This is a genomic window from Pseudomonas sp. RA_15y_Pfl2_54, assembly GCF_963971015.1.
GTDB classification, from domain to species: domain Bacteria; phylum Pseudomonadota; class Gammaproteobacteria; order Pseudomonadales; family Pseudomonadaceae; genus Aquipseudomonas; species Aquipseudomonas baetica_A.
Genome location: NZ_CAXAPN010000042.1, coordinates 1 through 51,833 on the forward strand (window position 1 = coordinate 1; position 51,833 = coordinate 51,833).

General features: G+C 56.7%; 45 protein-coding genes and 9 pseudogenes. 34 read left to right on the top strand and 20 right to left on the bottom strand.

Features of this window, described 5'->3' with window-relative positions; all coding sequences use genetic code 11:
* From AACY50_RS25265 to AACY50_RS25330, 14 genes and pseudogenes are all read left to right on the top strand, one after another.
* A partial coding sequence (locus AACY50_RS25265; protein ID WP_339539346.1) for an Hcp family type VI secretion system effector occupies positions 1-482 on the top strand: 482 nt, incomplete at its 5' end.
* Positions 483-609: 127 nt separating this feature from the next.
* Positions 610-3,516, top strand: coding sequence for a type VI secretion system Vgr family protein (locus AACY50_RS25270; RefSeq protein ID WP_339539348.1), 2,907 nt, complete (start codon positions 610-612; stop codon positions 3,514-3,516).
* Positions 3,513-8,192, top strand: coding sequence for an RHS repeat-associated core domain-containing protein (locus tag AACY50_RS25275; RefSeq protein ID WP_339539350.1), 4,680 nt, complete (start codon positions 3,513-3,515; stop codon positions 8,190-8,192). The genes AACY50_RS25270 and AACY50_RS25275 overlap by 4 nt, the downstream gene beginning before the upstream one ends.
* The gene (locus tag AACY50_RS25280; RefSeq protein ID WP_339434292.1) at positions 8,182-8,667 is read left to right on the top strand and encodes a DUF4265 domain-containing protein; all 486 of its coding nucleotides are present in this window, start codon (positions 8,182-8,184) and stop codon (positions 8,665-8,667) included. Before AACY50_RS25275 ends, AACY50_RS25280 begins: the two co-directional genes overlap by 11 nt.
* Positions 8,668-8,891: 224 nt before the next feature.
* Positions 8,892-9,233 (top strand): immunity protein Imm33 domain-containing protein, encoded by a 342-nt coding sequence (locus AACY50_RS25285; protein WP_339466082.1) that lies wholly within the window; start codon positions 8,892-8,894, stop codon positions 9,231-9,233.
* A gap of 21 nt (positions 9,234-9,254) precedes the next feature.
* Entirely contained in the window at positions 9,255-9,518 is a 264-nt protein-coding gene (locus AACY50_RS25290; RefSeq protein ID WP_096821618.1) for a PAAR domain-containing protein, read from the top strand.
* A gap of 77 nt (positions 9,519-9,595) precedes the next feature.
* Complete coding sequence (locus AACY50_RS25295) at positions 9,596-10,081, top strand: Imm32 family immunity protein (protein ID WP_339434294.1); 486 nt, start codon at positions 9,596-9,598, stop codon at positions 10,079-10,081.
* The gene (locus AACY50_RS25300; RefSeq protein WP_339466081.1) at positions 10,078-10,563 is read left to right on the top strand and encodes an SUKH-3 domain-containing protein; all 486 of its coding nucleotides are present in this window, start codon (positions 10,078-10,080) and stop codon (positions 10,561-10,563) included. The genes AACY50_RS25295 and AACY50_RS25300 overlap by 4 nt, the downstream gene beginning before the upstream one ends.
* A gap of 69 nt (positions 10,564-10,632) precedes the next feature.
* On the top strand, positions 10,633-10,896 hold the full coding sequence (locus AACY50_RS25305; protein ID WP_108225915.1) for a PAAR domain-containing protein: 264 nt from the start codon (positions 10,633-10,635) through the stop codon (positions 10,894-10,896).
* Positions 10,897-10,906: 10 nt separating this feature from the next.
* Positions 10,907-13,438 (top strand): annotated as a pseudogene (locus AACY50_RS25310) (RHS repeat-associated core domain-containing protein); the annotation flags it as partial.
* Positions 13,439-13,849: 411 nt separating this feature from the next.
* Positions 13,850-14,446: a hypothetical protein gene (locus tag AACY50_RS25315; protein ID WP_339466080.1), complete on the top strand. Its 597-nt coding sequence runs from the start codon at positions 13,850-13,852 to the stop codon at positions 14,444-14,446.
* A 215-nt stretch (positions 14,447-14,661) separates the two neighbouring features.
* Entirely contained in the window at positions 14,662-14,925 is a 264-nt protein-coding gene (locus tag AACY50_RS25320) for a PAAR domain-containing protein (protein ID WP_339433997.1), read from the top strand.
* Positions 14,926-15,063: 138 nt separating this feature from the next.
* The gene (locus tag AACY50_RS25325) at positions 15,064-16,062 is read left to right on the top strand and encodes an ankyrin repeat domain-containing protein (RefSeq protein ID WP_339466079.1); all 999 of its coding nucleotides are present in this window, start codon (positions 15,064-15,066) and stop codon (positions 16,060-16,062) included.
* 53 nt (positions 16,063-16,115) lie between these two features.
* A complete protein-coding gene (locus tag AACY50_RS25330) occupies positions 16,116-16,511 on the top strand; it encodes a hypothetical protein (protein ID WP_339433999.1) in 396 nt (131 codons plus the stop codon).
* Positions 16,512-16,613: 102 nt separating this feature from the next.
* Here the strand turns inward: AACY50_RS25330 and AACY50_RS25335 are convergent, their stop codons facing one another.
* On the bottom strand, positions 16,614-17,309 hold the full coding sequence (locus AACY50_RS25335; protein WP_339434000.1) for a tRNA (adenine(22)-N(1))-methyltransferase: 696 nt from the start codon (positions 17,307-17,309) through the stop codon (positions 16,614-16,616).
* A gap of 333 nt (positions 17,310-17,642) precedes the next feature.
* Here AACY50_RS25335 and AACY50_RS25340 point away from each other — a divergent pair, with 333 nt between their 5' ends.
* The gene (locus AACY50_RS25340; RefSeq protein WP_339434001.1) at positions 17,643-18,572 is read left to right on the top strand and encodes a Gfo/Idh/MocA family protein; all 930 of its coding nucleotides are present in this window, start codon (positions 17,643-17,645) and stop codon (positions 18,570-18,572) included.
* Between the two features lie 44 nt (positions 18,573-18,616).
* On the opposite strand, the gene AACY50_RS25345 is transcribed toward AACY50_RS25340, so the two are convergent.
* The 5 genes from AACY50_RS25345 to AACY50_RS25365 form a co-directional block, all read right to left on the bottom strand.
* The gene (locus tag AACY50_RS25345) at positions 18,617-19,882 is read right to left on the bottom strand and encodes an NAD(P)/FAD-dependent oxidoreductase (RefSeq protein WP_339539355.1); all 1,266 of its coding nucleotides are present in this window, start codon (positions 19,880-19,882) and stop codon (positions 18,617-18,619) included.
* On the bottom strand, positions 19,872-21,464 hold the full coding sequence (locus AACY50_RS25350) for an aldehyde dehydrogenase (NADP(+)) (RefSeq protein ID WP_339508438.1): 1,593 nt from the start codon (positions 21,462-21,464) through the stop codon (positions 19,872-19,874). The genes AACY50_RS25345 and AACY50_RS25350 overlap by 11 nt, the downstream gene beginning before the upstream one ends.
* A gap of 71 nt (positions 21,465-21,535) precedes the next feature.
* The gene (locus AACY50_RS25355; RefSeq protein ID WP_339434004.1) at positions 21,536-22,483 is read right to left on the bottom strand and encodes a dihydrodipicolinate synthase family protein; all 948 of its coding nucleotides are present in this window, start codon (positions 22,481-22,483) and stop codon (positions 21,536-21,538) included.
* Positions 22,484-22,537: 54 nt separating this feature from the next.
* A complete protein-coding gene (locus AACY50_RS25360) occupies positions 22,538-23,464 on the bottom strand; it encodes a 4-hydroxyproline epimerase (RefSeq protein ID WP_339434005.1) in 927 nt (308 codons plus the stop codon).
* 22 nt (positions 23,465-23,486) lie between these two features.
* Entirely contained in the window at positions 23,487-25,112 is a 1,626-nt protein-coding gene (locus tag AACY50_RS25365) for an APC family permease (protein ID WP_339466074.1), read from the bottom strand.
* A gap of 232 nt (positions 25,113-25,344) precedes the next feature.
* Here AACY50_RS25365 and AACY50_RS25370 point away from each other — a divergent pair, with 232 nt between their 5' ends.
* A complete protein-coding gene (locus tag AACY50_RS25370; RefSeq protein ID WP_339466072.1) occupies positions 25,345-26,115 on the top strand; it encodes an AraC family transcriptional regulator in 771 nt (256 codons plus the stop codon).
* Here the strand turns inward: AACY50_RS25370 and AACY50_RS25375 are convergent.
* Positions 26,112-26,288 (bottom strand): annotated as a pseudogene (locus tag AACY50_RS25375) (LysE family translocator); the annotation flags it as partial. The gene AACY50_RS25370 and the pseudogene AACY50_RS25375 sit on opposite strands and share 4 nt — an antisense overlap.
* 12 nt (positions 26,289-26,300) lie before the next feature.
* Positions 26,301-26,414, bottom strand: a pseudogene (locus AACY50_RS25380) (AraC family transcriptional regulator); the annotation flags it as partial.
* Positions 26,415-26,508: 94 nt separating this feature from the next.
* Here AACY50_RS25380 and AACY50_RS25385 point away from each other — a divergent pair.
* The 3 genes and pseudogenes from AACY50_RS25385 to AACY50_RS25395 form a co-directional block, all read left to right on the top strand.
* Positions 26,509-26,817: pseudogene (locus tag AACY50_RS25385) on the top strand (GNAT family N-acetyltransferase); the annotation flags it as partial.
* Positions 26,818-27,008: 191 nt separating this feature from the next.
* A complete protein-coding gene (locus tag AACY50_RS25390; RefSeq protein ID WP_339539358.1) occupies positions 27,009-28,511 on the top strand; it encodes a sensor domain-containing diguanylate cyclase in 1,503 nt (500 codons plus the stop codon).
* A 372-nt stretch (positions 28,512-28,883) separates the two neighbouring features.
* Positions 28,884-29,870 carry a GGDEF domain-containing protein gene (locus AACY50_RS25395; RefSeq protein WP_339434009.1) on the top strand — a complete coding sequence of 329 codons (987 nt, stop codon included), beginning with the start codon at positions 28,884-28,886 and terminating at the stop codon, positions 29,868-29,870.
* A 156-nt stretch (positions 29,871-30,026) separates the two neighbouring features.
* Here AACY50_RS25395 and AACY50_RS25400 read toward each other — a convergent pair whose 3' ends face one another.
* The 3 genes and pseudogenes from AACY50_RS25400 to AACY50_RS25410 all read right to left on the bottom strand — a co-directional run.
* Positions 30,027-31,145 (bottom strand): sensor histidine kinase, encoded by a 1,119-nt coding sequence (locus AACY50_RS25400; protein WP_339539360.1) that lies wholly within the window; start codon positions 31,143-31,145, stop codon positions 30,027-30,029.
* Positions 31,099-32,559 (bottom strand): ATPase domain-containing protein, encoded by a 1,461-nt coding sequence (locus AACY50_RS25405; protein ID WP_339539375.1) that lies wholly within the window; start codon positions 32,557-32,559, stop codon positions 31,099-31,101. Before AACY50_RS25405 ends, AACY50_RS25400 begins: the two co-directional genes overlap by 47 nt.
* A gap of 647 nt (positions 32,560-33,206) precedes the next feature.
* Positions 33,207-33,461 (bottom strand): annotated as a pseudogene (locus tag AACY50_RS25410) (LysR substrate-binding domain-containing protein); the annotation flags it as partial.
* A 116-nt stretch (positions 33,462-33,577) separates the two neighbouring features.
* On the opposite strand from AACY50_RS25410, the gene AACY50_RS25415 reads away from it, so the two are divergent.
* The 5 genes from AACY50_RS25415 to AACY50_RS25435 all read left to right on the top strand — a co-directional run bounded on the left by AACY50_RS25415 (position 33,578) and on the right by AACY50_RS25435 (position 37,548).
* Positions 33,578-34,294 (top strand): class I SAM-dependent methyltransferase, encoded by a 717-nt coding sequence (locus AACY50_RS25415; protein WP_339539362.1) that lies wholly within the window; start codon positions 33,578-33,580, stop codon positions 34,292-34,294.
* A gap of 110 nt (positions 34,295-34,404) precedes the next feature.
* Positions 34,405-34,659 (top strand): helix-hairpin-helix domain-containing protein, encoded by a 255-nt coding sequence (locus AACY50_RS25420; protein ID WP_339434012.1) that lies wholly within the window; start codon positions 34,405-34,407, stop codon positions 34,657-34,659.
* Entirely contained in the window at positions 34,652-35,365 is a 714-nt protein-coding gene (locus AACY50_RS25425; RefSeq protein ID WP_339539365.1) for a helix-turn-helix transcriptional regulator, read from the top strand. The genes AACY50_RS25420 and AACY50_RS25425 overlap by 8 nt, the downstream gene beginning before the upstream one ends.
* A gap of 44 nt (positions 35,366-35,409) precedes the next feature.
* Complete coding sequence (locus AACY50_RS25430; protein ID WP_339466058.1) at positions 35,410-35,718, top strand: hypothetical protein; 309 nt, start codon at positions 35,410-35,412, stop codon at positions 35,716-35,718.
* A 774-nt stretch (positions 35,719-36,492) separates the two neighbouring features.
* Complete coding sequence (locus tag AACY50_RS25435; protein WP_339434015.1) at positions 36,493-37,548, top strand: DUF1214 domain-containing protein; 1,056 nt, start codon at positions 36,493-36,495, stop codon at positions 37,546-37,548.
* A 284-nt stretch (positions 37,549-37,832) separates the two neighbouring features.
* On the opposite strand, the gene AACY50_RS25440 is transcribed toward AACY50_RS25435, so the two are convergent.
* From AACY50_RS25440 to AACY50_RS25460, 5 genes and pseudogenes are all read right to left on the bottom strand, one after another.
* Positions 37,833-37,991: a DUF2986 domain-containing protein gene (locus tag AACY50_RS25440; RefSeq protein ID WP_339539367.1), complete on the bottom strand. Its 159-nt coding sequence runs from the start codon at positions 37,989-37,991 to the stop codon at positions 37,833-37,835.
* 230 nt (positions 37,992-38,221) lie between these two features.
* Positions 38,222-38,707 carry a GNAT family N-acetyltransferase gene (locus AACY50_RS25445; protein ID WP_339434017.1) on the bottom strand — a complete coding sequence of 162 codons (486 nt, stop codon included), beginning with the start codon at positions 38,705-38,707 and terminating at the stop codon, positions 38,222-38,224.
* Between the two features lie 73 nt (positions 38,708-38,780).
* Positions 38,781-39,113: an isochorismate lyase gene (locus AACY50_RS25450; RefSeq protein WP_339434018.1), complete on the bottom strand. Its 333-nt coding sequence runs from the start codon at positions 39,111-39,113 to the stop codon at positions 38,781-38,783.
* A gap of 572 nt (positions 39,114-39,685) precedes the next feature.
* Positions 39,686-40,249: pseudogene (locus tag AACY50_RS25455) on the bottom strand (aromatic alcohol reductase); the annotation flags it as partial.
* Positions 40,250-40,335: 86 nt separating this feature from the next.
* A complete protein-coding gene (locus tag AACY50_RS25460) occupies positions 40,336-40,551 on the bottom strand; it encodes a PLD nuclease N-terminal domain-containing protein (protein WP_221732590.1) in 216 nt (71 codons plus the stop codon).
* Positions 40,552-40,758: 207 nt separating this feature from the next.
* On the opposite strand from AACY50_RS25460, the gene AACY50_RS25465 reads away from it, so the two are divergent.
* Both AACY50_RS25465 and AACY50_RS25470 read left to right on the top strand, forming a co-directional pair.
* Positions 40,759-41,886 carry a saccharopine dehydrogenase family protein gene (locus tag AACY50_RS25465; RefSeq protein WP_339434019.1) on the top strand — a complete coding sequence of 376 codons (1,128 nt, stop codon included), beginning with the start codon at positions 40,759-40,761 and terminating at the stop codon, positions 41,884-41,886.
* Positions 41,887-41,888: 2 nt separating this feature from the next.
* Positions 41,889-42,380 carry a DUF2269 family protein gene (locus tag AACY50_RS25470; RefSeq protein ID WP_339539370.1) on the top strand — a complete coding sequence of 164 codons (492 nt, stop codon included), beginning with the start codon at positions 41,889-41,891 and terminating at the stop codon, positions 42,378-42,380.
* Positions 42,381-42,474: 94 nt separating this feature from the next.
* Here AACY50_RS25470 and AACY50_RS25475 read toward each other — a convergent pair whose 3' ends face one another.
* Positions 42,475-43,212, bottom strand: coding sequence for a GntR family transcriptional regulator (locus AACY50_RS25475; protein ID WP_339434021.1), 738 nt, complete (start codon positions 43,210-43,212; stop codon positions 42,475-42,477).
* A 214-nt stretch (positions 43,213-43,426) separates the two neighbouring features.
* Here AACY50_RS25475 and AACY50_RS25480 point away from each other — a divergent pair, with 214 nt between their 5' ends.
* Together AACY50_RS25480 and AACY50_RS25485 are read left to right on the top strand one after the other, a co-directional pair.
* Positions 43,427-44,260 carry an amidohydrolase family protein gene (locus AACY50_RS25480; protein WP_339539372.1) on the top strand — a complete coding sequence of 278 codons (834 nt, stop codon included), beginning with the start codon at positions 43,427-43,429 and terminating at the stop codon, positions 44,258-44,260.
* A 30-nt stretch (positions 44,261-44,290) separates the two neighbouring features.
* Positions 44,291-45,592: an SLC13 family permease gene (locus tag AACY50_RS25485; RefSeq protein WP_339508428.1), complete on the top strand. Its 1,302-nt coding sequence runs from the start codon at positions 44,291-44,293 to the stop codon at positions 45,590-45,592.
* A 79-nt stretch (positions 45,593-45,671) separates the two neighbouring features.
* Here AACY50_RS25485 and msrA read toward each other — a convergent pair whose 3' ends face one another.
* The 3 genes and pseudogenes from msrA to tspO all read right to left on the bottom strand — a co-directional run bounded on the left by msrA (position 45,672) and on the right by tspO (position 47,108).
* Positions 45,672-46,178 (bottom strand): peptide-methionine (S)-S-oxide reductase MsrA, encoded by a 507-nt coding sequence (gene msrA, locus AACY50_RS25490; protein WP_339434024.1) that lies wholly within the window; start codon positions 46,176-46,178, stop codon positions 45,672-45,674.
* Positions 46,179-46,283: 105 nt separating this feature from the next.
* Positions 46,284-46,505: pseudogene (locus tag AACY50_RS25495) on the bottom strand (alpha/beta hydrolase); the annotation flags it as partial.
* Positions 46,506-46,664: 159 nt separating this feature from the next.
* Complete coding sequence (gene tspO / locus AACY50_RS25500; protein WP_339434025.1) at positions 46,665-47,108, bottom strand: tryptophan-rich sensory protein TspO; 444 nt, start codon at positions 47,106-47,108, stop codon at positions 46,665-46,667.
* 193 nt (positions 47,109-47,301) lie between these two features.
* Between tspO and AACY50_RS25505 the strand changes: the two genes are divergently transcribed.
* The 6 genes and pseudogenes from AACY50_RS25505 to AACY50_RS25530 form a co-directional block, all read left to right on the top strand.
* A complete protein-coding gene (locus tag AACY50_RS25505; protein ID WP_339434026.1) occupies positions 47,302-47,541 on the top strand; it encodes a hypothetical protein in 240 nt (79 codons plus the stop codon).
* Between the two features lie 161 nt (positions 47,542-47,702).
* Positions 47,703-47,852 (top strand): annotated as a pseudogene (locus AACY50_RS25510) (LysR family transcriptional regulator); the annotation flags it as partial.
* A gap of 117 nt (positions 47,853-47,969) precedes the next feature.
* A complete protein-coding gene (locus AACY50_RS25515) occupies positions 47,970-48,794 on the top strand; it encodes an AraC family transcriptional regulator (protein ID WP_339434027.1) in 825 nt (274 codons plus the stop codon).
* Positions 48,795-48,866: 72 nt separating this feature from the next.
* A complete protein-coding gene (locus tag AACY50_RS25520; protein ID WP_339434028.1) occupies positions 48,867-49,253 on the top strand; it encodes a cupin domain-containing protein in 387 nt (128 codons plus the stop codon).
* A 757-nt stretch (positions 49,254-50,010) separates the two neighbouring features.
* A pseudogene (locus tag AACY50_RS25525) lies at positions 50,011-51,439 on the top strand (IS1182 family transposase).
* A 274-nt stretch (positions 51,440-51,713) separates the two neighbouring features.
* Positions 51,714-51,833, top strand: a 120-nt coding sequence (locus AACY50_RS25530; RefSeq protein ID WP_339539377.1) for an AAA family ATPase, incomplete at its 3' end; no start/stop codon positions are given.

Here is a 51,833-nt window from a genome sequence, read left to right on the forward strand (position 1 = left end):
AAAAACAAGGCCTGATCACTGCCGGCGCCTTCACTGCCGACTCCGTTGGCAACACCTACCAGGAAGGCCACGAAGACCAGGTCATGGTTCAGGCGTTCAGCCACGACGTGATCATCCCGCGTGACCCACAATCCGGTCAGCCAACCGGTCAGCGCGTTCACAAGCCAGTTGTGATCACCAAGGTCTACGACAAGGCTTCGCCTCTGCTGCAAGCCGCTCTGACCTCCGGCGAGCGCATGAGCGAAATCGTTATCCAGTGGTTCCGTACTTCGGCTCAAGGCACCCAAGAGCACTACTACACCACCAAACTGGAAGACGCGATCATCGTCGCCATCAACAACAAAATGCACAACTGCCAGGATCCAGGCAACTCGCACTTCACCCACCTGGAAGAAGTGCAGTTCACCTACCGCAAAATCACCTGGACCCACGAAGTCTCCGGTACTTCGGGTTCCGATGACTGGCGTGCTCCAGTCGTTTAATTACGACTGATTGATGCACTCGCCTGGGCTGGCGCTGCTGGCCCAGACGTTCAACCAATAAAGAATTTTTCGCCAATAGCCCACCAACCGGTTGTTGCGCGTCGCAGCATTGTGCGAGGAACAAGGGATGTTCTCACCGGCCAACCAGCCTCATTTCAACCTGACCGTCGATGGCGTGGAAACCGATTTCCAGGTCTTGTCGTTTACCGGCCGGGAGGCACTCAACACCCCCTTTGAATTCGAGCTGGAACTGGTCAGCGAAAAGGCTGCGATCAACCTCGAAAGCGTGCTGCACAAACTGGCGTTTCTTCAGTTGTCGCCGACTGGCACCGGCATTCACGGGCTGGTCTACAGCATCGCCCAGGGCGAGTCTGGCAAGCGCCTGACGCGCTACAAAATCTCCCTGCGCCCGCAACTGGCGTACTTGGCGCACCGGGTCAATCAGCGCATTTTCCAGCAGATGACCGTGCAGCAGATCATCAGCCAGGTGCTGGAAGAACACGGCATCCTCGCCAGCGATTACCACTTCCAGCTGAGCGCGATTTACCCAGAGCGCATCTACTGCGTGCAGTACGACGAATCGGATCTCGATTTCATCCAGCGCCTGTGCGAGGAAGAAGGTATTCACTACCACTTTCAGCACACCGCCAGCGGCCACAAACTGACCTTCGGCGATGACCAGACGGTGTTCCCGAAACTCGCGCCCGTGGCCTATCAGCAGGACTCCGGACTGGTCGCCGACAGACCGGTGGTCAAACGTTTCGGCCTGCGTCTGGCTACCCGCACCAGCCGCACTACGCGACGCGATTACGACTTCGTCAAACCGAAAATCGAGCTGGAAAGCGACGCCAAAAGCAGCGCTCAGCCGGACCTGGAAGATTACGATTACCCGGGCCGATTCGTTGACCGTGACCGCGGCAAACATTTGGCTAATCGCGCGCTGGAACGTCATCGCAGCGACTACCGCCTGGCCGAAGGTAACAGCGATCAGCCGATCCTGGTCAGCGGACATTTTCTTGCCCTGACCGAACACGCCAACCCGACGTGGAACGACCTGTGGCTGCTCACTGAAATCTTCCACGAAGGCAAGCAGCCGCAAGTGCTGGAAGAGTCGGTGACCAGCGACACCACGGACAACAAGGACGATTTCCACCAGGGCTACCGCAACCGCTTCAGCGCCATCCCGTGGGACGTGCCGTACCGTCCGCCGCTCGATCACCCGAAACCGAAAGTCCTCGGCACCCAGAGTGCCGTGGTCTGCGGCCCGGAAGGCGAAGAGATCTACTGCGACCAGTATGGCCGGGTCAAGGTGCAGTTCTTCTGGGATCGCGAAGGCAAGCATGACGACATGACCAGTTGCTGGATGCGCGTCGCGTCGAGCTGGGCCGCCGAAACCTTTGGTTCGATCAACATTCCGCGCGTCGGCATGGAAGTGCTGATCACCTTCCTTGAAGGCGATCCCGACCAGCCGCTGATCACCGGTTGTCTGTACCACGGCGCCAATCTGCCACCCTACAAACTGCCGGATTTCAAGACCCTGGCCACGGTCAAGAGCAAGGAATACAAGGGCAGCCGCGCCAACGAACTGAGGATCGATGACACCACCAGCGAGATCAGCATCGCGTTGCGCAGTGATCACGGTGCGAGTGCGATCAACCTCGGCTACCTGACGCATCCACGCCCGAGCGGTGGGCAACCGCGCGGCGAAGGTTTCGAATTGCGCACCGACCGCCATGGCGCGGTGCGTGCCGGTGCCGGTCTGCTGATCACCACCGAGCCACGTCCAAACGAGTCGAAACACCACAAGGATCTGCCGGAAACCGCCGAACGCCTCGCCACCGCCAGCGATCAGCAAGACGGTTTTGCGGTGCAGGCCAAAGAGCTGCAAGCACAGGAATCGGGCGATCAGGACGAGGTGGCCAAGGCGCTGCATGCTCAGCATCAAGGCGTGCTCGGCAGCGGCCCGGCGAACATGACCGCCAATGAGTTCCCGGAATTCACTGAACCGCATCTGGTGCTCGCCAGCCCGGCCGGCATCGCCCTGACCACGCCGCGCTCCAGCCACATCGCCACCGGCGAACACCTGGCATTGAGCAGCACCGGTCACACCAGTCTTTCCATCGGCAAGCGTCTGCTGGCCAGTGCCAGTCGCGGCATGCGCCTGTTCGTGCAAAGCATGGGTTGGCGTCTGGTGGCGGCGTCCGGCGACATCGACGTACGGGCGCTCAAGGACAGCATCAACCTGCTGGCCAAACTCAACATCACCGCCAATGCCGACCGCATCACCATCACCGCCAAGACCGAACTGGTGATCCAGGGTGGCGGCAGCGCCACGACCTACAACGCCGGCGGCATCACCCACGCCACCAGCGGCCCGTACACCGCGCACGCGGCGAACTTCGCCTACACCGGGGCGAAAAGTCTGGCCGGGGTGTTCCCGGAACCACCAAAACCCGGCAAGGGCAACCTCGAATTGTTCAACCAATACGCCGGGCGCCAAGGCATCAAGGACGGCGATTACGAAGTCATTGATGCCTTGGGCAAAAGCATCAAAGGCAAGCTCGACGCCAAGGGTTTCGCCAGCGTCTCTGGCGCCGCACCGGGGCCAGCGCGGGTGTTGTTCGGCAAGGATCCGGCAGACACCTGGAGCGATGGCAGCTACATCGGCAAGCCGGAATGGCCGTTGAATCCGCCGGGCGCGGAAGACGTGCCGAGTCAGGTGCAAGCCATGGTCGCTCAGGTGTTGCCGAGCAAGAACTGGGACATGCTGGAGAAGGGTAAGGACATGGCACAAACAGGGATGAGTGCGGTGCAGACCGCGCAGGGCGCAATGCAAACGGCGCAGCAGGTGAAAGGCGCTGTGCAGGGCGGAGTGGCTGGATTGCCGAAACTGGCGAGTGCCGCCATGCCGAGTGCGTCGAGCATCCTCGGCGCAGCAAGCAAGGGCGGACAGCTACCGACGCTTCCCGCGCCAACGCTTCCAAAACCTTCCTTGAAAACCCCAGGCCTGTTGGCGGGTGAGATGCTGTCATGACCACTGAAATCGTAAAACGTGAACCTCAGGTTGCCATCGTTCCACTGAACGCCATCGACATCCAAGACGTCGCCAGTGGAGCGGCGACTTTCGATGCCTGGTTGCAATCAGCCACGGATGGCGTGGTCACCCTTGATCGGATCAAGAACGTCGCCGGCGCCTTACCCGTTGTGGGCAACATCATGGCGTTGGTCGATGCGCTGGGTGACATCGTTACGCTGTCAAATGCGCAGAAGCGCGACCTGCTCGCGTGGGCCAGTCTGGGCATCAACCTGATCGGTGTTTTGCCGCTGCCACCGGCGATGGCGGCAGCCCGTATGACGTTGCGCCCAACACTGTTTCTGGTGCGTCAGGAGATGAAGGCCAGCAGCAAGATGCTGCTCAGTGCATCTGTGATCGAGGTGCTGGTCGGGCACCTGAACGCCTCTATCATCGGCACCCTCGACGACTTTGTTGAACAGGCCAAAGGCAAGTTGCCCGGGATTCTCGCGGACGCTGGCAAGCTGGGCGAAGACGTTATTAACGAGATCGCCAAAGGTCTCGAAACCGTTGCTAACGGTAAGCTCGACGCCAAGGGGGACGTCCAGGCCGCCAGTCAACAAATCAGCGCTGCGGGGGATCAGTTACTGAGCGACCCTCTCGCGGCAATTGGCAACATTTTCGGGGCTACCGCGAGTGCTTATAAAGCGGCTGGCAAGGGGCTGGCCAACAGCGCTGCCGATCATCTGCTACCCGACGAGATCAAAAAACAGGTTGCTACCGAGACCGCAAAACTGCGCGCCATGGGACCGGAACTGCGTACCCAGTTGAGCAAGTTGGACGACGAATCGGTTCAGAACTCGATTGGCTGGTTGCTGCTGATTTTGTCCAGTGCAGTCACTCTTTGGCGTAAGCGCAATGCTCATGGACAGAGTGCCGGAGTCAAGCCGGATCAGACCAGTCAGGCCCAGCACACAGCCTCAGAAGGTGGTCTGGGTGCGACGAGCCAACAAGCTGCTGCAACCAAAGCCCCCAAACCGAAGAAAAACGGCACATGCACCAGTACCTGCCACAGCATCAATTTTGCATTGGGTTCGGAATCCCTCAGCCATAGCGATTTCAGCTTGCCCGGGCCGTTCCCGGTCGAGTGGAATCGCATCTATAACTCGCGCCTTGGGGAGTACGATCAAGGCGACCTTGGTGCTCGCTGGGTCACGAAATTCACCACACGGTTTGACTGCGTGGATGATGGCCTGACGTTCTATGGTGCTGATGGTCGAAACCATAGCTATCCACTGCCCAAGGTTGGGCTGTTCCACTACGACCCCATCGAGAACATCACTCTGGTTCGTGCCAGCGAAGATCAGTTGATGCTGTGTCGTGGTTTTGAACGCAAGGAAACCTATGTGCGCCGTAACCAGCGTTATGTGCTTACCAATATTTCGCTGCGTAATGGCGCCGGCATCATGCTGCATTACGAACATCGCCATGGTGAACAGTCGGTGCTCTCCGATCTGATCACATATCAGGAAAACGACTACACCAAGGTTCACCTGCACCTCGGCACGATGATCGACGATCACGGCCGGCTGTCCGGCATCTGGGAAATCCGCGACGGTGAGCCACAACGGCAACTCTGTGCGTACCAGTACGACGCTTATGGCGATCTGATTCAGGCACAGGACGAGAACGGCGCTGTCTGGTTGTACCAATACCAGCATCACCTGATCACCCGTTACACCGACCGCACCGGTCGCGGCATGAATCTGGAGTGGGACGGCCAGGGCGCCAAGGCTAAAGCCGTACGCGAATGGGCGGACGACGGCAGCTTCGACACACGTCTGGAGTGGGACGAAAACATTCGTCTGACCTACGTCACCGACGCGCTCGGCAATGAGACCTGGCACTACTACGACATCCTTGGCTACACCTACCGAATACAGCATGCCGATGGCCTGTCCGAGTGGTTGTTCCGTGACGAAGCCAAGAACGTCGTGCGTCACGTGCATGCAGACGGTACGACTGATCGTTACAGCTACGACGAGCGCAGCAATTTGCTTGAGCACATCCGCGCTGATCACACCGTAATACATTTTGCCTACGACGATCAGGACATGCTGATCAAGATCAGTGATGCCGAAGGTGGGCAATGGCAACGCGCCTATGACGATCAAGGCAATCAAGTCGAAGCCGTCGATCCTTTGGGAAACAAGACGGAATACGCTTACAACAAGGCTGGACAACCGACCGCGATCAAGGACGCCAACGGCAACGAAAAGACGCTGGACTACAACGACGCCGGGCAACTGGTCGAATACGTCGATTGCTCGGGCAAGACCAGCGCTTGGGAATATGACGAACGAGGGCAGATGATCTGTTTCACCGACGCCGCCGGAAACGCAACCGAGTACGAATACAAGGCCGGGCAGCTGGTGCTGATCAAGCACCCGGACAAAACTGAAGAGCGTTTCGAGCGTGATGCCGAGAGTAGATTGTTGGCACATGTTGATGGTCTGGATCGTTGTACCACATGGAGCTACAACGCTAGTGGCCGGATTGCCGAGCGAGTTGACCCTGCCGAGCAAACTTTGCGCTATCGCTGGGATCGCATCGGTCGATTAACTTCCTTGGAAAACGAAAACGAACAGCGCGCTCACTTCCACTACGACCCCGTAGGCCGACTGCTTGAAGAAAGCGGATTCGATGGGCGCTCCACGCGTTATCAATACGATCCACTGACCGGTCGCTTGGCCCAGTCCGCTAATGGCGAGCGCGTGATTGAGCTGACCTTCGACCCGATGGGCCAGATGACCGAGCGCCGTGCTACTTTGGGCGATCAGTCGCAAAGCGAAAAGTTCGCCTACGACGGCAACGGCAATATGGTGTTGGCCTCCAACACCGACAGCCACCTGCAATGGTTTTATGATCCAGCAGGTAATATTCTGCGTGAGCATCAACACTATCTAGGTCTGGAAAAACCATTGGTTGCGGTCTGGCAGCACGAATACGACCTGCTTAACCATTGCGTCGCCACGACCCGCCCTGACGGCCATCGTGTCAGTTGGCTCACTTACGGCAGTGGTCACTTGCTGGGTATGCGACTGGACGAACATGAGCTAATCGGTTACGAGCGCGATGATCTGCACCGCGAAATCGCACGCCATCAAGGCAACCATCTGCTACAAATCCAGAGTTGGGATCCTGCTGGTCGATTGCAGGAGCAACTGCTGGGACGCAGGGACGACAAGTCCACGCTGCTGAAACGCGAGTACAAATATGATGCTGCCGGACAATTGACTGACATCAATGACAGCCGGCGCGGCTCACTTTCTTATCGTTATGATCCTGTCGGCCGGCTGCTTAGTGCCACCAGCCGTCAAGGCGTGGAAACCTTCGCCTTTGACCCGGCCGGCAACTTGCTGGATGATAAACAGGCTGAAATTCGCCGCCCACTGGATCTGACCCCCCGGCGCAGCAAACTGGTCGACAACCTGCTACGCGAATACGCCGGCACCCACTATAACTACGATGAGCGTGGCAACCAGATTCAACGCTGGCACAACGGTCAGCGCAGCGATTTGAAATGGGATCTGTTTGATCGACTGGTGAGTTTCGAAGATCCGCGCCTTTGTGTGGATTTCGCTTACGACGCGTTGGGAAGGCGCCTCCACAAAAACTCCCACGCCCACTACAAACAGCGCCCTGAAGCCGGTTCTCTCTGGAACCGCAACGAGCATGCCCGTAAACAGCTTGAACTGGGGTGTGGCTTCACTCTGTACGGCTGGGACGGCGACAACCTCGCGTGGGAAAGCAGCCCAGCGCAGAGCGATGGCCAACCGGGTCGCACGGTTCACTACATCTTTGAACCAGGTACCTTTGTTCCTGTTGCCCAAGCGGTGCGGCATGCGCCGATTGATCTTGTGGGGCAGCCCAATTACAGCGGTGAGTACAGTCTTGATGATGACCCGTTATGGGGTCACAAGGCTATATCTATGCCGTTTGATGCGTTGGCTTGGTATCAATGCGACCACTTGGGCACACCGCAGGAACTGACGGATCCGCAAGGCAACATGGCCTGGAGTGCGCAATACAAGGCGTGGGGGCAGGTGACGGAGCAGCGCTCTGAATGGGCGCGGCAACATGGCGTGATGAATCCGATACGATTCCAAGGGCAGTATCACGATCATGAGACTGGACTGCATTACAATCGGTATCGATATTACGACCCTGCGGTAGGAAGGTTCATCAGCAGAGATCCAATAGGATTTGCTGGCGGCATCAATTTTCATCAGTACGCACCGAACCCTACCGAGTGGATTGACCCACTGGGGTTAGCGAGAAAGGCTCCCTCGAAGTTTGCCAAGCGGGACGGTGATGGAGCGAGTGCTGCTGATATTGCAGCGAGTAAGGTTGATGGTGGGCATCGTCGAGGCCAAGATGCATGTCGTGAGGAGCTTTTGGAGGAGAGCGGCTCGGATGACTATGTATGTTGGCGGTGCGGTAGTACCTCGAAAAACCCTAAAGATATGCATTTGGGGCACACCAATGTCCCTACTTCCAAGGGCGGCAACCTTGCGAAGGTTAACATCGCTCTCGAAGGCGCTTCCTGTAACCTTAGTGCCGGTAGTAGCGGCTATGTTAAAGAAGGCATGTCTTGTGTTGAACGTGGAAGTTGTGGAGCACCTTATGGTCGATGATCAAGCAGCGGAACTTATTCGGGTATATGCGGGAAAAAACTCAAAAGGGCCGGTATTTGAACAGCTACCTGCTCGAAAAATTGATGAGCATACGTATGAATTGCTTTCTTCTCCGGGGCTAGCGTTGAATCTGGCGAGAGGGGATGTGATTTCTTTAAAAAATCCTCAGACACACGCCGAGGTTATAAAGAGAGGTGGTAATTTCTGTATCCATATTTACTCCAAGCACATTTCACCTGAGCGGCTGGAGATGCTTGAAACGGAGGTAGCGAGGGAGCTTAGCGGCACCTTGGACGGCATATATAAAGGGAATTTGTCGTTGGCTATTCCTGCAGAAAATGGAATGGATAATATTGCAAGTTTTTTTAACGAGTTTTACGAGGAAACTGGGATCCAATGGTATTACGCAAATATCTACAAAAATATCGATGACGTAGAAGACGAGACGCTGCTCAACTGGTGGCTGGATAGTTAGTTTAAAATAGCTTCTCAATTTCCAAGCTCAGGAACAAACACTCGTTCACCGAATTGAGGCTCCCATACCAGGAAAGGCCCGCTGAGAAAAGGCCATCGACATTGCAATACACCCAATCTCGGCGGGCAACGAATCCAAGATCTTTCGGGAGTAAAAGTCCAACACCGCAGCCCGGAAATCAGCCACTGTGGGATCGGACATTGGATCGAAAGGAAAGGATAGATATGAGCGAACATGAACCGCCGTATCCTGACGGCACACAGAATGCGATTTGCGAGAAGTACGGAATGTCAGCGTTGGCTCCTGAAGAAATGGTCGCCTTGTCCATCGAATCTCTCGGGAAAACACCTATTTACGGCGCCCGTATTCAATTGCCGGAAAATGGGAATGTCAGCTGGTTCATTCACTGCGGCACGCATTCGACAGCGATAGATTTTTACCAGCCGATTTGTATTGAACATTTACCCGAAGTGCTACCGATGGTTATGAAGTATCTGTGTTTGCCCACGGGCGCAAAATTCATCATCGATACCCAAGGGTACGAAGACGTCTGGATGGCTGAGTAACTTGGTCAAAGGAGTGACAACATGAAAGACGCAATTCGTCTTGGCGACTCCACCACACACGGTGGCAAGGTGCTCGAAGCTTTCTCCCGAACCGACCTCAACGGTAAGCCGATTGCCGGGGTCGGTCACAAGGTCAGTTGCCCGTTATGCAAGGGGATTTTCCCAATTGCCGAGGGCAGTAGCACCTACACCGTCGATGGTGTGCCCATCGCGCTGGACGGTATGAAAACCGCCTGTGGTGCTGCGCTGATTGCCAGCGGCCCGAAAGGGGCGGTTGTCAGCTGAATCAATATTTTTTGCATTGATTGCCTATCTCCATGGCGCGGGCTCCCATCGTCCGTTCCGTGGCAATTGAAGCGCGAATGAAGTCGTTCTTTTTAAAATCTGGTCGTTGGGAGGCGGTTGGCAATGGCCGGATTCGAATAGACCCACCGCATGTGGAAAATACGAACCAACAGGTTCATGCTCCCTGTCAATGCAAGACAAGGAAGGCTGAAGTTGTAGTGAATAAGGTTGGAATCTCAGAGGTAGGCGGGGTAGCGTCTCTGAACTCACGCGAAAAGAAAAAAATCCCTTCGGGAACAAGGTTTCAATCTATGAGAAAGTTGAATAAATTCAGTGTGCACGGAACTGCTATCGGGAGTGATAAAAATATTCAGCTGGATGAGGTTTCGATTCTTGCTGATCCACAAACGATTAGAGAACTTGGCGTTTTTCTCATTAATGCATCATATGAGATGTCAACGCATGGTCTTGAGCATATGCACCTTCAAGGTATCGCTGAAAACTTCGACTATGAAGCGAATGTGGATTTTATAGTCCTCAATAACAGCTTGGTTAAATCGTGACCGGCACACTGAACGTACCCCCGCTAATAGAACTTTCTGAGAGCCTGCGCCCACTGTTTCTCGCCGCAGGCTGGCCCACCCCTTGCACCGAACCAGTAGCGTGTTACGTCCCACCGGAACATCCTGCCGCTGCTCTACTTGAGCAGTTGGTCGGGGTGCAGGTGGGCATCTGCAGCGCAGGGGAGGAGTGTGCTACGAGCGATGTCGCCTTTGGTACATTTGAATATCTGCATGATAGCGAGGAGTTCCTTGAGTGGCAGCAACGCCTAAGCAGTACCTTGGTGAGCATTGCCGAAGTCCAACACGGCCATGGCGCGCTGTTGATGGACGAACAGGGTTGCTGCTACGTCTTGAGCCTCATTCACGACGGGCTTTGGATACAGGGACTGAACTTTATTCAAGCGATGGAAAACCTGATATTTGGCCGTAAGGGCGGTGAGCCGGTGCGACTCGCCACGCCAGGCGCGATACCGATCATTTGAGTTGCACTAGGTACCCAAGCTGACGAAGACGTTTGGATGGCTGAGTAACTTAGTCAAAGGAGTGACAACATGAAAGACGCAATCCGTTTGGGCGACTCCACCACGCACGGCGGCAAGGTGCTCGAAGCCTTCTCCCAGACCGACCTCAACGGCAAACCGATTGCCGGGGTTGGTCACAAGGTCAGTTGCCCGTTGTGCAAAGGTGTGTTCCCGATTGCCGAGGGCAGTAGCACCTACACGGTCGATGGCACGCCTATCGCTCTGGACGGCATGAAAACCGCCTGTGGCGCCGCACTGATTGCCAGTGGCCCCAAAGGGGCGGTTGTCAGTTGAACACGCGGGGCGTGAGGGGGCGGACGATGGCTATTTTGAGACGCGTCTGGAGTGGGACGAAAACATTCGTCTGACCTTCGTCACCGACGCGCTTGGCAACGAGACCTGGCACTACTACGACATCCTTGGCTACACCTACCGAATTCGCTACGCGGATGAGCGTTCTGAATGGCTGTTTCGCGATGGCGCGAAGAACATTGTTCGTCACGTCCGAACAGATGGGAGTGTCGCGCGCTTTGGTTATGACGAGCGCGGAAACATGCTTGAGCATATTCGACCTGATGGAAGCGTTACGCATTTTGCTTACGATGATCAGGACTTGCTGATCAAGATCAGTGATGCTGAGGGAGGGCAATGGCAACGCGCGCATGACGATCAAGGTAATCTGGTTGAAGCGCTCGATCCGCTTGGCAACAAAACCGAATACGCATACAACAAGTCCGGCCAACTCACGGCGATCAAGGACGCCAACGGCAATGAAAAGACGTTGGACTACAACGATGCCGGCCAACTGGTGGAGTACGTCGATTGTTCGGGCAAAACCAGTGCTTGGGAGTACGACAAACGGGGGCAGATGATCTGCTTCACCGACGCCGCTGGGAACGCCACCGAGTACGAATACAAAGCTGGGCAACTGGCGCTGATCAAGCACCCAGATACGACCGAGGAACACTTTGAGCGCGACGCTGAAGGTCGGTTGTTGGCCCATGTCGACGGTCTGGATCGCTGCACCACTTGGAGCTATACCGCTGCAGGTCTTATTGCCGAGCGTGTGGATGCGGCCGAGCAGACGCTACGTTATCGCTGGGATCGGCTGGGCCGATTGCAGGCTATGGAAAACGAGAATGGCCAACGCGCGCACTTCCACTATGACCCGGTCGGTCGCCTGCTCGAGGAAACCGGCTTTGACGGTCAGTTTACGAGCTATCAGTACGATCCTGATACTGGACGTCTGGCCCATTCTGTCGCCGGTGGCCGCACGATCTCGTTGAACTACGATTCAATGGGGCGGTTGGTTGAGCGCCGTGCCACCTTGGGCGACCAGTCACAAAGCGAGACCTTCGCCTATGACGGCAACGGCAATCTGGTCATGGCCAACAATGCTGACAGCCGCCTGCAATGGTTTCATGACCTGGCCGGCAACCTGCTGCGCGAACACCAACATTACCTCAGCCTGGAAAAACCTACGGTCGCAGTCTGGCAGCATGAATACGATGTGCTTAACCAGCGTGTCGCCACGGTGCGCCCAGACGGCCATCGTGTCAGTTGGCTCACCTACGGCAGTGGTCACTTGCTGGGCATGCGTCTGGACGAGCATGAACTGATCGGCTTCGAACGTGACGATTTGCACCGCGAAGTTGCCCGTCATCAAGGCAATCATCTGATGCAAACCCAAAGCTGGGATCCGGCTGGACGCTTGCAGGAGCAGTTATTAGGGCGCAGCGATGACAAATCGACACTGGTGAAGCGCGAGTACAAATACGATGCTGCCGGCCAACTGACCGACATCAACGACAGCCATCGCGGCCCGCTCGCGTATCGCTACGATCCCGTCGGCCGACTGCTCAGCGCGGTGACACGTCAAGGGGTGGAAACCTTCGCCTTCGACCCGGCGGGCAACCTGCTCGACGACAAAGCAACAGAAGTTCGCCGCCCGCTGGAGCTTGCACCACCGCGCAGCAAACTGGTCGATAACCTGCTCCGTGAGTATGCCGGCACTCACTACGACTATGACGAACGCGGCAACCAGATCCAGCGCTGGCACAACGGTCAACGTAGCGATATGCGTTGGGACTTGTTTGATCGACTGGTGTATTTCGAAGATCCACACCTCGCGGTCGATTACGCATACGACGCGCTGGGGCGACGCCTGCACAAAAACTCTCGCGCTCACTACAAACAGCGCCCGGAAGCCGGCTCCCTGTGGAACCGCAACGAACACGCACGCAAGCAGCGCGAGCTAGGCTGCGGCTTCACGCTCTACGGTTGGGATGGCGACAACTTTGCGTGGGAAAGTAGTCCCGCGCAGGCCGATGGAGAGCCAGGGCGCACTGTTCACTACATCTTCGAACCAGGCACCTTCGTTCCTGTGGCACAGGCTGTGCGTCACGCGCCCATTAATCTGATGAGACAGCCGGATTACAGCGATGAGTACAATATTGATAATGACCCACTGTGGAGTCACAAGGTCATAGCACTACCATTTGATGCGTTGGCCTGGTACCAGTGCGATCACCTAGGCACTCCACAGGAGCTGACCGATCAACATGGCAATATGGCCTGGGCGGCTCAATACAAGGCGTGGGGGCAGGTAACGGAGCAGCGTTCGGAGTGGGCGCGGCAGCATGGCATTGTGAACCCGATCAGGTTCCAGGGGCAGTATCATGATCATGAGACGGGGCTGCACTACAATCGCTATCGGTACTATGATCCGCAGGTCGGTCGGTTTGTAAGCAGGGATCCGATTAGTTTCGGCGGTGGGACGAACTTTTACCAGTATGCGTCCAACCCAGTCATATGGACGGATCCACTAGGCCTCGCTGCGGATGGGCAGTTAGGTACTTACGGTAGTATGAATGGCGGCAGCAACGTAGGTGATCAGTTGGAGGTTCACGAGCTCGTCAGGCATGAATCTCTGGTTCAGATGGGATGTGCGAATAAAAGACGTCGCAATAAAGCGAATCCGTCGATTGCCGTTGACCCCACAAGACATGATGCGATTCACTCCAACGAAACCGCTCTGGCGCGCACTCATCTAGGCCTAGGCGTTAATGAGTTTGATTTTGACCCAGCGACGGGTAAACCCTCTAAACGGCAAATGGACGTTTGGCAAGGAGCCATCCGTCAGTCCGGAATATCAGCTTCGCAGGCCAGACGTTTGCGCAAGCGCTCTGGTCAATATGTAAATTCGCTTAACTGCTGCTGTAATCAATAAATTAGCGGAGAGATGCAGATGTTTAATGAATTGGTTTTTACCCAAGAGTTGCCTACGAAAGCTGATGCATATACAGGCGGAGGGGTCTATCTGCCGAGTGATGTAGTTTGGCCTCAATCGACGGATGGACTGCCACTTACACATTTGATCTCTTTTCCTGGCGCATGGTTTTCAGATGCGCTAGTGGACGAAAATTATTGGATCTCGGTATTTATACCGTACCTGCCGGGAGATGTAGGACATTACAGAAAGCTAAGAGCTCTCAATGGAGTATCCGAAGCTGTTGTTATGGGATATATCCGTTCAAGCGAAGAGCGGAATGAAGCATCGAATAAAATACTGGATTGCGGAAGAGTGCTGCTTTTGTCAAGTCCGGACTCTGATGATGATGAAAATTTGGCGTCTAAACTTGATGGTATAGATGCTTGGTTGCAGGCACCCATATCATCAAGTATCGGACGCAGACGGGTGTCTATTTATGGTGGGGATTTAGATGTTTCTCTCCCCAATAACAAAGGCATACTTTCAGATGGTATGGGTTATCTTTTCCTGGATGATGAATTCTCAGGAAAAAAAGGAGCCGGGTGCGGTGGGTTTTTTCTCCAGCTAGGTTAGTCGAACGGTTTGAAAACCACCATGACGGCTAGCCTTCGCTGCGCCGCGAGTTTGCTTGACCTGGTCTAAGCAGGCTGATGAGGCGTGCGCTAGAGCGCTGAAATGTGTTGGCCGTAGAATGTGCTGCCAGCTATCGAATGGGTTAAATACTACTGGGGTGGCTGTTCGTTACAGATAGATATTGCAGCCATCCCGTAGGTCAAAGGAGTGACAACATGAAAGACGCCATTCGCTTGGGCGACTCTACCACTCACGGTGGCAAGGTCCTCGAAGCTTTCTCCCAGACTGACCTCAACGGCAAGCCGATTGCCGGGCTCGGTCACAAGGTTAGTTGCCCATTGTGTAAGGGGATTTTCCCGATTGCCGAGGGCAGCAGTACCTACACCGTCGATGGCACGCCGATCGCGCTCGATGGCATGAAAACCGCCTGCGGTGCTGCGCTGATTGCCAGTGGGCCTAAAGGGGCCGTGATTAGCTGAATCCATATTTTGTGCATCGATTGCCTTTATGCATGGCGCGGGCTCCTGTCGCCTGTTTGAGGATGCTTGAAGAATGAATGAAGTCGTTCTACTGCATTGCCTGAATATTAATACTAACCATCAAGTCGTGAGTTTTATATGCTGAGTATGAGTTGTACTTTTAACCGCCTGTGGGCCGCATGTGTTGTCGCAGGTGTATGTTTTTCTGGTACGAACGTAGCGCAAGCGCAGCCAGCAGACCTGTATAAACAATTGGATGCCGCCGTACTTCAATACGCCTATTCAAAGGAGCAAAAAGACCTTGATGCCGTAAATAAGTTGCTCAAGGGCGGTGCAAAACCTGACGCGCTTATTCTATGGCATGCAGCTTATTACAGGAGCCCCGTGCTGGTAGATCGGCTTCTCGAGTTTCCTGTCGATGTCAATCAACCAATCAGCGATAACGGTGAAACAATACTGTTATCCATATTGGGGCATATGGGGGATCCAGAAGACATGAAGGACTCAATGCCCATTGTGCAGAGCCTGATCAAAGCGGGTGCCGACACCAATGCGATTGCTCAAGGCGGAACCAATACGCCACTTATTGCAGCCGTGGGCATAGAAAATCCGTCGTCGGTCGAAGTGACAAAGTTGCTGCTGCAGGCTGGTGCCGACGCCCGGATGCTGACGCCTCAGGGCTTTTCTCCATTGATCGGCAAAGGTGCGAACAATCTGGAATTGATCAAGCTGTTGATCGCTGCTGGTACTGATCCCTATGGGGTCAGCAAGGTGGGTTCTACACCTTTGCATTACGTTTGCGAGCGTGCCTATGCACTGAACGATCAGCCGGATCCACAAGCTGCGCAGCGGATTGCGCTGCTGCACAAAGCTGGCACTTCCGTTGATGCCTTTGCACCTCAACAGCAGGCATGGCCTGTTGGCACTCCATTGCTGGAAAGTGCAATTCGTAGCAACCCGGATTGCACAAATGCTTTGCTGGCTGCCGGCGCCGATAAAGATGCACCGGCTTTCCCCCCGGAATATGTGGCACAAGACCCAAGTGTGAAAGGTCAGACTGTCCGTCAAAACATACTCAAATCAGTAAAAAATGTACCGGATTTGTATTCCGAATCCATTATCAAGTTGTTCCAGTAAAAAAAATTAAGCTAAACAGAGCTCAATGCTCTCTGAAATTTAAAGGAATAAATATGAAGATCGCTTCTTTGATTCTCGCCATGGCAGCAGTTTTTGGCACCTGCAATATCGCTCACGCGGATGGAAAAGATGCTGCCACTCTGAAAGGGATATACGACATTGGCCGCAATATGTCAGGCCTGGTCAAAAATTGTGTCGACAAAGGGTTCCTGAAAGCAGACAGCGTTGAGAGCGCCAACAAGATGGTTGTCTTTGTTGACAATATGCCTGGTGATTTTGACAAACATGACGGCGACAAGAACGAACAGTCTGGTCGTAAGGGCGAAGTGTTGGCTAACGGGGAATACAAGAACCTGGAAAGCAATCTGCCGCCGAACCTCACTCTCAAGCAATGGTGTGAGCAGGCTGATCAGGGCATGCGCGAAGGATTGAAGCGTGTCGGTCTGTAATCTCGGCTGATGTGATTCTACAGCTTGGAAGGACGCTCGCAGATCGCGAGCGTTTTTCATGTCATGGACTGTGCAGAGTGTCCCTGAAACTGCCTACGCGCATCACGCTAATAGTTCGGCAATCCATTGAGCCTGCTGCTTGACCTCTTGCACTTTCGCTTCGGGCAAAGCCTGCTGCGCACGTGCAAATTGAGTCAGCGTCTTTTGCTTCTGATGCAGCTTGCGTTGCCACTTGATCAGGAACGCCGGGCTGCGAGCCTGCATCTGTAGAGGGCCGAAGTAAAGCTCTTGATCGGTGTACGCCACTGTCTCGGCGCGTTCGGCAACGATGATTTCGTAGTCGAAGCGATTCTCGTGCAGCACTTCCTCGCTGAGGATGCGGTAGCCATTGTTCATCAGCCACTGGCGCAGTGGCTGCTCGCCGCCGTTGGGTTGCAGGATCAGGCGTTCCGCGCCGCTTAAGCGTGACTTGCCGCTCTCGAGAATATCGCGGATGGTTTCGCCACCCATGCCGCAGATAGTGATGGCGGTGATCCCGTCTTCCAGTCCGATCGCCGCCAGCCCATTGGCCAGGCGCACGGTGATGTGTTGCTGTAGATCGTTTTCGCGTACGGTGCGTTCGGCCGAGTGAAAGGGCGTCAACGCCACCTCACCGGCAACCGCCGCCTCAAGCACGCCTCGGCGCATCAGCGCCACCGGCAGATAGCCGTGATCCGAGCCAATATCGGCCAGCCGTGCGCCGGCGGGCACATGCGCGGCCACGCGCTCCAGGCGCGCGGACAATGTCTGTTCGTTCAACGGCAACCCCTGTTAAGCACAAACCTGCGGCGTCTATGGCCGCAAAAGGGGTGCGACTCTGGCGAGCAATGCGTTACGTGTCAAATTCCGGCGACAAGGTTCATGGCGTGCCCGCTCTGCGTTAGGCCGCACTGGCAATGGGTCAGGCGTCTAGATCGGCGCATCCGGCGTCGGAAAGTTGTAGGTGTCGATCATGCCTTCGCGGTAGTGCATTGCTGTGCAATGTTTGCCTGAGCCTGTGAGCCTTTGTGACGTTGCGCAGACAGACGCTCGCGGTGTTTACGGGTAATCTGCCGGTTCGCTGACTAAAACAAAACTAAAGTGGAGTCATTGATGCAACCGATCCGTCTCGGCCTGGTGGGCTACGGCAAAATTGCGCAGGATCAACACGTTCCTGCGATCAACGCCCATCCTGGATTCCAGCTGGTGGCAGTCGCCACACAAGGCAAGCCTTGCCCCGGTGTAGAAAATTTTCAGTCCTTGAGCGAGTTGCTCGAGAACGGCCCGCCGGTTGATGCGATTGCGTTCTGTACGCCGCCGCAAGGACGTTTTGCTCTAGTGCAACAAGCATTGGCTGCCGGCAAACATGTGCTGGTAGAGAAACCGCCCTGCGCCACGCTGGGTGAGGCGTTGGCGTTGGTGACTCTGGCCGAGCAACAAGGCGTCAGCGCGTTGTTTGCCTGGCATTCGCGCTACGCGCCCGGCATTGCCGCGGCCCGCGACTGGCTCGCGACGCGCACCCTGCAAAGCGTGCAGATCGACTGGAAGGAAGACGTGCGCAAGTGGCACCCCGGTCAGACCTGGATCTGGCAGCCGGGCGGCCTGGGCGTCTTCGATCCGGGCATCAATGCCTTGTCGATCGTGACTCACCTGCTGGCTCTGCCGTTGTTTGTCGAATCCGCCGAACTGCGCGTGCCGAGCAACTGCCAGTCGCCGATTGCCGCGTCCATCAAAATGTCTGATGCGTGCCACCTCGATGTGCGCGCCGAGTTCGATTTCGACCATGGTCATGATGAGCTCTGGAGCATCGAAGTTCGCTGCGCCGAAGGTGTGCTGCGCCTGGATAATGGTGGCGCGCTGTTGAGCATTGATGGTGTGCGCCACGCCGTATCGGAGGAGGGCGAGTACGCCGCGGTGTATCGGCATTTTCAACAGTTGATTGGCGACAAGGTCAGTGATCTGGATCTACAGCCGTTGCGGTTGGTGGCGGACAGTTTCTTTGTTGGAAGCCGCGTGGCGGTCGAGCCGTTCTACGACGCATGAACTGCACGCGACCCGTTGAAAGCCTGCCCTGAAAGCAGGCTTTTTTAGAAACGATCAAGCGAATAAGGCTCGATTGCCGGCCAATCGCGGATTCGACTTTCTATCGTCGGCAACGCCATCCGCACGATCATTTCCGCCGTCACCGCCGCCTGAGTCAGCCCCAGATGCTGATGCCCAAAGGCGAGCAACACCTTGCCCTCGCACACCTGATCAATCACTGGCAGCGAATCCGGCAATGACGGACGAAAGCCCATCCACGGCGTCGCCGCCGCAGCGCTCAGATCCTTGCGGAACACACCCTTGCTCAAATGGTGTAACTGCCACGCGCGCTCCATGCTCGGTGGCCGCTCCAGCCCGGCGAATTCGACAGTGCCCGCCAGCCGCAGGCCATCGGACATCGGCGTCATGATGAACTTGCGCTCCAGCGAGGTGACGGGGAAGGGCAGCCGGTTTTGTTCTTCGGGCAGCATCAAGTGATAACCGCGTTCGGTGTCCAACGGGACTTTCTTGCCGGTGAGTGCGGCGGTGAGTTTTGCCGAATGCGCACCGCAGGCGATCAGCACGCGGCTCGCGGTTAAACTGCCCGATCCGGTGATCAGCACAACACCGTGTTCTTGCACATACCCGCCTTGCACCTGTTGCTTCAAAAAGCTGACACCGCTGGCCTTGGCCGCTTCGACCAACTGGCACACTACCCGATACGGATCAATGAAATGCCCGGTGCGCGGGAAGAACAGGCCGCCCTGAATCTGCGTGCTGAGTAGCGGCGCAGCTTCTTGTATCGCGCCGGCCTGCCAGAAATCGACGGGCACTTGCTGCTCCCGCAAGCGCGCCTGAAGCGCATCGATCGGCTGTCGCGACTCGGGGCGTTCGAACACCAGCAGTGAACCGTCGACCTTGAGCAGTTCCGGTCGGTCGATGTCAGTCAGCAGGCGATGCCACGCATCAAGACTGCTCTCATTGAGTGCCCGCAGCCCCGCGACCGTTCTCTGGAAGGGCTCCGCGCGCAGATTCAGCAGCAACCGCGTGAACCAGGGCAGGGCGCGGGGCAGGTATTTCCAGTCCAGGCGCAACGGGCCCATCGGGTCCATCAACATCGCTGGCAAACGCTTGAGAATCGACACATCGGCAATCGGGAACACCTGCTCGGTTGCCAGGTGCCCGGCGTTACCGAACGATGCGCCGTGACCGGGCGCCTGCTGGTCGACAACGACGACTCGCAAACCCTGGCGCGCCAGACGCAGCGCGCAGGCGACGCCGATAATCCCGGCGCCGACTACAGCGATGTCGTACGCCACGTTATTCGTCATTGCTTTGTGCTTCCCTTTGTCCATTGAGCAGACGCCGCAACTGCAGCGCATTGGCCTGCTTCAGTGCCGTGGGCAACAGGCTGTCGGGGAAGTCCTGATAACAGAGCGGGCGCAGAAACCGCAGGATCGCCGCCGTGCCAACCGATGTCGTGCGTGAATCCGAGGTGGCCGGGAAAGGCCCACCGTGAACCATGGCGTCACTGACTTCAACGCCGGTCGGCCAGCCGTTGACCAGCAGGCGCCCTGCCTTGCGTTCCAGCGTCGGTAACAAGGCCCGAGCCTGATCCAGATCCTCGTCTTCAAGGTGCAGCGTCGCGGTCAGTTGACCTTCCAGATGTTCGATGACCTGGCGGATTTCCATGCAACTGGTGCATTGCACGATCACCGAAGCGGCACCAAACGCTTCGGCTTGCAGTTGGTGATCGGCGAGAAAGTCGACGGCCTCTGTGACGAATACATGGGCCTGACACTGGTTCGGGCCGGTACCGACCTGGCCGATGGCAGCAATATCTGTTCCAGGGTTCTCGGCCAGTGCATTCACGGCAGACTCATACGCGTTGAAGACTCCAGGTGTGAGCATCGTCTGTGCCGGACTGCGCTGAATCCGTTCGGCGGTGGCTGCAATAAAGGTGTCCAGCGCAGGCTCCTTAAGGGCGATCACCAGTCCCGGGTTGGTACACAATTGCCCGGCACCCAGCGTCAGCGACGCGACAAACCCTTCGGCCAGCGCTTGCCCGCGATTGCGCAACGCCTCCGGGAACAGCAACACCGGGTTGATCGAACTCATTTCCGCGTACACCGGAATGGGTTCCGGACGCGCTTGCGCCGCTTGGATCAACGCCAGGCCACCGCTGCGCGAACCCGTGAAACCAACGGCTTTGATCCGTGGGTCGCTGACCAGCGCTATACCCACTTCGCGGCCAGCCCCGTACAACAACGAAAATACCCCTTCGGGTAATCCGCAGGCTTTCACCGCTCGCGCCACGGCACGACCGACCAGTTCACTGGTGCCGGGATGCGCACCGTGAGCCTTGACGATCACCGGGCAACCAGCGGCGAACGCCGACGCCGTATCACCGCCAGCAACCGAAAAGGCCAAGGGGAAATTGCTCGCGCCAAATACTGCCACCGGTCCCAACGGCACCTGACGTTGACGCAGATCCGGACGCGGCAGCGGCTGGCGCTGCGGCTGTGCGGTATCAACGCGTACATCCAGCCATTCTCCGGCCCGTACAGTGCGAGCGAACATCCGCAGTTGCTGACAGGTGCGGCCTCGCTCACTCATTAAACGCGGGCGCGGCAGGCCGGTTTCGGCCATGGCGCGATCAATCAATTCATCGCCGAGGGCTTCGATTTCCAGGGCAATGCTATCCAGAAAATCGGCGCGGGCATCCAGCGTTGTCTCGCGATAAAGGTCCAGTGCGGTCCAGGCCAGCGCACAGGCCTGTTCAACATGCTCGGCCGAGCCACCTGCATACGACGGTTCCAGCACGGCGTTGGTGGCCGGATTGATCCCTCGAATGGCTTCGCGATTGCCTGCGACTGTTTCTTGTCCGATCAACATATGGCCCGTCAGAGTCATGGGGTATTCCTGGTGGAAAAAGGGTGTCTGCCGTGAATTACACAGGTTCACGGCAGGTAGAAACGCGTGCGTCAGGCGAAGCGCTGTTCCGCCGACCAGTTTTCGTACCACTGACGGAACAGCGAATACTGGTTCTGCGCATAGCGACGCTGGGCGTCACTCAGCACATCGGTTTCGTTGAAGTGCAGGGTGTATTCCTTGTCGCCGTTGAGCACCATCAGGTGTTTGTAATACAGCACCAGATCACAGCCCTCGTCGAAGGAGGACAACACCGCCAGTGCCGACTCCAGCTCCCGTGCCTGACGCCGCGCCTTGGCGTCACCCTTGGCCGCTTGCTTGCTCAGCGCCACCAGTTGCAACACTTCACGGGGCAGGGCATTGCCGATACCAGTGATTGCCCCCGTCGCGTTGCAGTTGACGAAACCGTGGACCACTTGTGTGTCGACACCGACCATGAGGGTCACGTCGTCATCCTTGGAGGTAATGTTTTCGGCGGCGTAGCGCAAATCGGCGGCACCGCCGAATTCCTTGAAGCCGATCAGGTTTGGATACTCGCGGCGCAGTTCGAAGAACAGATCGGCGCGGGTGGCGAAGCCGTAATAAGGGCTGTTGTAGATCACCGCCGGCAGCCCGGGAGCGGCTTGGAGAATCGCGGCGAAGTGGGCTTTCTGCGCAGTGGCCGAAGCACCGCGGGACAGCACGCGAGGAATCACCATCAAACCTTGAGCGCCGACTTTTGCCGCGTGGGCCGCATGGGCAACCGCTTCGCGAGTATTGACCGCACCGGTGCCGACGATCGTCGGGATGCCTGCCGCGACCAGCCGCGCCACCCCCTCCTGACGCTCGGCCTCGGTCAGCAGCGGCCAGTCGCCCATGGAGCCGCAATACACCACCGCGCTCATGCCGATGTCGATCAGTTCACGACCCTTGGCCACCAACGCATCGAAGTCCGGTTTGCGCTGGGCGGTGCACGGGGTCATCAGGGCCGGCATGCAGCCGGTGAAGATGTTGTCGCTCATTGTTTTATCTCCTTGGCACATCGTTCAAATTGAGGTGAAAAATCAGCGCGAGGCTCAGATGCCCCACGCAAATGGGTCTTTTTCATCGATCAGCAGTGTGCTGTCGGCGGTCATCCAGGCGCGGCCGGTGATGTAAGGGCGAACGCGCTCGCCTTCCCATTCGAAGCGACCTTCGAACTGGCTGCCGGTGATGCTCGCTTGCACCCAGCGTTCGCCCGATTGCAGTTTGTCGTCGGCGGCCAGGCAGGCGAGTTTGGCGCTGGTGCCGGTGCCGCACGGTGAGCGGTCGTAGGCTTTGCCGGGGCACATGACGAAGTTGCGGCTGTCGGCGTGGGTGTCGTCAGCAAACAGTTCGATGTGGTCGATGACCGCGCCGTTTTCGCCGTATATACCTTGGTCTTCAAGGGCCTTGAGCATCGCCCAGGTATACGCCGTGAGGTGCTCGACGTTGTCCATGGTCAGCGTTTGGCCGTGCTCGGAGACGAGGAAAAACCAGTTGCCGCCATAAGCGATATCGCCAGACACGCGGCCATATCCAGGCACTTGCACCGACACTTGTTTGCGATAACGCCAGGACGGCACGTTGCCCAGGGTCACGCTGCTGTCTTCGTGCAATGTCGCGCTGACCAGCCCGACCGGTGTGTCAATCTTGTGCACACCCGGGGCGATCTGCCCCAAGTGCTGCAACGAATTGATCAGGCCGATGGTGCCGTGGCCGCACATGCCCAGGTAGCCGGCGTTGTTGAAGAAAATCACCCCACAGGTGGCGTCCGCCGACACCGGCTCGCAATACAGGGCACCCACCAGCACGTCGTTGCCCCGGGGTTCCAGCAGGCAGGCACGCCGCCACTGGTCATGCTGATTACGCAGAGCATCTCTTTTCTCGGCCATGGTGGTGCCGGGCAGGTCGGGGAAGCCTTTCATCACCAGACGTGTGGGTTCTCCGCCGGTATGGGAATCGATGACGTGTACTCGTTTCATGGACGTGTCCCGTTGAGTGATTTCAGTAGGCGCCGGCAGGCTGCGCATTCACGCGAGTTGCGGTGGAGACGATTTCACTGTCTTCATCGTCGTCCTCAAGGCGCAGCAGATGCGCCGGCACGCCGGTCGCAGCCCCCCAGTAATAAATGCCGGTTGCAAAAGCGGCCACGACGAGGGTGTCGAAAGGGTGGGCGAGGATGCCCAGACCGCCGAATGTGCCGAGTTTCGAGAGCACAATGGTCACGGCGTAGAACGCGATCAGCCACGCGCTAGAGCGCACCTGGCGTGCCAGATTCAGGTGAGCGGTTGGCACGAATCGGCCACACAACAAGTACACCACGAACATCAGAATTTGCAGGCCAAGCAGCCACGACACCGTGCTCCAGCCCGACCAGTAGACGATCAGCGCGGCGATGATGAACGACACCGGCCCCAACACGCCCATGCACTTGACCCGGAACGGACGCGGCATGTTCGGCGCGTTGCGGCGCAGTGCAGCCACTGACACGGGGGCCACGGCGTAGCTCAACACCAGGGCGGCGGATACCACGTTGATCAACGCTTCCCAAGACGGAAACGGCAGGGTCCAGAACACCGACAGCGCGAAGGTCAGCCACAGCGCTGGACGCGGGATGCCGGACTTCTCATCGATTCGAGTGAACACCTTGAAGAACGTGCCGGTTTGCGCCCAGCCGTAGATCACTCGCGGGGTTGCGTTCATGTAGATGTTGCCGCAGCCGCTGGGTGAGATCACAGCGTCGGCAACCACCAGATAAGCCAGCCAACCTACGCCTAATGCCAGGGCGATGTCACGGTACGGCAGGGCGAATTCCTTGCTCACGCCGGCCCAACCGTTGGCGAGCAGGTCGGTCGGAATGCCACCGAGAAAGGCCATTTGCAACAGCACATAGATCAGGGTCGACAGCAGCACAGAAAGAATCAGTGCAATCGGAATGGTCCGTTGTGGATTTTTCACTTCACTGGCCACCGAAATGATCGGCGTCAGCCCCAGATAAGCGAAAATGATCCCGCCCGCCGACACGGCCATCTCCACACCCGACAGGCCGAACGGCGCAAAACCCTGCACCTGAAAGTTTTCCGGTTTGAAGAACGTGAACAGCACACCGATGACCAGCAGCGGCACGATGAATTTGAAGATGCTCACCAGGTTGTTGGCCTTGGCGAAGGTCTTCACGCTGCGGTAATTGAGCAGGAAAAATACGCACAGCAGGCCAAACTGCACCAGCCAGCCAAGGAAGGTCGGATCACCGCTGCCGGTTTTGCTCAGACCGGGAAACCATGCCGCCGCGTATTGGCGCGAAGCAACCACCTCGATTGCCACCAGACTGGAAAACGCGATCAGAGTGATGAACCCCATCAGGTAGCCGAGCAGCGGTCCGTGCGAGTACACCGGATAACGCACCACGCCCCCGGCACGGGGTAACGCCGCGCCCAGTTCGCAGTAGACGATGCCCAGCAACAACACCGCGAAGCCGCCCAGCAGCCAGGAGAAAATCCCCGCTGGCCCGGCGATCGCGGACACATGGCTGGCTGCGAACAACCAGCCCGAACCGAAAATCGCACCGAGCCCGATAAATGTGAGGTCGATCAGTGAAAGCTGTTTTTTGAACTTGCCTTGGCCTGACATGGCATCGCCTTCTTGTGAGTTATTGGATAGGCAGTTGTGGTGTCACTGGGGCCAGACTTTGAACTCATCGCGTTGGCTGCGATTGATGTTTTGCGCGGGGATCAATGACGAAATCAGCACAATGGCGCAGATGAAATGCGGGCCTCGACACGATTTGAACGATGCTGCAATCTGCACGCAAATGCCGTATGGCGGGCACTTGGCCCACTCACGAACAGGGCAGAGAGATTTGATGCGTAACGCGTTTTCGATCCTGAATCCGGGCGGTGACGGCAACCGTCCACAAACCCTTGAAGAGCTATTGGCCGGCGCGACGCTACTGTTGCCAATGCTAGACGTGATCCCCAATGCGGCGATTTTCATCAAGGATGTGCAGGCCCGTTACGTGCTGGCCAACCGCACACTGGTGCAGCGTTGTGGCTTGAAGGATCTGCGCCCGCTGCTCGGCAAAACCAGCGCGCAAGTGTTCCCGGCGCAGCTAGGGCCAGGTTACACAGAGCAGGATCGCAAAGTGCTGGAGGAGGGGTTTGTGCTTGAGGATCAGCTCGAACTGCACCTGTACGGCAGCCGCGAACCGGGCTGGTGCCTGACCCACAAGCAACCGCTGTACAGCCGTGACGGCGAGATCATCGGCTTGGCAGGCATTTCGGTGGACCTGCAATCGGCCAGCGAAACCCATCCGGCGTTCCAGCGGCTGGCGGCTGTCGACGAACACATTCGCAGGCATTTCAATCGGCGTGTCACGCTGGGCGAACTGACCCGTATCGCTGGCATTTCAGTTGCGCAACTGGAGCGCTACTGCAAACGGGTTTTCCATCTGACGCCCCGACAGATGATTCAGAAAGTTCGGCTGGAACATGCCCATCGCCTGCTCCATACCGACCTGCCAATCACCGATGTTGCGCTGCAGTGCGGATACACCGATCACAGCGCATTCACCCGCCAGTTCAAGGCATCGACGGGGTTTACGCCGAGGCAATATCGCCAGACGACCGGGCATTAGACCAACATCGTCAACCACGCCGAGAGCAGCAGCGAAAAAGCCAGCAGCGCGTTCATACGCTTGAACGCCTGAGCTGAACCGAACAGCCGCGCACTGCTTGCACCCAGCAACACCCAAAACGTCATGCACGGCAACGACACCAACAAAAACAGCAGTGACAACACCAGCAGCCGTCCGTAGGCATGCAACTCACTCTCCAGCCAGTGTGGATCGTAGGCATGTCCCTGAAAATGGGCGCGGATCGATTCAATCCCGGTATCGACATCCTGGGACAACTCGATCCAGTTGCGTTTCTCCACGGAAGGCTCCAGAGGTCAGGGTTCAACTGATAACGGTGTGGTTCGCTAAAATACCCGCAATGCCTGCAGGCGTTTAGACGATTTGTGCAGAGGCTCAGAGGCCGAAACGCTGGTGGCTGAAGTGGTCGCCAACTACCTGCGCGACTTCGACCCCAAATCCGAGCGCTGCTGGATCGCGGAAAAGGACGGCGGGGTCATCGGTTCGGTGTTCATCGTTCGCGAAGACGAAACCACCGCACGATTGCGCATGCTCTACATCGACGCCAGCGCACGGGGCCTGGGCATCGGCGCTCGACTGGTCGAAGAGTGTCTGCGGTTTGCGCGGCAGATCGGTTACAAGAACATCACCTTGTGGACGACGAGCAACCTGACGGCGGCGCGCAAGATTTATCAGAAGGCCGGTGGCAGTCAACGTCCTTTTCCAGAAGGTTCACAGGTGCACTGTTCAGACACGGCGATGTACTTTCACCGCCCGCATAATCTGTTGCTGCAGCGAGCTATCGCTGCTTGTATCCTTGCCCACGCGAAGCAGGCCATCGCTATGGCCTATAGTGGCTGGAACGCAAAAAAATGGACTTTCCATAAGGTAGTGACGTGAAGCGTGATACCCACCTGGTGGTGCTGTTGCTGTTAGTGATTGGCTGTTCTCTGGCGTCGCTGACGGTCTGGAAAGTATTAGCTTCTCGAGAGCGTGCACTGAAAGAAGTGGACGTCCATGGGTTGAACCTCACGCAGGCGCTTGCCACCTATTCCGAAGGCATTGTCCGGCAAAGCTCGGTGCTCTTGCTCGGGCTCGTCGAGCGCCTGGAAACGGAGGGCAGCGGCCCGGCACAGATCGAACGGCTCAGCGCCTTGATCAGCCGGCAGGAGCCCCTGATGCCACAGCTCAGTGGCATCACGGTCTACGATAATCAGGGCCGCTGGTTGATGTCCTCCAACGGGCCGATTCCCTTCGGGGCGAACAGCCGTGATCGGGTCTATTTCATTCATCACCGCGACGATCCATCCCCAGAAACCTTCATCGGCCCGCCCATCCAGAGCCGCTCTAATCAAGAGTGGGTGATCACCGTCAGCCGGCGCTTCAATGATGCGCATGGAGCATTTGCCGGCGTGGTGGCGGTCACCTTGGGCATTGAAAACTTCCTTCGACTGTTTGGAACGATCGATGTGGGGCAGGACGGTGCCATCGGATTGTCCTATACCGATGGTACGTTGCTGGTTCGTTATCCCTTCCGCGAGCAGGACATGGGGCGCAACTTTTCCAAGTCGCCCATCTATGCCAAGTATCTCGTTGATCGTTCAGTCGGCACGGCCTCGTTTACTTCCAGTCTGGACGGTGTGGAGCGGCTCTACGCCTTCCGCAAGAGTGACCGGCTGCCGCTGATCACGACCATTGCGCTTGGCAAACACGAAGCGCTCGCCGCCTGGCGAACGGAGGCGTTGCTGTCAGGGGTGGTAGTGACGGGGCTGCTGGGGCTAACCGGTCTGATCGGTTGGTTTTTGATCGTGGATATCCGAAGGCGAACCACGGCGGAAGACCAGTTGCGCGAGACTCAACAGCAGTTGCTCTCATCGAATCGTCAGCTTGAGTTGCTCGCAATGAAGGACGCCCTGACCGGATTGGCAAATCGGCGCTGCTTTGATCAGAGTCTTGCCTCGGAAGCACGGCGCGCACAACGCGAGCGCACGACGCTGGCCTTGCTGATGATTGATATCGACTACTTCAAACTGTTCAACGATTCGTTCGGCCATGTCGCCGGCGATGTGTGCCTGCAGAGCGTCGGCAAAATTATCGAGGAGTGTGTCAGACGACCTTCGGATCTCGCGGCACGCTATGGCGGAGAAGAGATGGGCGTCATCATGCCCGACACCGACGTAGAAGGCGCAACGGTGGTTGCGCAACTTATTCTCGACCGCTTGGCATTGGAGAATATCCCGCACAACGCCAGCCCGTCTGGACGAGTCAGCGTGAGTATCGGGATTGCGACCGCCACTGGATCGCAACTGGATCACTGGCAAAGGGTGATCGAGGTGGCAGACAAGGCGCTCTATAGTGCCAAGGCGTCGGGGCGTAATCAGTGGCTGATCGGCGTTTGAAACCGGTCTTGCTGTTTATAGAGGCTTCGAGGCGTTTTTGTGCCGATTGTCTACCGGACACGCACGAGCGATATCAAACAAAAACCGACGTTTACGCCTGTCTGCGGAACGAAGAGCGATTCAGGCTAAAGAAACTCCGAATGACCATCCTCTTCAATAAAGCGGCCAGTAGCCACTAGACAGCTGATGCATAGCCTCGTACCTTCAGTCCAGCGCCCCACGAAGCCTTTTAACGCCTCATTTGCTGTTGTGAGGCAGTCAACCTGAAAACCGGATTTATACCCGGACATAGAGGTAGCCGGTTCGATGCAAGGGACACCCTCGCAAGACCCAACCAGACACGACGCTCGGCCAGAATTCTGGCAGCTTTCCATGCGTTGCTGTCAGTTGGCAGGCAGCGTGGATGTTGCCTTCTTTTTCATTTTCCTCATTCTTGGCTCTCCCATTCTGGCCTGGATAAACGTGGTCAGCGTGGCCATGTATGTCTACGCCTATCGCGCGTTCAAGCAGCGACGAAATCGGTTGGCCGTTCTACTCATTCGCATTGAAGTGCTTGTGCACGCCGGGCTGGGGACGGTCCTGGTTGGCTGGGGAAGTGGTTTTCACTATTTCTTGCTGATGTTTATTCCGGCCCTGTTCGTTAGCATGCGCGCCCGTAGCGCCTGGGTATACGCCGGTTGGTTGTGGGTTTACTACGTAAGCCTGGATGTACTGATGTGGTTCGTCAGTCCTCTGCAACCGATCTCCTCCAATGCCCTGTTGGGTGTGCATATTTTCAATCTGACAGTCGTGTTCTGCATGTTCAGTTATCTTGCGCTGTTCTATGTGGTCACGGTCACCCGTGCGCATAAAAGTCTTGCGCGTATGGCAACGACGGACTCATTGACCGGCCTGTTCAACCGTCGGCACATGATTGAGTTGGCCGAGAAAATTTTGGCACGGCACCATAGACGCCCCAGCAATCTCACCTTGATGTTGATGGACATAGATCACTTCAAGCAGGTCAATGATCTGTACGGTCACGATGCCGGTGATCGCGTACTCGAAGCAGTGAGTCAATTGTTCAAATGTTCAATGCGTGAGCAAGACTTTATCGGCCGCTGGGGGGGCGAAGAGTTTCTTGTCATATTGCCGGACACGGATTTTAGCCATGCCACTGATAGCGCGGAGCGCACACGCAAGGCGGTCCAGGCATTGGAGATTTACAGTAATGGCCAAAAGGTCAGCGTTACTCTGTCCATCGGCATCACTCAATACCGCGCTGAGGAGGCGCTCAGCGACGCCATTGCACGGGCCGATTACGCGCTCTATGAAGGCAAGTCAGCGGGACGCAACAGGGTAGAGGTTGCAGAGGCTTAGCTAACAAACTCGAACACTGTTTTGAGTGAGCGACGAACGATAGAAGCCGCTCTCCAGGTGCACAAACCGGCGGTTCCTGGCGTAGTCGTAGGTTACGGCGCTAGGTTTTGTAGCCTTGATGGCGTACGGGGAGAGTCTTTTCTAGCATCGGCGCCGTTAGTGTTGAGCGGGGGCTTTCAGGGTGGGCTCTGCTGCACAGTTCACGAGCGCTAGCGTCACTACAAACTTGCTCCCCTTTCCATCACCTTTGCTAAAGGCCGTTACTGTGCCACCGTGAACTTCGACTAACTCCCGTACCACCGTCAGGCCGATACCGAGGCCGGCCCCGTTGAAGCCGATGGCGTGAACGTCCTGAACAAAGGGTTCGAAGATAAAAGGCAGCGCCTTGGAAGAAATGCCAATCCCCGTATCGCAGATACAAAGTCGCATTAGATTATCTTCGGCCGTGACCGAGAGTGTGACGTTGCCACCGGCTGGTGTGTACTTGGCAGCATTGCCTAACAGGTTGCCGAGAATCTGAGAAAGCCGCACCGGATCGCCATCGACCATCAACGCGTATTCAGGCAACTGCGCGCTGAAATGCAATTCGTTAGCGAGCATGACCGGGCGACAGATTTCAATGGCCTCATGGATGGTCTGAGTCATGTCGACACTGCAGCGATCAAGACGAAACTTCCCGGTACTAGCGCGCGATACGTCGAGTAAGTCTTCTACCAATCGAGACATATGCTGCACCTGACCTTCGATCAGCGCCTGCATTCGCGGCAACTCCTCACTCGGCACCCTCACCAATCGACCGGCGATCATACTGATGGGGGTCAGCGGATTACGCAGTTCATGCGCCACCAGCGTGAGGGTGTTGCGTTGCTGGGCCAGGCTTTGTTCGGCCGAGGCTTGCAGGTGTTGCGCGCTGAGGACGGCGAGCACCAACTGTTCGTTGGCTTCGCGCATTTCCAGATAGCGCTGCTGTTCTTCGGCGGTGTGCTGGGGTTTTTCCGCATCCGACTGTGCCGTAAGAATGGCCAGAACCAATTGTTGATTGGCCTCGATCAGTTGCTCGATTTGCCGACTATCGGCACGCTGGGTATTGGCTTCGCTCAGCTCTTTGTTCAGCGCCGCCAGCACTGCTCGTGCTTTGACGGTTTTCTGGCCGAGCAGGAACAGTTCGCGAGCCGCCGTGCCCAACGCTTGTTCGTTCTTGCCGTTGGCCTCGTTCATGATAGTTCGCTCATCCCTCGTCTTTGCCAAGACGCTGACGGGTTGGCCGGCCTCCAAGCAGGCCTTCCTGATCTGGCAGCTTGGCGCCGATGTGCAAGCCGTTATCGTCGATCTGATACTGGCGCAGTTCATCGGAGTGTGCACTGGCCCTGACCTTGACCACGGCCATGATGCGCAGCAAGCGACTCTCAACTTCAATGTAGCGCTGGACGATGATCGCGTCGGTGAGAAATGCCGTGCCGTAAGGGCTGAAACGCAGGTCGGTGTAGCGGTCTTCCAGTTCTGAAGTCAGCAACACGCTGACCCCGACGCTGGTCAGCGCAGTGACCATGCGCGAGAGCGACTCGCGAAAGTCCTCGCGGAAGGTCGGTGCGAGTGCCAGTTCGAAACCCGACAGCGAGTCGATGACCACGCGGGACGCCTTCAGTCGACTGATCTCACTCAACAACAAGTGCACGATTTCGTCGATGGACAGGTCCGGGGCGCGGCTGTCCACCAGGCCGACTTTTCCATTGCGGATCAGGTCCACAAGAGTGGCGTTCTGGGAGTGGTTGGGCCGTTGTTCGAACACTGCGATCACGCCGGTTTCGCCATTACGCGCGCCTTCAGCGAGGAAGGTCCCGGCCAGAATGCTTTTGCCCGAGCCCGATGGCCCGGCGACCAGCAACGAATAGCCACGGGGCAGGCCGCCACCTAACATCTCGTCGAGCGCCGGAACGCCCATTTTCAGGCGCTTGATCGGAAACTCCAGTGGCGCCTCAACCGGGTTGAGTGCCGCAGGTGCGAAGACCTTGATCCCCGACGTTGCGATGCGAAACGTGTGCAAACCGGGCAATGTCGGTTGGCCGCGCATCTTCATGATTTCCATCTTGCGCACCATGGAGTTGCGCTGAACGCTTTGGCGCAGCCAGATAAGCCCATCGGCTACGGTAAAAATCGGGTTGGTGTCGGTTTCGGTGAAGTATTCGCCGATCAGGAAGGTGGTCGCCTGCCAGGTGGTCATCAACATGCCCAATTGCTGAACGAACTGCGGCAGGTTGTTGTTCGGGTTGTCCTGAGTCTGGCTGGCCAGCACTACGGAGCGAAACGAGTCGACGAACACCAGCGCCGGGGAGTGGGTCTCCACCTCGCTGACGATGCGCCGCAGCACTTCATCCAGATTGCCAGCCAGGGTGTCAGCGGCCAGGTTGACGTAACGAATCGAGTGGTTAATCGCCTCGTTGTCAAAAAAATCGAATTGCTGCTGATAACGCAGCATTTTCAGCGGCGGTTCGCCGAGCACCGTAAAGAACAGCGCCGGGCGTTCGGGGGGCGCCAGGGCAAACATCATCTGGTGCGCCAGTGTGGTCTTGCCGCATCCCGGCGGGCCGGCGATCAGGTTGAACGAAAACTCCGGCAAACCTCCGCCCAGCACCTCGTCCAGTCCTGGCACACCGGTGGCCAGGCGGTTGATAGTCACTTTGGTGCTCATGGCGAATTTTCCTGCGAGGGGGGTGTCGCTCAAAGAAGGTTCCCACACGCCACGAAGCAATCGTGCGGTGAGCGAAGGCCCGATCAACGTGGTCAGCAGCGCGTAAAACGTCGTCAGCAACACTTCACCAAAAAACAGTGCATCGGCTTTCGTTTGCTCGACAAGTACGGCCTTGAGGGCTGTCAGGTCCATGGTCTGCACACTGTCGTAGGTGCCGGCCAGACGCGAATGGGTGGAGATACTCAGATGGAGGCTGCGACGATAAAGCGCAATTACCCCTTGCTGGCCGATAATGGGCGTGAGGGCAGCGTCCATATCCCGCAAGGTTAATGTGATCGTATGGGCGATCTGTGCAATGTCAGCGTTGGGACCAACGCGGCGCGTCAGAGAAGCTACGATCTGACGGCTCTCTTCGCTAAGCGTGGACATGGATAACTGATATCTGATGAATAGATTCTGATAGTCCACCCTAAAGCAGACAGCCGACGCTCTATCGAAACGGCATTCCAATCCGGCGTGCAGGTACCGTGGCGCAAGGAGGGTGTTTGCAAGCCATCCGGCTACCAGCCTGCATGCAGGATTTGTAAGCCATGAGTGAAGCGCTTGATATTGAACGGCTGCGAATTATTCACGCGATTGTGCAATTTTCAACCGTTAAACGTCTCGCGCAGTGCATTGGAAACCAGCGTAAATGCCGGGGAGGGCTGGCGTCGGCTGGGGTAATACAAAGAGTAGCCCGCGAACGGGGTGCACCAGTCTTCCAGGACGCGCATGAGTCGGCCTTCCTGAAGATGGGGCTCAAATTCCTCCTCGGGCAGGTAGGCAATGCCAAGTCCCGCCAATGCTGCCTCTACGATGTGGACCGACTTATTGAACGTGAGCTGTCCGTTTACGCGCAGGTTCTCCGGTAGCTGCACCCAATCTGCATTCCCGACAGGAATGCAGCACATAAAATTAACGAATTTTTCTTAGTCGAGTTCAAGGCGTACCTTGCCCCAAAGACAAGGAGAATCGTCCGTTGAACCCATCAGCTCCCACCCCTGCCGAAAAATTCGACACTTCTCGCGCCAACGAATACGCCAAGCAAAGTCGAATCGCGCTGGCCGGCTACGACGCCTGCCACGATTTGGCGGCATGCATGTTGGCAGCGAGTCTTGGTCATTCACACGCGGCAAACGTATTGGTCGTAGGCGCTGGCGGTACGGCGCAGGAAATCATTGCGATGGCTGCGCTGGAGCCGCACTGGCGTTTCATGGCGGTTGATCCTTCCGAACCAATGCTCGAAGCCGCGATGCAGCATTTGCAGGCCAACGATTTGCTGCACAGAACGCAAGTGCATCTCGGGCATGTCGATGACTTGCCGGCCGATCAGTTGTTCGACGCGGCGACGTTGATTGGCGTGCTTCATCATCTGAAGGGCGATGAGCCAAAGAGAGCAATCCTGCGATCAATTGAAGCTCGCTTGAAACCGGGCGCGCCACTGATCGTGGCAGGCAACCATTACGCCTACGCCAGCCAACCTCTATTACTGGCGGCATGGGGGCAGCGTTGGCGGCAGCAGGGTGCCAGCGCGGAGGAGGTGAGGGCCAAGCTTGGCAAGATTCTTCAGGGGGCAGACCCGCCGCATTCCGAGGCGGCGGTTCAGGCGCTGTTGCATGAGGCCGGCTTTGGCGAGGCTACGCGGTTTTTCAGCAGTCTGTTCTGGGGGGCTTGGTTGACGGGTAAAGCTGGATGAATACTGGGATGGGGTGGTAAGCGCCGTGGCGAGGGTGCCCATCTATTGAGATGCCAACTCTCGTCGGGCAAACTCTGGTTGCCTCATTGGCCGATAACAGGAGTTTACGGATGCCATTTCCACTGACGGAACATAATGCGTTACTGGCCCTGAGGGGCGTGGGGCCGGCCGTTATTGCTCGCCTTGAGCAGATGGGTATTGACTCGCTGGCGGCGCTCAGCAAAGCCAATGTTTGTGACATCGTCGCTCAGGCATCGGCAGCAACGGGATCGACTTGCTGGAAGAACAGCCCTCAAGCCCGGGCCGCCATTCAGGCGGCTATTGAACTTGCGCAGGGTACTCCGTCGAGCACACCTGATGCGTAAAGCTGATCGCTTGTTTCAATTGGTCAATCTGATTCGTGTCCATCAGCCAATCTCTGCTGAACGACTGGCTAGCCGAATCGGCGTTTCCGTTCGCTCAATCTATCGATACATCGACGACCTCTCCTTCAGTGGCATCCCCATCTACGGTACTGCTGGCGTGGGCTATGCCTTGGATGCCGATTTTGAGATGCCGCCTTTAGCGTTGAACAAGCTCGAACTGGACGCACTGATACTCGGGATGGAAATGCTTTCAGCTTCCGCCGATGACGATCTAGGTGCTGCGGCAAGAATGCTGTTGAGCAAAATCTCCGCTTGCGTAGTCCAGCACAAGGTCGACCCCGGTTCGGCAAAAATCAGGGCACTAGGAACAACACCCGCTTTGACGCGTCGCCACCTGGCAATCCTTCGAAATGCCATCGAAAACACTCAGGCGCTGAGAATAATTTATACCCGACTGGATGGAGTGGTTTCGCAACGTCTTATTTCTCCCCTTGGCCTTTTTTACTGGGGAGGGAAATGGACGGTTGGAAGTTGGTGCAGTACCAAGGCGGCTTACCGCGATTTTCGGGTCGATCGCATCGCCTCCATCGCTATTGCCGAACAACCTACACCTGACAATCAGGCCCTTGATCTCCAGACGTATATGAAGCATCAGGCAAACCAGTGGAAAGCGATCAGCACGACTGACACTACGCTGTCAGTATGAGCTACTGATAATTGGGACCTCCTAACACACAGCAGGTCATCCCTATGCAGCATTCATCTCATGTACTCGAATTAGCCATTTTCAAGGTCAAACAGGAATGCGTTGCGCAAGTGCCTGTGCTACGCGAAGGGCTTCGTGAAACGTTAAAGACTTTCCCGGGTTTGATCGAATACCGTGCCTACTGCCCCATGAACGACGACCGAATCTTCGCGGACTTAGCCATGTGGGACAGTCTTGAAAACGCCCAGAAAGTGGCAAAGGCGTTCAGCGATGGAGATCCGAGATTCTCTGAATATATGCACGCGATTGAAAATCTTACGTTCATGAGTCATCTGGCCCCAGAGATGAGTTGACCTCACTGACTCTCAGAGCCGGCAAGCGACAACAATGCCTTTGCTGTCAGGCATCGTTGTCGTCACTTCCAGTGCAAGTGTTCTCAGATTAACTATTGCTGAGCTGCCCAGTGCTGCACCCACTATCGCCTTATGAGAAAAGTTCACGTAGCAGTACTCCTTTGGGGTGAGGTGTTACGCCAGGTTCTTTTGATCAGTAACGTCAGGTCATGTTGGTTGAAAGAGCTTGAATCCAGGCGTTATCGAACTCGCCCGACATACGACAGCCGGACAGGGGTTTGGTCTGATCGACAGGCATGTCACCCATCCGCCCAACCGGGTAATTAAGGCGAAGTGACGTATCGCTGATGATTCGACATTGTCCATTTGTGCACTTTCTTAAGTGCGTCCAGCTTCAACTATTGTTTGTTGGACGATGAACGATGGCAAATATGCATCTAGGCTGGGTGTGCTGGAATAACCAATTAAACGGACTATGCTGCTTCGACAATGTGCGCAATATTTGTTGTGGGTCATCCGGGTGAACCAGGCAGGTTCCACTCATATATGACCAGAACGCAACGATTGTGACTGAGTATGCTCTGAGAGAAATCGCTGAGCCATTAGTCCCTCAGTTTGAGTAGTTAATGCATTTGTCATAAACAAGGAAAGCACTATGACGCAATCTCTCAAACCAAAAACCGTGTTGTCGGCTTTCGTCTCATTAGCGATACTCTGTCCACCATGGTGCAAGCTGGCGGCGAAATCCCCCCATCCATTACTACGCCTGATCGCATGGAGACGCGTATCGGTGTGTTGGAGTTCAAGGATGGCGCTCCGACCGAGAAAACCACACAAGATGTCTACGGCACCCTGGCGTTCACTCGCGGCATAGACGCGTTCATGAACAGTTTCTCGGGCGCCTCGGCCTATGCGATTCGTGAGGGCTTTCACAGCATTGGCGCTGAGGACAACCCGCCTGTTCCTCCAACGAAGTTCGTTGAAGGGAGTGACAAGTCGTTCAATACCATTCCACCAAACGATTTTTCCTATTTCCAGATGCTCGACAAGCTTGTGCAACTGGAACCGGCAACCTCGTTCGATCCGGAACTGCTTGGCCAACTGGCTGCCATTGGCATCGCCAAAGGTCACCCCTTCAATCCCGATGCCCGGATGAAAAGTATCCTGACCGACGCAGCGGCGGTGGGCAACGCAGCGGGGCGGTCGCTAAACTGGAGTGGTGCCGACTATCCCGGTTGGGCCTACTATCCAAATTCAATGTGGGCCAACATGTTGTGGCAGGGTGGCTATAACTTCGAGACTCCGCCGCCGATGATTACCAAGGACGGCTTTTTCAAACCATTCCCGCCAACCGGCGCACGGACACTCGATTCCCGTGCGGCGTTCTATTACGGCTACACCATGGATTCTCCGGGCATGATTATGCGGTTGCCTAACGCGGGCTCGCAGTACCTCATGGGTTTTACGGATGCCGAAAAAAATCCTTTCGAAGGTGGCAAGACCTACAAGGTAACCCTGCCACCGAAGATTCCTGCGGCAAAATTCTGGTCATTCACTGTTTACGACAACCAGACGCGATCCATGCTCCAGACTCCGCAGCGCTATCCGCGTGCAGGCAGCCAGACTTATCCTACGCCGGCAGCCACGGAAAACGCCGATGGGACCACGACCCTCTATTTCGGCCCCTCCCAGCCTGCAGAGGCCAAGGCCGGCAACTGGATCCAGACCATGCCCGACAAAGGCTGGTTCACGATCTTGCGCCTCTACAGTCCGCTTGAGCCGTTCTTCACCAAAGAGTGGCGGCCGAGCGAGATCGAACTGGTTCGGTGAGACCACATCCTGGTCAGCGCCACCGTTCGGTCGGCGCTGACCTTAGGGTGGGCTTGCAGCAAGGGAGAAAAATGGTGCGAGTACACTTTACGGAGTGAATACCGAGTCAATCGAAAACGGGCAAACCCTGGAATGGTCGGTGCCGGTCAAACTGACAGTTACTCCACGCTGAGCATTGCATTCGAACCCCTATCCGTATGCGCGCTGCTCAGTGGGTATCAAGCATGAAAACAGCCATTACATTGACGATGCCCCAGGTGAGTGCTTTATGCCTTGAACCTTGATCAGCTCTCAGAGCAAGCCACCGAGTCAGAACCCGCTTGAGCCTCAAGCTTCGCCCGGTCAGCCTTGCTGATGTATTTCGGCTTTTTCGGGGCCAGTTTGGCACTGGCTTTTTTGGCCTTTTCCTTGAACAACTGCTTCAGTTTTTTCTGACGATTCATGTTTTTACTCGGGTTGTTAGTTCTGCAAGACAGTCGTCTGTCTACGATTCAGGTGTTTGCGTTCCATGACACATATGACATCGCCCCGCGGATACCCGCCGGGCCGATCGGTTTAGCTGGTCGCCGACGCAGGTTTGGATCATCCCAATGTCAGCGGTGCCATCAAGAATGCTCAACGCTTTTGCCGACCAGCCAGCCGAGGACGATCATTATGAGTCGGGCTTGCCTGCTCATACCAGCCGCATTCCCATCTCGACGGCGCGTTGCTCGAATCCGAACTCGGCATACATACGCGCAGCGCGCTCATTGAACGGCCAAACCGTCAGGCGCAAATCCTGAGCATCATGCTCAACGGCCCAGTCCTTGACGAGTTGCATCAGCGCACGACCAATCCCTTTGCCCGAAAACGGCTCGGCGACGCACACCGAGCCGATACGAACCACATTCTGCCGCTGCATCAGCGGCCCGGAGCTCGCCGACAGGTTGGCCGTAATGAATGCTGCGGCCTGATCACCCACATGGGCGATGAAGGCTACATGATCCGGTTTTTCGAAAACGCCTGACCAGTGCGGCAGGTCGCGGGAAACATCGTCGGTAGCCGCCGCATATATGTCGGGGCGCCCAGCGTGGTGCACGGCGTTAAGCAATTGGCCCAACTCGCACAGGGTCAACGCATCGTCGGCAGTTGCGGTTCGATAGGTGATGGTTTCATCCATGATGGGTGAGGCTCCTGATCAAAATCGTTAAGACAAATATCACTGGTCGGTCTTCAAACGCTGTGCCCACGCCTCAATTCTCAACTGAGGACGTGGATTGATGCACCGCCCAATGCGCCATCTCTTGGGCAATGAAGTGATTCACCAGATCGCTGTACATTTTCTCGATGGCGTCCGGATTCAGACCTTCGGTCTGCGCCCACTCACGGCGCGTTGCGAGCATGGCTTTGAAGCGATCCGGCGCACGCACGGATGTTGCTGAAGTCTTGAATTTCGAGGCTGCCAGTACGTACTGGAAACGCTTGCCCAACAGCTTGATTACGGCGTGGTCCAGACTGTCGATCTCGCGTCGAATGTCCAGCATGTCGGCACATTCGATAGGTTGCAATTGATTGATGACTTCCATGTGGATGACTCCGTGTACTCAGCAATGGCTTTTTAGCAATAAGCGACCATGTTACTCGTGGCCACATCTCTTTTGCAGCTCACCCTCAACGCTCTCATACAGGTCTCATGGCACGACAAATGCGACGTGTTTGTATTGAAAACGTCAGCGCGAAGAACTTTGCGGGTTTATGCCGGTCGACCGGCCATCGACCGCATCAACCCGGTCTGGCCGATTAAAACTATAAAAGGTAAGTGCGATGAGCTGTCTTGTGTGTGCAGGCGCCGCCGAGCGGATTCACTGTCACGGCCCGTGGGAGGAAAGAGATTGCCCCGACTGCGGGCGATATCGAGTGGCCGACGAGCTCTTGTTGGCGTTGATTGAACAGGGGCAAATATTTGATGTGGTTAGAACCAGAGGCTGGCTCGACCGCCAACGCGTAGACACAGCTATCCCCGTCATCAATGTCCATGAAGCCTTGCTGGTGAGTTGAGTGGGTGCCGTGCTGTTTGCATTCGACCTGAGCAGCCACTCACAACCTTGGGCGCTTGGTGCGCCAGATTGTGAGGCAGAAGGTTGCGTTGCTTTTGCGTTCAGATGTTTGCGAGGTTTTTCCGAACCCAATGCTCGGCGGTCGTTACCTCAATCGACTGCTGCTCGTTGAAAGTGCCCGCTTTCGGCCAAGCCACACCTCTGCCTTGGGCAAACACAGCACGGTACTTCTTGATGTGGTGAGTCGGATCTTTCTCCAATTCCCGGATCAGGTACGCAACAGTCCACACGTTACGTTTGAACGGGCGCCCCAGTACACGTTCAAGGAGACCCGCAACCTCTGCGTACGTCACCGTGTCTCCCGATAGATACACGATCTGGTTGCGCAAGCGAGGTTCGAAGAAAACGATTGCCGCTGTCAGCGCACCAATGTCGTATGGCGTCGTGAGCGTCACGCTGTTCTCAAGACTGTCTAGCGCGTTCACGGAATCGTTTTCCAAGTCAACCACTTCGAATACAGGCTCAAAAAGGAAGCTGGTGAACATGCCTGTCGAGATGATTACCCATTCAGTTTTGTCCTGGGCGCGAAGCAATTCGCGTACATCAAGCTGAGCATCGAACAGATCCTGAGGACTGCCCCTACCGATTACCTCGAAGTCGACACCAGGCGTTCGAGAAACGCCTGGCGGAATTTGACAGTATCGGCCTGAAGACCGCGAAGTTTTTAAACGCGAAGCTCACACAGTGCTTTTTAGCGACCGGGATGTGACGCGGTGTCCTGGCTGATATGTTTGGGGCCTGCGATCGCCCAGGCAATCAGCCCGAACAGCGGCACAAATACGATCAACACAATCCATACCCCCTTGTTATTGGACTTCCCCTCGCTTTTGCGTACCCGGTTGATGGCCCAAAGCTCGATGAGCAGAAGAACTGCCGCCAGTACGATCCATACGATTTCATTTTGCATTGGCTACCTCCTGATGGTCTTTGTTAGGGGGCGTGTGGCGTGGTGGGTTCATTTAATTTGCGACCTCACCGCAGAGATCTGCTTGCTGACGGGCCAGCCCCCTGGATTTGTTGATTGGCTTGCTGACGCTCGGCGCTATATTCTTCCCGCCGCTGGATGAGTCTCCGTCAATGGCTGAATACAGCCTGTCAGTTAGGGAAGAATTGAATGCCGTTCAGGGTGATGGTGGTGGGGGGCTACGGCAACTTCGGTAGCATCGTTTGCAAGCATCTGGCGCTGATGCCGGGCGTCGAGCTGGTGCTTTCGGGGCGTGATCAGCACAAGTTACAGCGCAAGGTCGATGAGTTGAATAGCCAGTCGCTTAACGTCTGCGAAGGCTGGTGCGGCGATGCCATGGGCAGCGCGTTCAGTCCGGCGTTGCGCTCGATGAACATCCAGTTGGTCGTCCACACCGCAGGCCCGTTTCAGGGGCAATCGTATGCGGTCGCCGAGAGCTGTATAGCGGCTGGGGTGAGTTACTGCGACCTTGCTGACTGTCGGACTTTCGTCAATGGCGTGGGCGTCCTCGATGCGCGGGCGAAAGCCGCGGGCGTGGCTGTTCTTAGCGGCTGCAGCTCGGTGCCGACGTTGTCGTCGGCGATCATTGATCAGCAGCGCCATCACTTCTCACGCATCGACTCGATTGAGCATGGCATCTCGTCCTCGGCGAAGATGCCGGGGCTGTCGACGATCGAAGGTGTGCTGGCCTACGCCGGCAAACCCATCAAGCAACTCAGGAACGGCAAGGTGCATGAGGTGCCGGGCTGGCAGGATCTGACCCTGCGCAAAATGCCGCCACTGGGCACTCGCTTGCTGGCCAATGTCGATGTGCCGGACATGGATATTTTCGCCAGCCGCTATGGCGCGCACACTCTGAGCTTCAAGGCCGGCGCGGGGTTGAAGCTAGGCGGTATCGCCAACGGCCTGCTGGCGCAGGCGCTGAAGATCGGGCTGGTTCGCGACCACGTTCGCTGGGCTGCGCGCTTGCATCGTCTGGGCGTGCGATTCGAACGTTTCGGCGACGGTAAAAGCGCCATGTACATCGACGTTCACGGGCTCGATGTTGATGGCTTGCCGCTGGCGATGACTGCGCAACTGACAGCCCTGAATGACAAAGGTCCGCAAATCCCCAGCTGCGCGGCCGTGGCGCTGGCGATGAAAATGGCCCAAGGCTATGTGCCGCAATCCGGTGCCCGGCCTTGCGTCGGCGAAATCAGCGTCGATGAATACATGGCGGCCATCAACGATCCGGACAATCTGCGCCTGGTCGTGAACTTCTCCAAAGGGCCGCGCTGAGCATGCTCTATCTGGGCCTGAAGTACCTGCACGTCATCGCGGCGATTTTCCTGTTCGGGTTCGGCATGGGTTCCTACCTGTATTTGATCGCCGCCAGCCGTACGGCCAACCCGTTGGTGATCGCACACGTCGCCCGCATGGTGGTGCGCTTCGACACCTGGATCACCACGCCGGCCGGTTTGGTGCAAATCATCACAGGCTTTTTTCTGATGAAACTCTCGGGCCTGCCCATGACCACGGAGTGGGTGGCGACTTCGTTGATCATCTTCTTTTGCGTCGGGGCGCTTTGGTTGCCGGTTTTGCTCTTGCAGAAAAAGCTTTGCGCGATGGCGTCGAGCGCGGGGGAGGCCGGGAAGGGGCTCGATGAAAACTACCGAGCCGTTTACAGAAGGTGGTTCTGGATGGGCGTTGCCGGTTTTGCCGGGATGTTCGTGATTGTGCTGATGATGGTGACGAAGCTGACACCGGTTCAACTGCTCAACGTTCTGGTTTAGCTGCTGGCGGCGCGGGAAGACGCGCAGCACCTTCAACGGTTCGCAACGGCTGGGCGCTACCGGGCGATTCGCTTGCTGCGCCTCACCCAACGCCTCAAGAAATATCGATCTGGTACCTGAAGCCTTCCGCCGCCGCCCGGGAAATTCGGTATTCGAGTGGGCTGCGGTCATACCCCAATGCAGTGCGTTCGATGGTGACGACCGGGGAGCCTTCCTTGATCGAGAGGATTGTGGCCATGGCCGGGTCGGCTTCCCCCACCGTCAGCGTCTCGCTTGCCGAGGCGATGCATTGGCCGCACTGGGTTTCATACAAAGGGTAGAGCAGCTCGCCGAAACTTTCGGAATCCATGCTCAGCAATGCGCCAAAACGTGTGGCGGGTAGCCAGATGTCTTCGTGAAACAGTGTGCGGCCTTCGACCATCCGAAGGCGTTCCATGCTCACGACTTGCTCGCCGTCTTGCAGCTTTAGCGCATTGGCCACGGCCAGCGATGGTTTTTGCAGCGTTTTGGCAAGGATGCGACTGGTGGGTATTTCGCGTCCGCCGCTGGCATTCACCTGCCGAAAGAAGCGCGCCAGCGAGGCGTCGAAATTAGGTCGGCGCACGAAGGTGCCGCGGCCCTGGCTGCGCAGGAGCAGGCCTTCATTGACCAGCGTTTCCACAGCCTTGCGCACCGTGCCGATCGCGACACCGTAGTGTTTGGTCAGCTCCGCTTCGGTGGGAATGGGCGCCCCTGGCGTCCATTCGCCAGCGGCGATCTTGGCGAGCATTTCTTCTCGCAGGCGCTGATAAAGCGGCAAGCGCTCGTCGTATCCGAGTGTCGAGGCGTTCATTTTTGGGGCAGTCCATTCTGGCAGGCGCCGCTACTGTATCACCAACAAGTCGTTTGACAGATATCTAGCGCTGAATATATGGTGGTGCAGTCATATATATGAATAGATGTATTTATATGAATCTGCCGCCAACCGTCGCTTGGGCCTCATGGCCCGATCTCACGAACGCTGCAGATTGTTAGCCATAACAACAAACGCTCAGGGTTATCTGTTTATGACCAGTCTTCATGCGCCTGCCCTCCGTGGTGTGGACACCCACGCCCACATCTTCCGCCAGGACCTGGCGATGGTTGCCAACCGTCGCTACAGCCCGCATTACGATGCTTTGGTTGAGGAATATCTGGGCCATCTTGATCGCAATGGCTTGTCACACGGCGTGTTGATTCAGCCCAGCTTTTTGGGCACCGACAATCACTTCATGCTTGACGCGTTACGCCGCTATCCAAAACGCCTGCGTGCTGTGGCGGTCGTCGACGCTGATGTCAGCGAAAGTCGATTGGATGAATTGGCCGAGGCCGGTGTGGTGGGCATCCGTCTGAACCTGATTGGCAAGACACTGGCCGACTACAGCAGTCCTGCTTGGGTTGCGCTGTTCGTGCGTTTGGCACGGCGCGGCTGGCAGGTGGAGGTTCAGCGGGGCATCGATGATCTGGCGCTGATCGTGCCCGTCATCAGGGCGTGCGGCGTGACGGTTGTGATTGACCACTTTGGCCTGCCGACAGGTGGCATCGATCTTGAAAATCCCGCTCATACGGCTTTTCTCGCACTGCTGGCAGACACGCACGTATGGCTCAAGTTGTCCGCTCCCTACCGTAGCCAATCCGATCTGGCCCAGGCAACGCAAGTGCTGGCACTGCTGCGCGAGGCGAGCGGTGGCATCCAGCGACTCCTCTGGGGCAGCGACTGGCCCAACACCCAGTTCGAAGATCAAACGAGCTATGACCAGCAGGTGGCCTTCATCGAAAGGTTGCTGCCGGATGCGGGCGAGCGCGCCCAAGTGTTGAAGGAAAATCCGGCAACGCTGTTCGGATTCAACGTTTCCCGCTAAACAATCAATAACAACAATAGGACTTCCATCATGATGAGCCTGCTCGTCGTCGCGGCAATCGTTGTCGCCGTCGCCCTTGGTTACAAAACCAAGATCAATATCGGTCTGTTCGCCATCGCGTTTGCCTACCTGATCGGCTGTTACGGCATGGGCCTCAGCCCGTCGGAAGTCATCGGCATGTGGCCGCTGAAGATTTTCTTCATTATTTTCTCGGTTTGCCTGTTCTACAGCTTCGCCACGGTCAACGGCACCCTTGAAAAACTCGCTGAGCACCTGATTTATCGCAGCCGGTCGATGCCGCAACTGTTGCCGTTTGCGGTCTTCTTCACCGCGACCGTCATTTCAGGGATGGGCGCGGGTTATTACACGGTGCTGGCATTCATGGCGCCGATCACGTTGCTGCTCTGCGAACGCACAGGCATGAGCCTGATCATTGGCGGCATGGCGGTAAACTACGGCGCCTTGAGCGGGGCCAATTTCGTCTCGAGCCAGAGCGGCATCATCTTCCGTGGACTGATGGTCAACGCGGGGATCGCGGAAAATGACGCGTTCATCAACTCAGCAGCGATCTTCGCCAGCACGTTGGTGATACCCCTTCTGGTGATTTCAGCTTTGGTGTTCCTCACGGGCCATGGCAAGGCGATGAAAGCCAGCGCTTATTTAGTAACCGAGCCTACGCCGTTGAATCGAGAGCAGAAAACCACGCTTTGGCTGACGCTGGCGATGATGGCGATCGTACTGGCCGCGCCCATCGCGCATATCGTTTTCCCGGCCAACGCGACCGTGAGCTTTATCAATTCGAAGATGGACATCGGGCTGATCGCCAGTCTGTTCTCAGTGATTGCGCTGCTGCTCAAACTGGGTGACGAGCGCAAGGTCATGGCGACGGTGCCTTGGGGAACGTTGATCATGATTTGCGGCGTGGGCATGCTGATTTCGGTTGCGATCAAGGCCGGGACCATCGACGTGCTGGCCTCGTGGATGGGCAGTAGCATCCCGCCGATCATGGTGCCGATCGTCTTCGGCATCGTGGCGGCTTTCATGTCGCTGTTCTCCAGCACGCTGGGGGTCGTGACGCCAGCGCTGTTCCCGATGGTGCCGCCGATTGCTTCGACGCTGGGGCTCGATCCGATGATCCTGTTCGTTGCCATCGTCGTGGGCGCCCAAGCGACCTCTATCTCGCCGTTTTCCTCGGGTGGTAGCCTGATCCTCGGCTCGTGCCCCACGGAGCAGAGCCGCGCTTCGCTGTTTCAGCATCTCCTGTTTCGCGCGGCACCTCTGGGCTTTGTCGCGGCGCTGGTGTTCAACGCACTGATGACGTTCGTCTTTTAAAAGCGCCCTTGGCCCGACGCGAAGGCGTCGGACGTCAATTGAGTCGATTGCGAGCACGATGGCAACGTGAGACTGGTTCTCAGGCACGCTTGGGCAGTTTCCAGTTCGGACGAATGAAGTGGCAGGTGTAGCCATTCGGGATGCGTTCCAGATAATCCTGGTGCTCCGGTTCTGCTTCCCAGAACGGCCCCGCCGGTGCGATTTCGGTCACCACGCGGCCAGGCCATAGCTGTGAGGCATCGACATCGGCAACGGTGTCCTCGGCGATGTCGCGTTGCTGTTCGCTGAGGTAATAGATCGCCGAGCGATAGCTGGGGCCACGATCATTGCCTTGACGGTTGGGTGTGCTGGGGTCGTGTATCTGAAAGAAAAACTCAAGGATCTGCCGGTAGCTGATCACCGCAGGATCGAAAACGATTTCGATGGCTTCAGCATGATTGCCGTGATTGCGATAAGTGGCGTTCGGCACATCGCCGCCGGTGTAGCCAACCCGTGTTTGCAACACGCCCGGATAGCGCCGCAGCAAGTCTTGCATGCCCCAGAAGCAGCCGCCGGCGAGGATGGCGGTTTCGGTTTGACTGGTCATGGTTTGTCCTTCCCTTTGAGGATGTTGGGTATAGCGATGGTTATGAGGGCGCGTTGACCGATTCCAAGGTTGAACGGCGCGAATAACGCAGGCGGTATCCAGCACTCAAGAAGGGGGGGTAAGCACAGTGCACGCATTAACTCGCCCCGTGATCCACTCACGGCTGTACGCCAGCACGCTGTTGGCAATCGCGGTCGGAAAGTGAATAAAACCATGGGGGGAAGAGGGCAGTTGGTACACCTCGACAGGGGCTGACGCCCTCCAGCGCTCGGCGATTTCGAGGGTGTCGTCGCGCAGCGGGTCCAGTTCGCCGGCAAACATCAGCGCCACCGATCTGGCTGGCGCGCAGCAGTGTTTGAATCATCCGTGGCAGGACGCGATTGCGAATCTTAAAGCGCGGTAACCAGGCGAGCTTCTTGTTGAAGTCACGCACTTGCGTCAACTCCCGCTCGCCCTGCGGCCAAGGCGTCTTGCTGCGTGGGTGAGTCATCCGCGATTCTTGATCAAGATGGAAAAATTCAACGCAGCGGCGACACACAACCAAGCCAGATAGGGAAACAGGATCAGGCCGGTGACCAGATCAAGCTGCAACGCCATCACCACCATGGCCGCGACGACCAGCCAGAGCAGCGTCAGGATCACCATGGCGGCGAAAACGTGGTGGGCGCCAAAGAAGACCGGCGTCCACAGGGTATTGAGCGCGATCTGCGCCGCCCATAACGCCATCACCGTTTGGCTGCCGGGGATCAGGCTCAGTCGGTATCCGGCCCAGGCCAGCAACAGATAGATCACCGTCCAGGCCACCGGAAACGCCCAGTTGGGCGGCGTGAAGCCAGGCTTGGTCAGCGATGCATACCAGGGGCCCGGTTTGAAAATGACGCCTGTGCTCGCGGCAGCCGCGCAGGCCAGAAGAAAAATGAAGAAGGTCATCGCCAGTCCTTAGCTGTACTCAGCTTTTGGGGGAGTGTAAGGAAAGGACGCCCTGCGCGGCGAAAAGTTTGGATTGAGCGCCGAGATTTATCTGTTTACCGCCAGTAAGTCGCAGTCGCCATGCCGTTGAACTAATAACTGACCGGTGCGTCAGGATGATCAGTGGCTTCTTCCTTCATACGCGGGTGACACCATGCACAACTACCTTTTGCAATACCGTTTCAACGACGAGCCTCGTACTCATCTGTTCGAACTCAAACAGCCACAACTGGCCGAACACGAGGCTGCGATGCACCTGCTGGAACTGCATCTGGGCGATGCGGAAAATGGCCTGGTCATGCCCACGGCGGACTCGACACCCCAAGAGATAATTGCGCAGGCTGAACGGGTGGGGATTACGCGGATTGAGATCATCACGCCAATCGACAATTAACCACGGCTCACCTGTTGGAGCGGGCTTGCTCGCGAAAGTGGTGTGTCAACTGAGGTGATAGTGGTTGATACGACCCCTTCGCGAACATGCTGCTCAGGCTTTAGAAAGCCTGGGCTCAACGACGGTGGGACAACCGCCAAGCGTGCTGTGCAGCCAGTCCTTGGCCAGCCGGTGTCCGGGCACTCGATCTCGGCGTGCGCACGTTTCACCGTGATATCGGGCTGATACATCATTCTCGCCGAAGCTTTACCGAACCTGTGCGGATGCTGGCTGAACTGGTCAGTGAGCAATTCAACAGTGGCTTGAGCTAACGGCGAGCGTCGATTTTTTTCACAGCCTGGGTCAAAAGGAGATATCCGACTGCGAGTACTTGTATATTCCCGAAAAGGAAAACCGCGACGACTGCGCAGAAACTGGAAAATACTGGCATGGACCGGAAAAAAGGCCAACCGAGCACCTCTGACTGGGTTATTCGCAGCACTCAACCCGGTAGCATCGAGCGTATCGAAGCCTGGTTCGGCAGCCACGGCTACGACCCACACCGTCACGACACCTACTCGATAGGTCGCACGCTGGCGGGCGTGCAGAGTTTTCACTACAAGGGTTCGCTACGCCACGGGGTGCAGGGCAACACGCTCGTGCTTCACCCCGATGAACTTCATGACGGCATGGCCGGCACGCAAGCAGGTTTTCATTACCGTATGGCTTACGTTGATCCAGCATTGATCCAGACAATCTTGGGGGGCGAACCTTTGCCCTTTATCGCCGGTGGGCTTTCGAACGATCCGCGCCTTTACCATGCCAGCGAAGCATTTGTGCAAGCGATGGATAACCCTATGGAGACGCTGGAGGAACAGGACGCCCTGTATGACCTGGCAATGGCGTTGCGTGCCGTCGCGGGTAAGTCGCGTGGCCGTAAGCGTCTGGATTATCTCTCTGCCGAACGCGCCAGAGCATTCATCCTGGAAAATATGCACTTGGGCATTACGTTGGAAATGCTCGAGCAGGCTAGCGGGAGAGAGCGCTGGAGCCTGTCACGCGACTTCAGAACGCTCTATGGCACCAGCCCCTACCGCTTTGTCACACTACGACGTCTTGACCGCTTTCGCCGTCTTGTCCTCGACGGTTTCACATTGGTGGACGCCGCCCTCGCCGCAGGCTTTCACGATCAGAGTCACATGACCCGACATTTCACACGCTGCTATGGCGTCCCACCCATGCGTTGGCTGGAACGCTTGCGGCCCGCACGCTGACTTGCAGGATCGTACAAGCGCGATGCATTCATTGTTCGATAGGCTGACGACCTCAACTACAGAGGATCTGTCATGCCTGAGTCCCATCACCCACAAACATCGCTCCCCATAAACCTGGCGCAAAAGGCTTCGCTGATCGATCAGCAATGGAGCCCTCGGGTCGTCGCTGAAATGAACGACTACCAGTTCAAGGTTGTGCGAATCGAAGGCGAATTCATCTGGCACTCACACCCTGAGACCGACGAAGCATTTCTTGTGCTCGAAGGCACCTTGCGCATCGACCTCCCAGAGGGATGCGTCCATGTGAATCCTGGGGAGTTATATGTGGTGCCGCGCGGGGTAGTGCACAGGACGGCGGCGCAAAGTGAAGCGAAACTGATGATGATCGAACCACGAGGTATTTTGAACACGGGCCATGAACAGGGTGAGCGAACTGCATTGAGTGACGTCTGGATATAGGTTCAGCGCCCAAACGGCCAGGCATGCATAATTGCAGTTCACTTGACCACCGGCTTGCCTTGCCACTGACCAGTCAATTGCATCCGAGCTGACTCTTACTGCCCGTCGCGAGAGGCAGAAAGCGATCCAAAGCTGCCTTTGGTTGAGGGCAGCTGTCGGCCATGAGCGGACGTGTGTTGGCAGAGGTGCTAACCACTCCTGCTTCTAGACATGTTGTCGATGGCTTCGTAACCTAACCGATGCCTTGTACTTCGTTAAATTTTCACGGACGGTGCAAAGAGCTCGAAATAGTTCAAGAGGACGGTCATGTACCCTTTCGCGATTAGAGAAGGCTATGGCAGTAAAAAACTGCTAGTTGAGTTCTATCCACAGCCATCGGACATTGGGTTTCAGGAGGCGCTCCGCATGGTATTGGTACCATTGGGATTCTCAGTCAACACCAATGAACATGGCATATGGGCATCTCACTCCCGTCTAGAAAGTAAGTTTGGAACTTGCCGAATTGACAGCGACTCTTGGAGCGCTTTCGGAGTTGCCGACCACCCCACTCTCAATAGGCAACTAATTTATGAGCTCGGCGCAATGCTGACAGCTAGCGGAGTGTTCGAAGAGGTTCCATGGCATTGCGCAGGCAAAACAGGTGGCTAAACGTCTGTAAAAGGCTAGGGGTTGAGTACAGCTACAGGCCCAGAGTGTGTAAAAACGCCTTCGCGAACTCTTGCTATGATTTCTGAGGATTTCATCGCAGGGATCGCCCATGAAGCGCTTTATCCAAGGTGAACATCGAGGCCAAGGTACCTTACTTCCCGAGAGCCTCGACGACTACGTCAGCGATACCAATCCGGTGCGCGTAGTCGACGTCTTCGTCGACGAACTCGACCTGGTCAATCTGGGTTTTGAAGGTGCCATTCCCGCCGATACAGGCCGGCCCGCTTACCATCCCGCGATCCTGCTGAAGATCTACATCTACGGCTATCTCAACCGCATCCAGTCGAGCCGACGTTTGGAGCGAGAAGCCCAGCGCAACGTCGAACTGATGTGGTTGACCGGGCGTTTGATGCCGGACTTCAAGACCATCGCCAACTTCCGAAAAGACAACAGCAAGGCCATCAGAGGCGTCTGTCGCCAGTTCGTTATGCTATGTCAGCAATTGGGACTGTTCGGAGAACATCTGGTCGCCATTGATGGCAGTAAATTCAAAGCAGCCAACAACCGCGACCGCAATTTCACCAGCGCCAAACTGAAGCGGCGCATGGAAGAAATTGAATCGAGTATCAACCGTTACCTAGCGGCACTCGATGCTGCCGATCGGCAAGAACCCACAGCTTCCGAGCCCAGTGCCGGGAGGCTGGAAGAGAAAATCGCCAAGCTAAAAACTCAAATGAAGGAGCTTCAAGCGATCGAAATCCAGCTCAATGAATCGCCGGATAAGCAGGTCTCACTGACCGATCCAGACGCCCGTTCCATGATGACGCGCGGCACAGGAATCGTCGGCTACAACGTGCAGACAGCGGTCGATACTCAGCACCATTTGATCGTTGCACATGAGGTGACCAACGTCGGTTCCGACCGGGATCAACTCAGCTCAATGGCCAAGCAGGCCCGCGAGGCGATGGCGTCAGATACGTTGTCGGTAGTGGCTGACCGAGGTTACTTCAAAAGCGAACAAATCTGGCTTGTCACGATGCAGGTATCACCGCCTATGTGCCCAAGCCGATGACCTCTGGAGCCAAGGCAGACGGGCGTTTCAATAACGATGCCTTCATCTATGACGCGGCAAAAAACGAATACATTTGCCCGGCTGGAGAGGCGCTGATCTGGCGCTATACCAACGTTGAAAAGGCCTGACGTTGCACCGTTACTGGAGTTCGAAATGCCGGGGCTGCGCAATGAAACCGCAGTGCACACCGAGCACGGAACGGCGGGTTCGACGCTGGGAGCATGAAGCCGTACTGGAGGAAATGCAGAACAGGCTGAGCAACGCGCCGGAAATGATGCGGATCCGAAAACGGACGGTTGAGCATCCCTTCGGGACGCTCAAGCAATGGATGGGCGCGACACACTTCCTGACCCGAAAGCTTAACGGGGTAAGCGCCGAGATGAGCCTGAATGTGCTCGCCTACAACCTGAAACGGGTCATGAAAATTCTCGGTACCAGCGGTTTAATGAAGGCGCTGTCGGCCTGAAGAGGTCTGTATTTTGGCCACCCAGCAAGGTAGAAGCGGCGCTAGGGGCTCCCAGGCCCTAGTGATGATCCGCAGGACTTGTTGCGAGCAATTACTCAGCTAACAACCGTCGGCGCTGCGCGCCGACAGTGCATCAGCGCGTTTTTACACACTCTGGGCCAATACCGGACGTTCATGACGACCGTTTCCGCCCCAAAGCTGACAGTGGACGATCTGCGGTTGCTTCGACGCTTTTCAATGAGCATCATCAGTACTCGACAAGGAGACGTCCCCCATGACTCAACCAATGCTTCATTTGATGTCAGGCAAGATTGCATCCGGCAAATCGACGCTGGCCAAGTCCTTGGCATCTGAACGGTCGGCTATTCTGATGAGTGAGGATTATTGGCTTTCA

Coding starts and splice junctions, on each gene's coding strand:
- AACY50_RS25290 (WP_096821618.1), top strand. CDS start 9,255: ATGAAAGACGCAATTCGTCTTGGCGACTCCACCACACACGGTGGCAAG.
- AACY50_RS25450 (WP_339434018.1), bottom strand. CDS start 39,113: ATGGAAGTCATCAATCAATTGCAACCTATCGAATGTGCCGACATGCTG.
- AACY50_RS25505 (WP_339434026.1), top strand. CDS start 47,302: ATGCACAACTACCTTTTGCAATACCGTTTCAACGACGAGCCTCGTACT.
- AACY50_RS25370 (WP_339466072.1), top strand. CDS start 25,345: ATGCGTAACGCGTTTTCGATCCTGAATCCGGGCGGTGACGGCAACCGT.
- AACY50_RS25405 (WP_339539375.1), bottom strand. CDS start 32,559: ATGAGCACCAAAGTGACTATCAACCGCCTGGCCACCGGTGTGCCAGGA.
- tspO (WP_339434025.1), bottom strand. CDS start 47,108: ATGACCTTCTTCATTTTTCTTCTGGCCTGCGCGGCTGCCGCGAGCACA.
- AACY50_RS25460 (WP_221732590.1), bottom strand. CDS start 40,551: ATGCAAAATGAAATCGTATGGATCGTACTGGCGGCAGTTCTTCTGCTC.
- AACY50_RS25480 (WP_339539372.1), top strand. CDS start 43,427: ATGACCAGTCTTCATGCGCCTGCCCTCCGTGGTGTGGACACCCACGCC.
- AACY50_RS25295 (WP_339434294.1), top strand. CDS start 9,596: ATGAAGTCGTTCTTTTTAAAATCTGGTCGTTGGGAGGCGGTTGGCAAT.
- AACY50_RS25285 (WP_339466082.1), top strand. CDS start 8,892: ATGAGCGAACATGAACCGCCGTATCCTGACGGCACACAGAATGCGATT.
- AACY50_RS25355 (WP_339434004.1), bottom strand. CDS start 22,483: ATGAGCGACAACATCTTCACCGGCTGCATGCCGGCCCTGATGACCCCG.
- AACY50_RS25275 (WP_339539350.1), top strand. CDS start 3,513: ATGACCACTGAAATCGTAAAACGTGAACCTCAGGTTGCCATCGTTCCA.
- AACY50_RS25365 (WP_339466074.1), bottom strand. CDS start 25,112: ATGTCAGGCCAAGGCAAGTTCAAAAAACAGCTTTCACTGATCGACCTC.
- msrA (WP_339434024.1), bottom strand. CDS start 46,178: ATGACCAGTCAAACCGAAACCGCCATCCTCGCCGGCGGCTGCTTCTGG.
- AACY50_RS25435 (WP_339434015.1), top strand. CDS start 36,493: ATGGAGACGCGTATCGGTGTGTTGGAGTTCAAGGATGGCGCTCCGACC.
- AACY50_RS25270 (WP_339539348.1), top strand. CDS start 610: ATGTTCTCACCGGCCAACCAGCCTCATTTCAACCTGACCGTCGATGGC.
- AACY50_RS25325 (WP_339466079.1), top strand. CDS start 15,064: ATGCTGAGTATGAGTTGTACTTTTAACCGCCTGTGGGCCGCATGTGTT.
- AACY50_RS25445 (WP_339434017.1), bottom strand. CDS start 38,707: ATGGATGAAACCATCACCTATCGAACCGCAACTGCCGACGATGCGTTG.
- AACY50_RS25350 (WP_339508438.1), bottom strand. CDS start 21,464: ATGACTCTGACGGGCCATATGTTGATCGGACAAGAAACAGTCGCAGGC.
- AACY50_RS25315 (WP_339466080.1), top strand. CDS start 13,850: ATGTTTAATGAATTGGTTTTTACCCAAGAGTTGCCTACGAAAGCTGAT.
- AACY50_RS25465 (WP_339434019.1), top strand. CDS start 40,759: ATGCCGTTCAGGGTGATGGTGGTGGGGGGCTACGGCAACTTCGGTAGC.
- AACY50_RS25360 (WP_339434005.1), bottom strand. CDS start 23,464: ATGAAACGAGTACACGTCATCGATTCCCATACCGGCGGAGAACCCACA.
- AACY50_RS25345 (WP_339539355.1), bottom strand. CDS start 19,882: ATGACGAATAACGTGGCGTACGACATCGCTGTAGTCGGCGCCGGGATT.
- AACY50_RS25420 (WP_339434012.1), top strand. CDS start 34,405: ATGCCATTTCCACTGACGGAACATAATGCGTTACTGGCCCTGAGGGGC.
- AACY50_RS25395 (WP_339434009.1), top strand. CDS start 28,884: ATGCGTTGCTGTCAGTTGGCAGGCAGCGTGGATGTTGCCTTCTTTTTC.
- AACY50_RS25340 (WP_339434001.1), top strand. CDS start 17,643: ATGCAACCGATCCGTCTCGGCCTGGTGGGCTACGGCAAAATTGCGCAG.
- AACY50_RS25485 (WP_339508428.1), top strand. CDS start 44,291: ATGATGAGCCTGCTCGTCGTCGCGGCAATCGTTGTCGCCGTCGCCCTT.
- AACY50_RS25430 (WP_339466058.1), top strand. CDS start 35,410: ATGCAGCATTCATCTCATGTACTCGAATTAGCCATTTTCAAGGTCAAA.
- AACY50_RS25280 (WP_339434292.1), top strand. CDS start 8,182: ATGGTCGATGATCAAGCAGCGGAACTTATTCGGGTATATGCGGGAAAA.
- AACY50_RS25320 (WP_339433997.1), top strand. CDS start 14,662: ATGAAAGACGCCATTCGCTTGGGCGACTCTACCACTCACGGTGGCAAG.
- AACY50_RS25470 (WP_339539370.1), top strand. CDS start 41,889: ATGCTCTATCTGGGCCTGAAGTACCTGCACGTCATCGCGGCGATTTTC.
- AACY50_RS25440 (WP_339539367.1), bottom strand. CDS start 37,991: ATGAATCGTCAGAAAAAACTGAAGCAGTTGTTCAAGGAAAAGGCCAAA.
- AACY50_RS25330 (WP_339433999.1), top strand. CDS start 16,116: ATGAAGATCGCTTCTTTGATTCTCGCCATGGCAGCAGTTTTTGGCACC.
- AACY50_RS25425 (WP_339539365.1), top strand. CDS start 34,652: ATGCGTAAAGCTGATCGCTTGTTTCAATTGGTCAATCTGATTCGTGTC.
- AACY50_RS25515 (WP_339434027.1), top strand. CDS start 47,970: ATGGACCGGAAAAAAGGCCAACCGAGCACCTCTGACTGGGTTATTCGC.
- AACY50_RS25475 (WP_339434021.1), bottom strand. CDS start 43,212: ATGAACGCCTCGACACTCGGATACGACGAGCGCTTGCCGCTTTATCAG.
- AACY50_RS25305 (WP_108225915.1), top strand. CDS start 10,633: ATGAAAGACGCAATCCGTTTGGGCGACTCCACCACGCACGGCGGCAAG.
- AACY50_RS25520 (WP_339434028.1), top strand. CDS start 48,867: ATGCCTGAGTCCCATCACCCACAAACATCGCTCCCCATAAACCTGGCG.